Raw genomic sequence first — 57671 nt, forward strand, 5'->3', positions numbered from 1 at the left:
CTACAATCCAAACTAATCAGGATCGTCAGCATTAATTTTAAGTAAATGTGGTTTTCCGTAATAATAGCCTTGGCGCAAATCAATCTCCAAATCATCAGCATCATCTTCAATTCCCTCAAGAATAAAACGTAAATTTTCTTTCCGCGCAATATCACGCCAATAAACGACTTTAGCTTGAATTTTGGGATCCTGAAAACTTTCCTTAAAGTTCTGTAAAGCAAATTTGATTTCACTCACGTACGGAAATAATGCTTCTATCTCGTTAATCTGATTATCCCCTGTGCCCACATCATCCAAACAAATTTCCATTCCACGCTGAATGAACCGCTTAAACATGGGCTCCAGATCAGCATTAGTAATTGCTTCATCCCCTGGCTCCTCGGTTAATTCAACGTTTAACTTCAGTGGTCGTAATTGATCTTGCGCCTTGATTAGTGCCGCATTAATTTGCTTATTCATCATTTGTGTTCGATTTAAATTAACCGAAACGGATCCAATTTTTAAAACTAATTTGGCTGTTGTTTCTGCTAACATATCTGCAATAACTGGGGCAGGAATTTCTGAAAACAGCTTTGGCACTTGCCAACCATTATCCGAATGTTTCCGAATTAATAGTTCGTATCCAATTAATGAATTATTCATCTTATTTAATTGTGGTTGAATAAAATAACGATACATTTAATTCCCCTTTTAATTGTATTAGTTACTACTCATTATAAAACACTTTTTAATAAAATGTTTCTAAACCCACTATCTTTAAACCAGGTAGGCATGATATTCTGCTAAAAATCCATTAACCGATTTTATACCTATTTACTTTATCATAAATAATTATAAATCTCTAAAAATAGATTGCTTATGTATATTTAATCAAAAAAAGGCCTATCAAATCAATTTATTGATTTGATAGGTCCTCATTTGAATGGGTCTACACTTTCTGGTATTGGTGAATAACTGATACCAGTTTTTATTTTGAAAATTAAAAGGACATCTGTCCTCTTTGTGCTACGATTTAATCGCCAAACAAAATCGAAAAGAGGAAAAACAGATGTCCCTAACTAATTCTATCTTAAGCTTGTTTAAAATGACAGACCCAAATATAACCGTAACTGGTGTTACCAAGAAACGTTGCCCGAATGGACAACGAATTCATGTCGTTCACGCCAACCTTTCTTATCAGCTTGTGAAATGTCCCCATTGTGGCCATAAAAGTCTAATTAAAAACGGTACCCACGTTAGTCATCTAAGGTTGGGAACCTTATCAGGCGGACGTTATGAAATGCAGCTAAGAAGACAAAGATATCAATGCCAACATTGTTTAAAAACCTGTGGAGCTAAAACTAACCTCGTTAGACGTAATGAAACTTTTACCCACAATGTTAAACATCAGGTCATTGTGCTAGCTCGTGACATGCTGACCAGTAAAGAAATCGCTAAAATTTGTGGCATTTCACCAAGTAGTGTGCAACGTATTTTAAATGCAAATATTCACTTGGCTTACCGTGTTAAGCAACTTCCACCAAATCTTTGTTTCGATGAATTTCGTTCCTGTAATCATCTAATGTCCTTTAACTGTTGCGATGCCGTTAGTCATCGCCGCATTGTGACCCTCGAAGATCGTCTCAGTAAGGATATCATTGATTACTTTGAAGCTCGTTATTCAGTTCAAGAACGTGCGAAAGTTCAAACAATTACTATTGATATGAACGCCGAATATGCCAGCTTTATTCATCGTTTATTCCCGAACGCTGTCACGATTATTGACCGTTTCCACATTATTCAGCTTGCTGGTCGTGCACTAGACAATGTACGTACACGCATTATCCGTACTTTTCAAGATAAGCATTCACGCATTTACCGCATCCTTAAATCTCAATGGCGTTTATTTCATTTGGCAGAAGAGAAAATCAATGACACTAAGCTTATCTATTTACGAGGCATTAACGAGTATATGACCCAACAGAACGCCATCGACCTTGCCTTAGATGAATTTCCAGAATTCAAAACTGTGTATCAAACTTATCAAGGCATTCTAACTGCTATCCACCAAAAGAATGCCACGGGATTTAAAAATTTGATTACCAACTACCAAGTAGCTGGTAATCAAATGGACGTCACCATTTCAACCTTCGTTAAGAACGGCTCAGCAGTGCTCAACAGTTGTCGTTATCCGTATTCTAACGGTCCTATTGAAGGACTTAATCGCAAAATCAAGGTATTAAAGCGTAGCTGTTTTGGTTTTCGAAATATTCATAACTTCTTCATTCGTATCAGTTTAATTCATGAGTAAACAAAAAGCACATTCACCGAAGTGAACATGCCTTCAAAAATCTCTACCAATACAGTTTGACAGAGACCCATTTGAATTATTCTTCGGAAACGAATGGAAGTAAGCCCATGATCCGTGATCGTTTGATTGCAATTGTCAAACGACGTTGGTTCTTAGCACTTGTTCCGGTAACACGACGTGGCAAAACCTTGCCTCGTTCTGAAATGAAACGTTTCAGTAAGTCTGTATCTTTGTAATCGATATAATCGATATGGTTAGCTGCGATAAAGTCGACTTTACGACGTCGACGATTTCCGCCTCTTCTTTGTTGTTGAGCCATTGAATATCCCTCCTCTAATAGTTATTAGAATGGTAAATCATCGTCGGAAATATCAATTTGTTCGCCGTTATTTGCAAACGGATCGTTCGGGTTCGTACTGGCACTTGAAGCAGGACCATTGCTATTGCTCTGGTTATTACTGCTATTAGTGTTTCCTTGCCCGGCATCAAACGGATTGGTATTTTCGGATGATTGCGGAGCATTGCTTTGAAATCCCGAGTTGTTCTCCTGCCGTTGACGCTGTTCGGATTGAGAACGGGATTCCAACAATGAAAAGTTTTCAACGACAACTTCCGTAACATATACCCGCTGATTCTGTTGATTTTCATATGACCGGGTTTGAATCCGCCCATCAACTCCAATCAATGAACCTTTATGGGTAAAGTTAGCGAAATTTTCTGCGGCTTTTCGCCAAATAACACAGTTAATAAAATCAGCTTCACGTTCTCCTTGTGAGTTCGTAAATTGCCGATTAACTGCAACTGTAAAGGTTGCAACTGCAGCACCGCTGTTGGTGTATCGTAAATCAGGGTCTCTGGTTAAGCGTCCAACAAGAACTGTTCGGTTTATCATAAACAATGACTCCTTCCTGAATTAATTAAGTTTATTGTTTAACGTACAACGATCATGTGACGTAAGATACCATCAGTAATCTTAGCGATTCGGTCAAATTCATTTAAGGCCTTGTCATCGTTTGTTTTGGCGTTTATAACATGATAGATACCTTCATTGTATCCACCGATCTCATAAGCAAAACGACGCTTGGACCAATCTTTTGAATCAACCACTTCTGCACCATTGTCTGTCAAGATCTTGTCGAAACGTTCTACTAAGGCTGCCTTAGCTGCTTCGTCAACATCTGGCGCAATGATATAAGTAATTTCGTATGATTTTTGTGCCATGTGTTTTACACCTCCTTATGGACTAAGTGGCTTTCTCAACAATTTTAAGAAAGCAAGGAGAGCTTCTAAATTAATAGTTACTCACGAACTTAAATTATAGCATTCATACTTGTTCAACGCAATAAACAAAAAATCCCAATAAACGATACATAATTAAATTACGTCGTTTATCGGGATTCTATTTATTTATTTTTCTTGATCGTCAGTATTTTCTTCAGTAACTGTTTTTTCAGTTGTCTCGCTATTGTCAGATTGATCAGATGAATCTTTATTTTCCTCATCTGGTTGATCTTCATCTTCATGATCAACTTTAGCCATTGTTGCAACTTTAGAATCTTCATCAATTCTAATTAGATGAACCCCCATTGTTGCACGACCAGTTTCTGGAACTGAATCTACATCAAATCGAATCATAACGCCTCGATTGGTAATTAGCATGATATCCTCATCACCAAGCACGGTTGTCATCCCAGCTATCTGACCGTTTTTAGCAGTCACATTGGCTGTCTTGATTCCTTTACCGCCACGGCCCTTAATTGGATATTCTTTAGCTAATGTTTGTTTCCCATAACCTTTTTCAGTAATAATCAAAACTTTACTTTCAGGTTGTAGGATATCAACACCAACCACGTAGTCTTCATCACGTAATCGAATGCCACGAACACCGGTTGCCGAACGACCCATTGAACGAACTGATGCTTCTGCAAAACTAACTGCATAGCCATTGTGCGTTCCAATAATGATGTTTTGCTTGCCGTCCGTAATTGCAACGTTAATTAATTCATCATCATCTTTCAAATTAATCGCTTTGAGCCCATTACTTCGAATATTTAAGAATTCAGCTAATGGCGTCCGTTTGGCAACACCCTTCAAGGTCGTGAAGAATAGATAACGTTCTTCTGAATCATCACGATCCTGACCGGCATTGATGACAGCTTGAATACTTTCACCAGCGCTAATGCCGAGTAAATTAATTACAGGAATTCCCTTGGCTGTTCGGCCGTATTCAGGAATTTCGTAACCTTTCATCCGGTATACTTTACCAGCATTGGTAAAGAACAATAGCACGTCATGCGTAGAACTAGAAACAAGATGTTCGATGAAATCATCATCATGGACACCCATCCCTTGAACACCACGACCACCACGGCGTTGCGACTTAAATTCGGAAGTTGGCATCCGTTTCACATAACCATTATGCGTTAACGTAACCATAACGTCTTCTTCATCAATCAAATCTTCATCTTCAAGACTTAAGACTTCACCAATTAATAACTCTGTTCGTCGTTTATCGCCAAATTTTTCTTGAATATCAAGTAATTCTTGATAAATAATTTGATTCAAACGTTCAGTATGAGCTAGGATATCGCGGTAATCTTCAATATCTGCCATTAATTTAGTATATTCGTTTTCAACCTTCTCGCGTTCCAATCCAGTTAAACGAACGAGTCGCATATCCAAAATAGCTTGTGATTGTTTATCAGATAATGAGTAATTATTCATCAACTGATCTTTGGCAATCTCAGCTGTTTCAGAATTACGAATAATCGCTATGATTGCATCGATATGGTCCAAAGCAATTCGTAATCCTTCAAGAATGTGAGCCCGAGCTTGCGCCTTTTTAAGATCAAATTCCGTCCGACGACGAACGACTTCTTCTTGATGTTTGAGATAATACGTCAAGATTTGTTTTAAACTCAAAACTTTTGGCGCACCGTCTACAATTGCCAGCATATTGAACCCAAAGGTTGTTTGCATTAAAGTCATTTTGTACAAGTTATTCAAAACAACTGATGCACTCATATCACGGCGCACATCAACGACAACCCGCATTCCTTCACGGTCACTTTCATCGTTTACATCCGTAATACCTTCAATTCGTTTATCACGGGCTAATTCAGCAATTCTTTCAATTAATTTAGCCTTGTTTACCATGTAAGGAAGTTCCGTAACTATAATTCGTTCACGGCCACTCTTCTCTTGCTCAATATCAACTTTGGCACGAATTATAATCGTACCTTTACCAGTTTCATAGGCTTTACGAATCCCGGATTTACCCATCACTACACCACCGGTTGGGAAGTCAGGTCCAGGGACCGCCTCCATCAAATCGGCAGTAGTTGCTTCGGGATTGTCCATCAAAATATGAATTGCACTAACAATTTCTGACAAATTATGAGGGGGAATATTTGTGGTCATCCCGACCGCAATCCCAGTTGCCCCATTTACCAGTAAATTTGGAAAACGAGCTGGTAATACCTTAGGTTCCCGTTCTGTGCCATCATAATTTTCCTGAAAATCAACTGTATTTTTGTTGATATCACGTAACATCTCAACGGCAATTTTACTCATTCGGGCTTCTGTATACCGCATTGCGGCAGCCCCATCACCATCAACTGAGCCAAAGTTACCATGACCATCAACTAACATATAACGATAACTAAAATCTTGTGCCATTCGAACCATAGATTCATAAATTGCTGAATCACCATGGGGATGATATTTACCCATGACATCCCCAACAATTCTGGCAGATTTTTTATAAGGTTTATCAGGAGTAACTCCTAATTCGCTCATCCCGTATAAAATTCGGCGATGCACTGGCTTCAAACCATCACGTACATCAGGTAAAGCTCGCGCCACAATAACACTCATCGCATAATCTAGGAAGGACGTTCGCATTTCTTTACTCAGATTGACATCCGTTACACGTGTGCCAATATTCTCTTCACCAGCCAAGTTATTTAACCTCCAATCCTAAATTAAACATCTAAGTTTTCTACATAAACTGCATTATCTTCAATAAATTTCCGTCGGGGTTCAACACGATCACCCATTAACATATCAAAATCACCACTAGCTTCATCCGCATCTTCAGCAGAAACTCGCAATAGACGACGGTTATCTGGATTCATCGTTGTTTCCCACAATTGTTCAGCATCCATTTCACCTAAACCTTTGTATCGTTGGATAGCGGGTTTAGGACTAGGTGGCAATTGACTCAATGTTTCTTGCAACTCTTCGTCTGAATCAATATATTTAATCATTTTTCCTTGGCGAATTTGATACAACGGTGGCTGGGCAATATATACATAGCCTGAGTCGATCATGGGACGCATGTACCGATAAAATAGCGTTAATAGCAATGTTCGAATATGAGCACCATCGACATCGGCATCGGTCATAATAATCAATTTATGATAATTAGCCTTGGTTACATCAAATTCCTCACCAAAACCCGTGCCAAGCGCCGTAAATAGTGAACGAATTTCTTCATTTGCTAATACTCGATCTAAAGTCGCTTTTTCAACGTTAAGGATCTTACCTCGAATCGGTAAAATTGCTTGTGTTAAACGAGAACGACCTTGTTTAGCACTCCCGCCGGCGGAATCTCCTTCGACAATAAATAACTCACTAATTGCAGGATCTTTCGACGTATTATCCGCCAATTTTCCTGGTAAGTTGTTAATCTCAAGGCCACTCTTTTTCCGAGTAACTTCACGAGCTCGTTTTGCAGCAATTCGTGCTTTAGATGCTAACAGCCCCTTGTCAATTACTTTACGGCCAGTATCAGGATTTTCCATTAAGAACTTATTGAAATGTTCTCCAAACACGTCATTAACGGCGGTTCGCGCATCAGAGTTTCCTAATTTAGTCTTCGTCTGACCTTCAAATTGAGGGTCAGGATGCTTTACACTGACAACGGCGGTTAAACCTTCACGAACATCATCACCGGATAAGTTATCTTCAGTATCTTTTAGTAAACCAGTTTTATGTGCGTAATCGTTAACAACCCTTGTTAAGGCCCGCTTAAAGCCTTCTTCATGAGTCCCACCTTCATACGTATGAATATTATTCGTAAAAGTGAGCAGCTTACTTTGGTAGCCTTCTGTATATTGCATGGCTACTTCGACCGTAATGCCTTTTTCGACCCCTTCCACATAAATTGGTTCAGGGAACAAAACATCCTTACCTTCATTCAGATAATCGACATAATGGCGAATTCCACCTTCATAAAGAAAATCATCTTCAGTAGATTTTTCCGGACGTAAATCTTTAAGCGTAATTCGTAATCCTTTATTTAAAAAGGCCAGTTCACGAATTCGGGTCCGCAAAGTTTTAATGTCAAATGTGGTTGTTTCTTGAAAAATATCTGCATCTGGTAGGAAGTGGACTATTGTGCCATGGGCATGGGGTTCAGAATCACCAATGACTTTCATAGGTGTCTTAACTTTACCGCGGGTGAAATCCATATAGTAGATCTTACCATTGTGCATGACTCTGACGTCTAATTCTTCTGATAAAGCATTAACCACCGAAGCACCAACACCATGTAAACCACCGGAAACTTTATAACCGCCGCCGCCAAATTTACCACCGGCATGTAAAATTGTGAAAACTGTTTCCAAGGCAGACTTACCCGTCTTAGCTTGAGTACCAACTGGGATACCCCGACCATTATCAAAGACTGTGATGCTGTTATCTTTTTCGACTGTTACATCGATTTTATCAGCGAATCCAGCTAATGCTTCATCAATTCCGTTATCAATAATTTCCCAAACCAAATGATGAAGACCTTGGGCGCTGGTTGAGCCAATGTACATTCCGGGACGTTTGCGAACTGCTTCTAGCCCTTCAAGAACTTGAATTTGACTCGCATCATATTCTTGGGCTTTTTCTTCTTTGCGTTCCCGAGCAGCTTCAATTTCTTCTGCTGATTTTGTTTTATCGTCTGCCAAAATTATTCCTCCTTATGCAAAGTCCCGTTACTAATCGTAAATATTCGGGGCTCATCAATTAACTGCCGTGCAACCCCACTCAAACTCGTTGTTGTCAAAAAGGTTTGCACCTTATTTTGAATCGTTTTTAGTAAGTGTGTCTGGCGATCATCATCCAACTCTGACAAAACGTCATCCAAAAGTAAGATTGGGTATTCTCCCGTTTCTTCTTTCATAAGATCAATTTCCGCAAGTTTCACACTTAGAGCCGTTGTCCGTTGCTGTCCTTGAGAACCAAATGTCTGCACATTTTTTCCATTAACCAAAAAACGCACGTCATCTCGTTGGGGCCCGACTAATGTGGTTCCCTGCTGTAACTCACGTTCTTGATGTTCTACAAAAGCTTCTTGAAGTTTTGTATACAGCTGATCAACGGTTAATTCTTTGCCTTGATCGACCTGAGAAACATACTCAAAGGTCAGATGTTCTTTACCTAATGATATCTGGGTATGCAGCTGTTGAGCCCATTTTTCTAGTTTTTTTAAAAATTGACGGCGCTGAAATATTATTTCAGCACCGTAAGCAGCTAATTGGTCGGACAGGACTCCTAAAAAGACTTTGTCACTATGCACTTTGAACTTTAACTGCTTTAAATATTGATTTCTTTGCTTCAAAATAGTCCGATATTGCGCTGAATTATAGAGATACTTGCTACTCATCTGGCCAAATTCCATATCGATAAACCGTCGGCGAATAGCTGGCGATCCTTTTACTAACGACAAATCCTCTGGCGCAAACAAAATCACGTTTAATTGACCAATATATTGGGATAATTTACTTTGCTCGATGTGATTTACTCTAGCTCGTTTTCCTTTGGCACTTAATTCTAATTCCAAAGGCATTGAACTCATCGTTTTTTTTACCCGTGTGGCCAACTGTGCCGTATCCGCATCCCAATTAATTAGGTCGCGATCATTCGACGTCCGGTGACTACGAGTTAAAGCTAATACATAAATAGATTCCAATAAATTAGTTTTTCCTTGCGCATTTGCACCTAAAAGCACATTTACGCCTGGAATAAATTCAGTCTTTAAGTCAGTGTAATTTCGAAAATTATGAAGACTAAGATTCTCCAAGTACATGCTTATTCCTCACGTCTTGAACGAATGAGAAATAACCCTTCACCTGGAATATTAACCGTATCATTCGGATATAGCTTTTTTCCTCGCCGATCCTCGGGCTCATCGTTAACTTCTAAAGAATGTTCACGAAGATACCATTTTGCCTGACCACCAGACCCAATAATGTCTTCCATTTTCAGAAGCTGACCAAGCGTAATGAATGGTGTTGTTATTAAAACTTTATGTTCTTCCAAATTTACAACCACCTTTACTCTTCCAAATTTCTAATGCCATTCCGTTTTTGTTTTTATGGTCAAAATATCCGATCATCAGAATTAAATAACGAAATTTATTTTTAAATAAAACTTTATTAAATACTTATCTATTATACCTTTAAAAAGGGAAAAAAACAAACTCAGAGGCCGTGTTTTGCGTTTTAAGCCGTTTTAAACATATTTAGCTACTTTTGACTTTTTTTGCGTATTTTTCTCAAATCCTCAAAATTTAATTTTCAGATAAAAAAAGATCAAAACGCGTTGTTCGCATTTTGACCCGTTATTTTAAATTTTTAGAATGTTCGTACTGGCGTAATTAACTGAATAAAGTTTTCTTTATCTTCCGTTGGTACTAACGTAAATGGACGTAATGCTGAAGTAAACGAAACTAAAATTTCAGTTTGTCCAAAAGAATGTAAAGCATCTTTCATGTAATCTGGGTTAAATGAAATTTCTAAATCATCACCATCAACAGCCTTGGCGTCTAATTGTTCTTCGACGTTTCCGACATCAGGAGAATTTCCAGAAATTACAATTTGATTGTCCTCGGTAGCAATTGCTAATTTAACAACATTATTACGACTTTCATGTGAAAGTAGAGATGCCCGTTCAATTGCAGCCAATAATGCTGGTGCATTAAATTCCAAGGTTGTAGTTGACTCCTTTGGAATTAAACGGGATGTGTCAGGATAGTTTCCTTCCAACAAACGTGAATAAAACGCTGTGTCACCTAAAGTAAACAACACTTGGTTTTCGGAGATCCGCATAATGACATCCGGATTTTCTTCACCAATCATCCGAGACAACTCAACGAGACTTTTCCCAGGGATGATCACATCATATTTACCTGAATTAGCTTGGGGTAATTTAATTTTACGTTGACTTAAGCGATGACTATCTGTGGCCACTGCCATAAACTGGTCACCATCAATGCTGAAATGAACACCAGTTAAAATTGGACGACTTTCCTGAGAAGAAACGGCAATTACGGTCTGGCTAATAAGTTGCTTAAAGACGTTTCCAGAAAGTTGAATTTGATCATTGCCATCTAATTCTGGTAAATGAGGATAATTATTAGCATCTAAACCATTAATTGTGAACTCTGCGGCCCCAGAAGAAATCTTTGTTTGAAAACCATCCGTAATTTCAACTGTCATTGATTCTTCAGGAAGTCGTTTGACAATATCACTGAAAAAGTGAGCTGGTAAAACAATTTTTCCTGGATCTGCAATTGTTAGACCGTTGTCTTCTTTTTTTGCGTCTAGCACAGTTTCAATAGAAATATCAGCGTCACTACCTGTTAGGATGATCTGATCCGATGTGACGTCTAATTTTAAACCAGTTAATATCGGAATTGTGGTTTTTGATGAAATAGCTCGTTGCACATCATTTAGTTTTTGAATGAAGGTATTTCTTTTGATTGTGAATTTCATTAGGGACTCTCCTTTTTAGCAAATGTATTTATATATAATTATATAGTAAAAGTAGCAGTAGTAATAGGGCCTGTTGATATTGTGTAAATGTAACCTAACGCTTAGATAGGTCTTTGATCTACCATGTTGATAGAATGTGGATAACTATTCCGGTAATTCACAGTTGTCCACAGCCTAAGGTTTGAGCTCACTTTTTAGATCGCCGATTTGACGTTGCAAATCATCATCTTTTTTCAGAGCCGCTGCAATTTTTTCGTGCGCGTGAATAACTGTCGTATGATCTTTACCACCAAATTCCATCCCGATTTTTGGTAAGGAGGAATTAGTTAGCTCACGAGAAAGATACATCGCGATTTGGCGGGGCATTACAATGGATTTCATCCGTTTTTTGCCTTTTAGATCAGAAATAGATGTGTGATAATACTTGGCAACTTTGTCTTGAATAAGCGAAATAGAAACTTCACTAAACTTGGTTCCGAAATTTAGACTGCGCATGGCTTCGGATGCTAAATCGGTAGTAATACTGGTACTTTGTAAGTTTGCATAAGCTTGTACTCGAGCTAATGCGCCCTCTAACTCTCGAACATTAGAATCAACCTGTGTGGCAATATAGTTTAAGGCTTCGTCAGGAATTTCAATGTTATCTGCCATGGCTTTTTCGCGCAAAATAGCAATTCGTGTTTCTAAATCAGGCGGTGTAATATCAACTGATAATCCCCATTTGAAACGGGAAACTAGACGTTCTTGCAACTTAGGAATTTCGTTTGGTAATCGATCAGAAGTGAGAACAATTTGTTTTTGATTACCATATAATGCTTCGAAAGTATGGAAGAATTCTTCTTGGGTCGCCTCTTTGTCGGCGAAAAATTGAACATCATCTACTAAAAGAAGGTCCACATTCCGATAAATTTCGCGGAATTCTTCTTGATGTTTTGACTGAATAGCATTGATAAAATCGTTAGTAAAAGCTTCACTAGTAACGTATTTAATGTTGGTATTGGGGTTATTTTTTAAGATTTGATGACCAATTGCGTGCATCAAATGGGTTTTACCTAAACCAACACCACCATAGAAAAACAAGGGATTATACATAGTTCCTGGTTCCTCGGAAACGACTAAAGCGGCCGCATGGGCCATTTGATTACCTTTACCTGTAACAAAGGTGTCAAACGTGTACTTATCGTTTAAAGTGGTTTTCTCCATGAAATCAGGAGTTTCTCTTGGTTTTTCTGCAGCCGGTTTTTCTTTTTCAGCTTTTTCAGTCTGCTCACCTTCTAAAACAAAGTCAGGTGTAATGTCGGCCTGCGTAATTAAATAAGCATATTCAACAAATTTAGGTGCCAAATGTTGTTTCCAGTAGTCTCGGTGTAACGGAGAAGGCAATTGGATGGTCATGACACGATCCTTTAAATCAATAGGTTTGGCAACATCGATCCAAGTAGAAAAACCGAGCGATGAGATATCGTTATCTTTTTTAAAATCGGCTTTAATTTGGTCCCAGAGTTCATTTTTACTTAGCACAAAAACCCCTCCAAAGTGGCGTATAATTTATTTTTTGTGTTTTCAGTCGTTAATCGAAGGAAACAATGAATTAAGTTTAGCATGAAAAAAAAAAGTTTTCCACAGGATGTGGACAACTTTTTAAAATAAATAACAGCCAGTGAAGAAAATTGTTAACAGGTTGTTGAAAAAGTCTGAAAATTTCACGTTTTTTCAGGTTATTCACATCAAACTGTGGACAACTATAGTCCGGTAAATCTAGCTTTCTGATGGTTATCCACTGAAAATCACAAAAATGTGGATAACTCAATCACAGGGGGTGAATATCCGGATAAGTTTGGGACAGACGGTGGAAAAACAAGAATTAAAAAATTTTTTATCCACAATGTTATAACCAGCAGAATTTTATTTTGTGGACAAAACTAAAGTTTAAACATAATCTTTTTTAATTAAGACCTTTGCATGACGGTTAATATGTGATACTATATTATGGTAATTGTAATTAGATACTGAGTTGATTTCATTAATATAAATGAAACTATAAAAATTTCAGTGTTGTTATGGGAGGTGTACGAATTGAAAAGAACATTTCAACCAAAAAAACGTCATCGTTCACGTGTTCATGGTTTTCGTAAACGTATGAGTACAAGCAACGGCCGTAGAGTTTTAGCACGTCGACGTCTCAAAGGCAGAAGAGTATTATCTGCATAAGGCCACTGATCCCAGTGGTCTTTTATTTTTGAAGAGATTTTCAAAAACAACAGACAAGGACTCTTTTGTTCTATATAATATGTAGAAACTTGATAATACGATATATTTTGGAGAGAGATCATGCGTAAGTCATACCGTGTAAAAAGAGAAACAGAATTTCAAAAGGTCTTTGAAACCCATAATTCATTCGCAAACCGTAAGTTTGTTGTGTATGTTATGGAAAAGCCCGGGCAGCCTCATTTTCGTGTGGGAATTTCTGTTGGTAAAAAAATCGGTAATGCGGTAATGCGGAATTTTATGAAACGGCGCATTAACCAAAGTGTTCTCGAGTTTAAACCTCAATTGCGTCAAGATATTGATTTTTTGGTCATTGCACGACCGCAAGCTTCTGGTCTTTCAATGAAAGAAACCAAACAGCAATTGAAACATGTATTCACGTTAGCTAATATCTTAACTACTGATCAAAGTGAGGAAAAATAAGTGAAACACAGCAAAAGAAATATGGTGATGATGGCAGTCGCCAGTTTAACGCTTCTGTTAGCGGGTTGTAGCACGTCTCCAATCACAAATCATAGTACTGGTATCTGGGATCATTGGATTGTTTACAATTTCTCACGAGCAATTATTTGGTTATCTAATTTATTTGGTAATAATTTTGGCTGGGGAATTATTGTCTTTACCATTATTATTCGGATCATTATTTTACCTTTAATGATTTACCAAACTAAATCTTCTATGAAGACGGCTGAAATTCAGCCTAAGGTTCAGGCACTGCAGAAGAAATATTCTTCTAAAGATGTCGAGACTCAACAAAAGCTTCGTGAAGAGCAACAAAAATTGTATGCTGAGGCCGGTGTTAATCCGGTTGCGGGGTGTTTACCATTAATTGTCCAGTTGCCAATTCTGTACGCATTGTATGCGGCTGTTAGTCGGACAGAGGTATTAAAGGCCGGGACATTTTTATGGCTTCAATTAGGTGATAAAGATCCTTACTTCATTTTGCCCGTCATTGCCGCAGTTTTCACTTATATTAGTTCATGGCTCAGTATGAAGTCACAACCTACTCAAAATGGTATGACAACGATGATGACAATCGGAATGCCCGTAATTATCTTCTTTACGGCTCTGAGTGTGCCATCTGCTGTTTCTCTTTACTGGGTTGTTACAAATATTTTCCAAGCTGGTCAAACGATGCTTCTTCAAAATCCCTTCAAGATTAATCGGGAACGTGAAGCAAAAGCTAAAGCAGAACAAGATAAGAAACGCGCGATTGAAAAAGCTAAACGTAAAGCCTACAAAGGTCGAAATAGAAAATAACAAGACTGGAGATTGGAATTTAGGTTCTGGTCTTCTTTTTTAATACATAACGATAATTGTGTAAGGGTAAAGGAGGGAAAATATGGCAACTTATAAAGGTGAAACGATTGAAAAAGCTGTTCAAAGTGGTTTAGCCGATTTAGATGTTAGTCGCAGCGAGGTTTCTATCAAAACACTTGTTGAACCAAGACGGGGATTCTTAGGAATTGGGAAGCGATTAGCAGAAATAAATATATCAATCATTGAGCCTCAGAAATCAGTAGTGGCTAAAGAACCTGTTATTTCTGAGCCAAAAAAAGCAGAACATTCTGAATCCGAGGTTCACGCAAAGCTCAATGAAGTAGATGATGAAACTAAAGCTGAAGTTCATAATCAGCCTAAATCCGCGACGCGCCCTCGCTTGAATGATCAGGTTGTTGCAGAACTACAGGATTATTTATCTAAAATTGTGGCACAGCTCGGAATCAAAGCAACGGCCACCAATCATTTCCATCATCGCGATGTTCAAATAAATTTCAGTACAGAGCAAGAAGGCATGCTGATCGGAAAACATGGTCGTACGATTAATGCTTTACAAACTTTGGCTCAGGTTTTTCTTTTGCATCACGATATTGCTCATGCAAACGTCAATTTAGATGTTGAGAATTACCGTGAACGACGAACCGAAACTTTGCAGCATTTGGCAGAAAGTACTGCTCGTGAGGTTGTGGCAACTGGTGATCCTGTCTTTTTAGATGCCATGCCAGCGTTTGAACGAAAAGTGGTTCATGCAGCTTTGACAAATAACCATTTTGTGACAACTTTTTCGGAAGGTCATGAGCCACATCGGTATGTAGTCGTTGCCCTTGTTCAAGATGAACAGCTATAAAGTAAGTAAAACAAATGTCAATCGGTAAGGAAAAATGTCTCAATAATCATTGAACATCCTTGTCAAATTTAAATCTCATATGCCATATGATTTGCTCCTTTTTCGGAATACCCAATTGTACGCAAATAGTCGCGATAATTGGCTCTCCTCCATGGGTGGTTCATAGAAGCCTTGGGCTTCTTGTTCTTTGGGGCCATATTAGATGGTTTTTCAATAATAACCTCGAAAGCTGGCGAAACTAAGTCATGATCTGCAAGCGGATGTAAATCAAATATTTGATCTGCATCTGTAGTAGCGTAAAGCTTACCAGTTAAAGTTTTAACGATTAAGACCTTAGTTCGTGGTTTTAAACAAACTAGCTTATCTGATTCAAATAATTGATATTCCTGATTATTTAATTTGACAGTGTGACCAGATGAAATTGAGCGCTCTCGAGTTGTGATTAAAATCTGATCAATTTCTGAAGATGTAAGTTGTTTGTCAAAGCCACTCGTGTTAATTTTAATAGGTAAAGCAAACTTTTGATTGAATTCTTTTACAAATGGGTTGAGGAAGTCGTTAGCTTGCTCAATTGTCGTTGTATTTGCTAGTTTAAGTTCATTTAAAAGTCGGCTTTGTAGTGTTTCAAAAAGGCGTTCAATTCTGCCTTTGGTTTGCGGTATGCTAGTCACTGAGAGTTTGGTTCCCAGTGACTTACACGCATAACCGAATTGAGTGAGTGGGTTTTCCTTCGTTGGAGAATCTGCTTTTTTGTTTGAGTTAAAAACCGTTCTTCGGTCTGTTAAAATCTCATACGGGATTCCAAAAGAAGTCAATATTTGAGCCATAACTTGATAATAAGCGTTTAACGTTTCTTCGGTATCAAAGTAGGCGCCAACAATCGCACCACTATAATCATCAATCGCGGCATGTAGATAAGTCTTTGTATTGCCGAACCAGAGCTCAACCGAGGCATCCATCTGAATAAGTTCACCGGCAAATTTTTTCCTAGCGCGTGACGGATGAGCCTTTATTGCTTCCACTGGTTCAACAACTTGTAAGGTCTTTTCGTCACGTTTAGACAAAGCCTGCCGTTGTTCCTTGAGCTTTAATTCTTTGCGTATTTGTCTTTTGGTATTGTGATGAGCTTTGGGTGACAGAACCCGATGGGTTCTAAGTATTCGTCGTAAAGTTGATTCAGAAACTTGAATACCTTCTCTACTTAATAAAAACTCATAGAAATGGGAAATATTGAAGCCTTGGTAATCAGTTTCATACAGCTTAATAATTCGATTGATTTGTTTGGTTGAGATCTTATTCTGTGGCTTTTTGCCAGTATTGCCATGCACAAAGCTAGATTTACCCTTAGTTCGATATTTGATTATTAATCGATCAATTTGTCGTAATGATAGATTTAATTCAATACTAGCTCGACAACGATTCTTTCGTTCATTAACTACTTGCTGAATTACTTGATATTTGTGGTCTTCTTTCACTGTTAAAACAACCTTTCTCATGTTGTCCACCTCCATTAACTATTTTGCCGGAGGTGAAACATATTTGCGAGACATTTTTGCTGACCAATTAGTTAAGACATTATCACTGGCGAACAACATGAACAGCTATAAAGTAAGTAAAACAAATTGACAAATCGGCAGTAAAAATTTAAGATATAAACATTAATTCTTATTTGAGATAAAGTAGTGAAAGTACTTTACCACGTTTAACCTTTTAGGGCGTGGACTAGGTGCTTTTTTTATTTGACTTGAGTTATTTGGAAAGGAAATTGAAAATGCAAGAGACAGCAACCGAATTAGATACCATTGCGGCAATTTCAACACCGGCTGGCGAAGGAGGCATTTCAATTGTCAGAGTGAGTGGCAATGATGCTTTGGATGTAGCTTCACGGATCTTTAAAGGAAAAAATCTTCATGAAGTTAAAAGCCATACGATTAACTATGGACATATCGTCAATCCCAAAACTAATGGCAAAATTGATGAAGTGATGGTTTCTGTCATGCTGGCGCCTAAAACATATACTTGTGAAGACGTCGTTGAGATTAATTGTCATGGTGGGATTGTGCCAACCAATGATATTTTGCAGTTAGTATTGAGTAATGGGGCCCGAATGGCAAAACCGGGTGAGTTTACCGAGCGAGCCTTCTTAAACGGGCGAGTGGACCTTTCTCAAGCAGAAGCGGTTATGGATCTGATCAGAGCCAAAACAGACCGTTCTATGAAGGTTGCTTTAAATCAGCTTGATGGTGATTTGTCTCATCTGATTAAGAATTTGCGGCAGGATATTTTAGATGTTTTGGCACAAGTTGAGGTTAATATTGATTACCCCGAGTATGACGATGTTGAAACAATGACTAGTAAATTGTTACGCGAGAAAGCTGTTGAAGTGAAGGCACAGATTAAACAACTGTTGCAAACGGCTCAAGAAGGTAAAATTCTTCGTGATGGTTTAGCAACAGCCATTGTTGGCCATCCTAATGTGGGTAAATCAAGTTTGTTAAATCGGATGTTACATGAAGATAAAGCGATTGTGACAGACGTTGCTGGCACTACTCGTGACGTTTTGGAAGAGTATGTAAATGTTCGTGGTGTGCCGTTGAAGTTAGTTGATACAGCTGGAATTCGCGAGACCAATGATAAAGTTGAAAAAATTGGTGTGGAACGAAGTCGTAAAGCGATCCAAACTGCTGATTTAGTATTGTTGGTCTTGGACAGTAGTCAGCCCTTATCCAAAGAAGATCGCCAACTTATTGATGTAACTAATGAAGCTAAACGGATTATTATCCTTAATAAAACGGATCTTCCCCTTCAACTAGATGTGGACGAGTTATTAAAACTAGTTCCTGAAGACCAAATTATTCGAACTGCAGCTACTGAAGGAATTGGTTTGGATGATTTGAAGGAAAAAATTGCTAAACTGTTCTTTGGTGGGATTGAAAGTAATCAAAATAGCGTGATTGTGACCAATGCACGACATATTGGATTGTTAAATCAAGCAGAGGATGCACTTGATTCAGTTCTTCAAGGATTAGATGATGGTGTGCCGGTTGATTTAGTTCAAATTGATATGACTCAGTGCTGGGATCTGCTTGGTGAAATTACCGGAGATAGCTATCAAGATGAATTATTAGATCAACTATTTAGTCAATTCTGTTTAGGTAAGTAAGTAAATTAAGTTAAATGAAGTTAATTATAAAACAAATTATGAAGCTGATTGAAGCTCAAATGGTGGAGGAAAAGGCATGACAGAAGTAAAACAGTACGCAGGCCGAGACTATGATGTTATCGTGGTTGGTGCTGGACACGCTGGTTCAGAGGCAGCTTTAGCGGCAGCAAGAATGGGCAATAAAACATTATTAATGACAATTAATTTAGATATGGTTGCTTTTATGCCATGTAATCCATCTGTCGGCGGTCCCGCAAAAGGAATTGTAGTTCGGGAAATTGATGCCCTTGGCGGTGAAATGGGTAAAAACATCGATAAAACCTATGTCCAGATGAGAATGCTGAACACAGGTAAAGGTCCAGCTGTTCGTGCGTTGCGAGCACAAGCAGACAAACATGCCTATCATGCACAAATGAAAAAGACGATTGAAGATGAACCTAATTTAACCCTTCGTCAAGGCATTGTGGATGATCTGATTGTTGAGGATGGCGTATGTAAAGGAGTTATCACAAACACCGGCGCACGTTATCATGCAAAAAGTGTGGTACTAACTTTGGGAACTGCTGCTCGTGGGAAGATCATTATTGGAGAATTGATGTATTCTTCAGGTCCAAATAACTCACAACCGGCTATGGAATTAACCAAAAATTTATTAAGTTACGGATTTAACCTGGAACGGTTTAAAACGGGAACACCACCGCGTGTGGATGGTGGCACAATTCATTATGATGAAACGGAAGAGCAACCTGGTGATGAAGAACCTAATCACTTTAGTTTTACAACGCCGGATAGTGATTATATCGATGTAAAGAACCAGCTTTCATGTTGGTTAACTTATACCAATGAGTATACACACAAAATTATTCGCAAAAACTTGGATCGTGCACCAATGTTTTCAGGATTAATTGAAGGGGTTGGACCTCGTTATTGTCCTTCAATTGAAGATAAAATTGTCCGCTTTGCTGATAAGGATCATCATCAGTTGTTTCTTGAGCCTGAAGGCCGAAACACTGATGAATGGTATGTTCAAGGACTTTCAACTTCAATGCCAGAAGAAGTTCAGCAAGAAATCTTACATTCCATCAAAGGTTTAGAAGACGCTGAAATGATGCGTCCGGGCTATGCCATTGAGTACGACGTGGTTGCTCCTTACCAATTGAAACCAACTTTGGAAACCAAGATCGTTAAGAATTTGTATACCGCTGGGCAAACAAATGGGACATCCGGTTATGAAGAAGCTGCTGGTCAAGGTCTAATGGCTGGGATTAATGCTGGATTAAGCGCATTGGATAATGGTCAATTTACCTTGAAACGAAGCGATGCCTATATCGGTGTCATGATTGACGATTTAGTGACAAAGGGAACTAAAGAACCTTATCGTTTACTTACAAGTCGTGCAGAATATCGTTTGATTTTACGACATGATAATGCTGATTTACGATTAACAGAAATGGGTCATGAGCTTGGTTTGATTGACAATGATCGTTATCAAGGCTATTTGAATAAAAAAGAAGAAATCGAAAATGAACTTCATCGTTTGGATACAATTCGGATTAAGCCCAAACAAGTAAGTGAATTTCTTATTTCTAAAGGTGGACACGAATTAAAGGATGGTGTGCTAGCCTCAGAATTTTTACGTCGTCCAGAAGTTACGTATCAAGACTTGTTACAATTTATTCCGGCTCCAGATAAAGAATTGGATCGGCGGGTTGTTGAACAAGTTGAAATTGAAATTAAATATGCAGGGTACATTAAGAAAGCTAAAGAACGTGTAGAACGTTTGAAGAAAATGGAAGCTAAAAAGATTCCAGATCATATTGATTATGAAGCAATTAATGGCTTAGCTACAGAAGGTCGCCAAAAGCTGCAAAAGATTCAACCACAAACAATTGCACAAGCAAGTCGCATTAGTGGTGTGAATCCCGCGGATATCGCAATTTTAAGTGTTTATATTGAACAAGGTAGAATTGCTAAAGTTAAATAAGCTAAAAGTGTCTAGTTATCAAAAACGCCACTATCATTTAATTGATAGTGGCGTTTTTTTTAGATGTTCGACTCTTAATATTGTGTTGCCTTTAAATACCAGATAGCCGAAATTAGTAGCAGTAAGCCACAGGTGATGAAAATCCATATTAATGGTATCACATCTGCAAGCGGTCCGAGTGTCAAACTCCCTATTAGAAGCATAAGATTACCGATCATCTGATAATTGGCAAATGTGCGACCCATAAAGTCAGGAGCAGCCGTCGTTTGGATGATAACTGCTTGAGTTGTCATAATAAATGGCATACTCCAACCGGCAAGAAACATTGCGCCTAGATAAAGCCAAATATTAGACATGAATCCCATAAGGACCATAGTTATAGCAAAAGCACCAATAGCCAGCCCTAAGACGCGTGAATTGTTTTTAAAGGCTTTGTGTTTGGCAACAATTAAACCACTCATAATTGAACCACTGGCCCATACAACCTCTTGAAGTGTTAAATAACTGACTGTAGCACCAAATTGTCGTTGAATTAATAATAAACTTAGTACGGTTGCTGGAGTCATTAGTAGAAATGAAAGGGCATTAATCGTAAAAAGGCGACGCAGAATTGAATTGCCGAAAAGATATTTAAAACCAGTCAAAAAGTCCGTTGACGGAGTCTGTTTTTTGTCTGATTTAACAGGTTTTAGTTTGATTTGGAACATACATAATAGTTCAACTATAGCGGTCACAACGTCGATCATCAAAGCCCAATATAAATCAAAATTTGCTAGAATTAACCCACCAACCATTGGTGACAATAGCGTTGATAGGGACATAAGTGTCTGATTGATTCCGTTAATTCGGGTAAGTTCTTTTTCTGGAACTAACTGTGGGTAAGCAGAACTGACTGCTGGTTGCTGAATGCCTTGCCCAACTGATCGTAAAGCAGCAAAGATCAGTAACCAAGGTAAAGAATGAAAGCCTAATTCCCAGATGATTGATAAGCCGAGTGTGAGTAATGCAATACCGCCATCGGCTCCTATAATTAACCATTTACGTGAATAACGATCAGCCCAGGAACCACTAATTAAGCTGATTAAAATTTGTGGCAGCAAGGTGCTTACAGTGGCTAATGCCAGCCACAACCCTGAGTTGGTCGTTAAACTGATGTACCAAGTAATGGCATATCCAGTGACCATTGTGCCGAATAATGAAATGTTTTGACTTGCCAAGAATAGATAACCTTGTTTTTGCCAATGTAGTTGCATAACTAATCTCCTTTAATGCAGCGATACCATTAGCATCACTGAAATTTAATTTGTTTGATTAGTTACAACTTTTACTACGAATATTTTTGTCAATTTAAAGCTCCTTTACAGACTGAGTGATTTACTATTTTAAAATAGGATACCAAAATGCTGGTAGCTAAGCAATTAATACTGATTTTCAGATATTTAAAATCTTTTTTGACCACTTAAGCATAATTTTTGGCCGTTTAAACAAAAAGTATTCCTTTATGCAAATAAATGTAGTCTAATAATAACAGGCACATTAGGAAGGAGGCGGCGTGAATGAAAGTAAGATTAGAAATTGACGAATCGTTAACCGAGCCTGAAATTATTATTAAAGCAGCAAGTGGTGATCCGAGGGCGGAACAAATCAAACGATGGCTTGAAAAACCACTTCCGGATCATGACACCATTACTTGTTATCAAGGCACCACAGAATATTTTGTGAAGTTAGATACGATTCTTTTTGTAGAGACAGCCGATCGACGATTACAAATACATACGGCAGATGATATTTATACAAGTAAATTGCATTTATATGAGTTAACAGACACGCTACCTGGTTATTTTCTCCAAGTGTCCAAATCGGCAGTTCTCAATTTATATCAGGTCAGTGCGCTAACAAAATCAATTTCAAATTGTTTGGTTTCGTTTCGGAACACGCATAAGCAGGTTTACGCATCACGCCGTTATTATAAACAACTACAAGAACGATTAAATGAAATGAGGTAAACATCAATGAATGAAAAAACAAAATGGGGCCACTGGTTTTGGGGATTATTCTTTCTAGCCTGTGCGGGCATTCTCGTGGCTAGTAAAATGGGACGATTTTCATATCATATTGGTTTCTGGATGTTAGTTTTAACGCTGATCCTAGTGGCCGCAACCATTAAAAGCATCGTCTACTTTAGTGTTTCGGGAACAGTTTTTAGTTTAGCCTTCCTTAGTTTGTTATATGCCAAGCCATTGGGGATCACGAGCTTAGTACCATGGACGATTCTAGGAGCCGCATTGTTATTGAGTATTGGTTTATCACTTGTACTCCAGCCATTTAAACGAAAACTAAGCCGGCATCACGCCCACATTACTTTTGAAAAGACGGGTAATTATACGGGTCAACATTTTTCGGATACAACTTCAACTGACTATGAATCCTACGTTGAAGTTAACGTCCGGATGGGAAGTACCATCCGCTATGTGCAGTCTGACAATTTCCAGCAGGCGGTTATCAACGTCACTATGGGCGATGTCAAAGTATATTTTGATCATGCTACGGTTGTTGAAGATCAGGTCAAAATTGAGCTTAACGGTAGCATGGGCGATGTTAGTTTGTATATTCCTAAGGAGTGGGATGTTCAAATGAATTTAAATTCGCTCATGGCAGATCTTGGCGAAAAAGGACTTACACCCACAAAAACAGGTCCGAAAGTCTTTATTACAGGGAATTTCAAGCTTGGAGATATTGAAGTTTATTACGTTTAAGGAAACTGAGGGTCATCTCAGGAGGTTGGTATCATGAATAAACCTAAATTAACAGCACAAACAGTTAAAATGTTAGTCATCAAGTTCACTGGGACATTCGGCAGTGGCATGCTGTCTTTTGCAATTGGTCTCTACATTCTCCATCGAACCGGATCAGCTCTAGGGATGGGAGTTTCCTTAATTACGGGGCCGATTGTTTCGTTAATTTTAACGCCATTTGTGGGGTATGTTGTAGACACCATGAAACATCGGCGAATTATGATTCTTGCCCAGATTGGAACTAGTATGGGTCTTCTGCTATTCGCCGTGGCCTTTAAACTCTGGCCAGTTCAGTACTATCCAGAACTAATTACTTTAATCATTGTGCTTCAGGTTACAGACAATTTTTTAAGTACAACGCTAACCGCCAGTTTGGTACAATTGTTTGATTCAGATGAATTACAAAAGGTGAATTCGTTGAACCAATCCTTTGCATCGTTAGCGACTTTCTTGGCCCCAATCATTGGTGCGTTTGTTTATACCCTTGTGTCGATTGATACTTTTGCGATCATTGAGGTGGGGTTTGAGCTCATTGCTTTAGTGGGTATTGTGTTGCTCCGCTTTAAACCCCGAGTGGTGCAACAGTCTGAAACAGAGCCGGAAGAGTCTTCGGAAACGGTTTGGCAAAATTTTAGTTCTGGGATTCGCTACCTAAGAAGTCAACGATTGATGGCAATTTTAGTCGGTTCTTCAGCTGCAATTAACCTTTTCTTTTCGGCGTTAAATGTTGGTGAACCTTATTTGTTAGTCACCACTTTAAAATTATCGAACACTCAATATGGCGTGACGGATTCCGCGTTTGCAGTTGGGATGTTTTTAGGGGGTGTCTTGTTAAGCTTTATGAAATTAAAACGGCACCCAGTCGTTACTTCTTATTTAAATTTGATGTGTTTAGCAGTTATTATTACTATCACGGGAGTGCCCGAAATTATGGGGTGGTCACAAGGATTAAACACCCTATATTTTATAGGATTAAATATGCTTAACGGGTTGGTCTTGATTTTTATCAATACACCAATTAATACCTTCATGCAGCAGTTAATTCCAGAAAATATGCAAGGACGGATTTTTTCACTTGATGGGACCATTAGCATGCTACTTATGCCGATTGGAACACTCATATTTGGTGCTTTGTTTGATCATGTTATTGCTTTTCCAATTTTTATTATCACCGGTGTTATTTTATTGGCGTTAACCATCCTAATTTTGGCTATTTTGTCTAAACAAAAATTGTTGAAACTACCTGAAAACAAAGTCAGTACACCGATGAATGAAACTAACTAATTATCAAATATCTGGATACAAAAGGAGGCCGTTGAAATGGTCTTCTTTTATTTTGTTTAAAAATGGATTGTGCAAATAATTCGGTACCGATTACCTGATATGCTAAACTAATTTTGATTAAAGAAAGCATATTTAAGAACTATCCTGAACTTAAATTAAGCTAAATTTTGCAAACGATAGGAGAGCTTCAAATTATATGAAAACGATTATGATTACAGGAGGAAACTCAGGCCTTGGCTTTGAATGTGCGAAACACATTGCCGAATACTCAGATAAATATCAAATAATTTTAGCCTGTCGAAATGAAAAGAAGGCTGATACAGCAAAAGCCATTCTTACCAAAGAAACTGGTAATCCAAATATTCTTGCGATGAAGCTGGACGTTTCTTCCTTGGCTTCGGTTCGAGGGTTTGTGGCACAATACAAAGAACAAAAGTTACCTTTATTGGATGGCCTAATCTGCAATGCCGGCATTAGCGGTAGCCATACAGGACAAACGGCAGATGGATTTGATATTGTGTTTGAAACGAATCATTTGGGTCATTTCCTGCTTACAAATTTACTTTTACCGTACATGGAAACTTCAGCAAAAATTTTGGTTGTTAGTAGTGATATGCATTGTCCACCTGGACCAAAAATTAGTTGGCCTGGGACAGCAATGCTCGCCAAGCCCGATGAGAAGCTTGCTAAAAGTTTTAAACGCTATTCATATTCTAAATTATGTAATCTTTACTTTGTCTACGAACTTTCAAAAAGATTAACACGAATTCATTCTGCAATTACAGTAAATGCCTTTAATCCAGGGTTTATGGTGGATACAAATTTTATGTCAAAAAAGCTAATGGGGATTGCAGGAGCTATTTTTGCGAAGATAGTTGATCGAGATGGATCGCTGGATCAATCATCAACAGCATTGGCGGAGCTTGCAATGAATTCAGATGATGTGCAAGTTTCAGGAAAGTATTACGATCGAAGCACTCACTTAAAAAGAACATCAGAACTTTCTTACAACACAAATTATGCCCTGGAGTTATGGAATCGAAGTGTCGTGTACACAAAATTAAGTAGTGGTGAGACACTGCCAGGATTGTTGGAAAATTAATCTAAAAATAGTTCAAGTGATGTTTCACGTGGAACAAAATAACTTAAAAGCACGTAAACCTAAATAATTGTGATGAATGATTAAGAGCCAATTAAAAGGTTGACCGCTTTAGTGATTGGAGTTGGAACATAGCGGTTATGATACAATGGGAGCGATGTAAGAATTCTGTTTTAGAGGGGGGAACCTAAAATGAATGTTTTGTATTGTGGGGATGCGAACATGGCTGATGGGCTAATTATTTCGGTACTGTCGCTTTTAAAAAATAGCGATCAACCTCTTTCAATCTATGTTTTGACTGCTCAAATAAAAGATAATAAACGAAAATTCCAAGCATTACCTGATGCTGTTGTAAATATTCTTAATAAGGAAGCTCAAACAAAGAATCCGGATAGCAGTGTGACGAGAATTGATATCACAAGGCTCTTTCAAGCACATTTACCGGTGGCTAATCTTAATACCATGTACACGCCTTACTCGATGCTGCGACTATTTTCAGATTTAATTCCAGAATTACCTGACCGGATCTTGTATCTAGATACCGATGTGGTTGCACGGCGCCCTTTTGAAGGATTTTACGAGCAATCTCTTCAAAAAACAGACTTTGTGGGGGTCTTGGACTATTACGGTCGGTGGTTTTTTCAACATGAACTCAAAATCTTTGATTATATGAATTCTGGAGTTTTATTACTAAATTTGAAAGAAATTCGTCGTGATGGTTTTTTTGAGCGTTGTCGTAAGCTATGTACAGCCAGAAAAATGATTATGCCAGACCAAGCGGCATTAAATAAACTAACGCGTAAGAAAAGAATTGAATCAAGCCGTTTTAATGAACAGCATCAAGTACAGCCAGCAACTGTTTTTCAGCATTTTACGACTAGCTTCAAGTTTTTTCCGTTAATTCATACGTTAACTGTAAAACCGTGGCAGATTAATTTGGTTCATCATGAACTGAAACTACACGAGTATGACGATCTATTCGCTCAATATAAACAAGTTTTGCGACGTGTAAAAGAAACAGCTTAATGATAAATATCCTGGAGATTTTAACTTTAAATAGTTATTTTTCCGGGATATTTTTGAGCTTCACTGAACTTTAGCATCTGAATGGACTATGGCTTATAAGTAAAACGACTACTGGCACTCCCTGTTAAGTGGTAAACTATTTCTAGCTTATAAGATGTGGATGGTAAATAAATATGAAACGAAATTCTCAATGGACCTTACTTTTAGCTACCTCAATGGTTTCATTTATGTCGACAATTGACGCTAGCATTGTTAATATTGCCGTTCCACAACTCTCTCGTGACCTTCACGCACCAATGAATGAAGCAGAATGGGTAGTTTCTGTTTATCTAGTTTTGATATGTGTGCTACTAATTTTTTTCGGAAAGTTATCGGATCAAATTGGGAGAATCAAAATTTTTCAAACTGGCACTTTAATATTTGTGGCTGGATCACTTGGTTGTGGCCTTAGTGTCAATCTACCAATGATGTTAGTCATGCGCATTGTGCAAGCAATAGGTGCTTCAATGACAATGGCAACTAATTTTGGAATTATTACGCAAATCTTTCCTAGCAATCGCCATGGTGTGGCACTGGGCGTGAACAGTTCTTTTGTCCAGGTGGGCAACATTATGGGGCCTGGCTTAGGTGGTCTGATTCTGGCAACACTTTCTTGGCATTTTATCTTCTTTATTAATGTTCCGATTGGGCTAATTGCCTTTTTCTTTGGACATAAAATTTTCCCTAAGGAAGCCCGAACAACTCAAAAAATTAGTATGGATTATCCGGGATATTTAGCTTATGTATTTGCAATTATCAGTTTCTTTGTGGCTATTTATTGGGGACAAGCTGTGGGTTTTATGAAACCAGAAATCATTATTTTATTCCTGCTAGCGGCTGCATGTACTGCGGCTTTTATCTTGCGCGAGAATCATACAGAAAAACCCCTATTAGATTTACACATTTTCAAGAATGCTGGTTTTTCAATTGGAGTAATTACGGCCATGTTAGTGTTTGCGGTTAGCTACTTTAACAACATGATTATGCCTTACTATCTTCAAGAAACGCTAAAGTATTCGTCTGCCATTGCTGGTGTGATTCTGATGGCGATTCCGTTGCTTAACATCTTTTCGGCACCAATTGGCGGAATGATTGGTGATCATATTGGAGCAGAAAAAGTTTCGTTAATTGCGCTTGTTATTTTCCTCATCCCAGAAACAATTTTTATGTTAATCCAACCTAGCTGGGGAATCGTTTGGCTAGTTTTGGGGTTAATGCTATACGGTTTGGCAAACGGAACCTTCCAAAATAATCCGATGATCATGGGAAACGCTGGCAAACAGTATCAAGGGATTGCCGGTTCAATTGCAGCGCTCGCTAGAAATCTTGGAATGTCGATAGGACTATCATTATCAACATCGTTGTTGTACTTTGGAATTAGCCAAAAAGCGGGCAGGCGCGTGACCACCTATCCCGCCCAGCACCCAGACTGGTTTATTTATGGGATGCACTTTAGCTATGGGTTTGCATTTGCGTTGATTGTCAGCGCATTGATATTGCTCATTGCGTTAGTTTGGCAAAAAAATCGTAAAAAAACCTTATCTTTGTGAAAAATTTGCTTAACTTTAGACTTTAAACGAGATTTTTAAACAACTTTGCTCTAAAATGTAGATATAAATAATTTTACGAGGAGTTTTCATGAAAACTATAAAAAGTATTTTAAGTTGGGTTGTACCGATTCTAATCGGACTAATTATTGCCTTGTTAGTACGGTCATTTATTTTTGAAATTGTCCGTGTGGATGGGACATCAATGGAACCTAATTTGGTTAACAACGAACGTGTTTTTGTTATGAAACAAGATAAGATTAAGCATTTGAGTGTGATTGTTTTTGATGCCTATGGTGCTGATCCGGAAGCGGCTCCTGGCACAGAATATGTCAAACGAGTCATCGGGATGCCTGGAGATAAGATTTCTTATAAAGATGGTAACTTGTATGTAAACAATAAATTGGTTCCTCAAAAATTTATTAATTCTTACCAAAAGACGAATGGAACGGCCATTGGCGCCGAGGCCAACGAGTGGACATTGGCGTCAGTTGCCAAAGCACGGGGCTGGGGAAACAATCCGGAAACCGTGCCAGCTGGGGAATACTTTGTGATGGGTGATCATCGAAGTGTTTCAAATGACAGTCGTTATTGGGGATTTGTGAAGAAAAGTGAAGTTATGGGTGTGGTCAAAGTCCCATTCTGGGGCAGCTCATCTGCTAAGAAGAATGTAAATAATCGAACGGGTGATTACTAAATCAAATTAAAGCTGAGGATGAACTTAAAATCCTTGGCTTTTTATATGGATAAGAAAGAGTTGCTATTTATTGTGAAAAGATTAAAATATGCTTAGATTATTCTTATTTTATAATCATAATTTTGGAGGTGCCTTATGGGAAAAGAAGTATCACAAGAAAATGTGGCAAAGTTTAAAAAGAATTTTGCTCAAGACAATCGTAATAGTGTGGTTCAACGTGCTGCCACGAAAAATGGTGTTTTAAATGCTAGTGAAGATATTGCGGCTAAAGTTCGCTTGGATCGGACATTCTCGATTGAATTAGATACTGGTAAAGTAACTAATCAGCGTCATAGCGGACGTTGCTGGTTATTTTCTCTATTAAATACACTTCGTCATCAGCTTGCAGATAAAGAAAATATGAAAGATTTTGAACTCTCTGAGTCCTATTCATTTTTCTGGGACAAAGTTGAACGTGCCAATGTTTTCTATGAAAATATTATTCGTACTGCCGCCAAACCTACAAGTGATCGAGAAGTAGCGTTTTATTTAAGCTCACCTGATGATGATGGTGGTCAGTGGGCAATGGCAGCCGGATTAGTCCAAAAGTATGGTGTCGTGCCAGCCTCTGTAATGCCAGAAAGCTTTAACACGAATGATACGAGTGGTTTTGCTAGTTCATTGAATTTAAAATTACGTAAAGATGCCGTTGAATTACGAGAGCTTAAAAATGGTGGGGCCTCTGAAGGTCAATTGGATGCGAAGCGAGACCAATTATTAGCTGAAGTTTATCAGATGACAGCTATTGCGGTTGGGACGCCACCAGATAAGTTTGATTTTGAATATCGTGATGACAAGAAAAATTATCATCGTGATGCTGATATAACCCCTAAGGATTTTTATGATAAATATATTGGGGTTGATTTGGATGATTATGTAGTTGTCACAAATTCACCTGATAAGCCTTTTGATAAATTATACAGTCTACCAGCTGAAGATAATATTGTGGGCGGCAAAAAAATCACCCTATTAAATGTGGACATGGCAGTTTTACGTAAAGCAGCTGTTGCCCAACTTAAAGATGGTGAAACGGTTTGGTTTGGTAATGATGTTTTGGAACAGATGGATCGGAATGATGGCCTGTTAGATAGTAAACTTTATCGAACAGACGCATTGTTTGATGTTGATTTGAGCATGAGCAAGGCCGAACGCTTACAGTTTGGTCAAGCCGCTGTTTCCCATGCCATGACTTTAACCGGTGTTGATGTGGTAGACGATGAAGTAACAAAATGGAAAGTAGAAAACAGTTGGGGTGATAAGAGTGGCGATAAGGGCTACTTTGCAATGACCGATGACTGGTTTGAAAACTATGTGTATCAAGTTGTGGTTCACCGCAAATATCTAACGGATGCGCAGCGTAAAATTGCTGATGCAACTCCGGAACCACTACCTGTGTGGGATCCCATGATGTAATAAATTGATTTTAGTGAAGGCCGGAATAAAATTCAGGCCTTTTTATTATGGAAACAAATAAAATTGGTGTAAAACATTAAATGAAAATAAAAGAAAAGTATTTACATTGTTTTTCAGAACGCTTATAATATCTTCTTGTATATTAAAGTGGACATTGAAAGGAGATAAACAAGCATGCACAAGTTTGTAAAAAGCCATGGCATCTCACTAATCATTTGGATTGGAATTATTTTGATTAGTGTAATTAGTTTGCCGAACATCGATCAATTGGTTAGATCGCATGCGGAAACTAAGATACCTAGTTCTGCGCAAAGCCAAATTGCGAATCGAATTCAGTCCAAGTGGGGATATGGACAAGGGAACACGACACAAGTGGTTGCCATTTTTAATAATGGTAATAAAAAGTTAAACGCGGATCAAAAAGAAAACATTGACAGCACTATCAATTATTTACAGGATAATAAGAAAAAATTCGGGATTAAGGCAGTTACCGCTCCGAACGACAACGTTTATACTCGGAAACAACTTATTTCTAAAGATAAAACAACGCAGTTAGTGCAGTTATCTGTATCAAAATCACACGGATCCTATAAAAAAATTGATAAAGAGCTAACTAAGGCGGTTAAAACACCAGGAGTGAAAGCTTACATTACTGGTGGAGATATTTTAAATGAAAAGTTCTCTGAAGCGACTCAGGAAGGCGTTAAGAAAACTGAAATTATTGCGGCAATTTTCATTTTTATTGTCTTAATTTTAGTCTTCCAGTCACCAATCGTTCCTATGATTTCGGTCTTTACCGTTGGGGTTGCGTTTATTACAACCTTATCGATTGTGACCAATTTAGTATCTCGGGTTAACTTCCCATTTTCAAACTTTACCGAAGTCTTTATCGTCGTGGTACTGTTTGGGATTGGGACCGATTATAATATTCTGTTGTATGAGCAGTTTAAAGAGGAACTAAGCAAAGGTGAAGATCGGCATACGGCTAGCCGCAAAGCAACACGGACTGCTGGGAGAACCATCTTATATAGTGGTTCTTCAGTATTTATTGGATTCTGCGCACTTACATTTGCGAAGTTCTCAATTTATAAATCAGCTTTAGGTGTGGCAATCGGGGTTGCTGTATTAGTCGCTGTATTACTGACGCTAAACCAATTCTTTATGAGCTTACTAGGCAAAAAGATGTTCTGGCCTTCTAAGAAGTTTGGTGGACACTCGAGAAGTAAGACGTGGCATGCATTGGCTAATTCGTCAATTTTGCATCCCATCATTGCTTTGGTTTTAGTTTTACTGTTAACTGTCCCATTTGTTGTGACAGGGACAGGAACGCTAGATTACAATGATTTAGATGAATTGAGCGATACGTTACCTGAAAAAGTTGGATTTAATGTTGTTAAGGATCATTTTTCTCCTGGGACAGCAGAACCTTCAACTTTATATATTCGTTCAAACAAGAAGTTAGATAATGAACAGACCTTAAAACTCGTCGACCAAATCACCCGTCAACTTCAAAATGACAAGGGTGTAAAGACCGTTGCATCAGCTACACAACCAGGTGGATCACCAATTGCGAAGTTATACGTAAAGGGTCAAGTTAAGACGGTCACAACCGGAATTGATGAGGCTCATAGTGGCCTTAATACCATTGGTAAGGGATTAACTAGTGCTTCTGATCAATTGGGTGCAACTAACATGAGTAGCGGCTTAAACAGCGTACAAAAGTTAATTGCCGGTACTGAAGTTTTACGTGATGGTTCACTTAAAGTAACAGATGGTGCAAACCAATTAGCAAGTGGGGCAACACAAATTTCTTCAGGCGTTTCTCAAATGAGTAGCAAGATGTCGCCATTGATTACTGGACTAAACCAGTATACGGGCGGTGTGAACACACTTAGTTCTGGATTAAGTACACTGAATGCTAATTCTGGTCAATTATCAGGTGGATCACAACAATTGTTAACTTCAGCACAACAGCTTTCAACGGGAGTTTCGACGTTGAACAGTGCAGCACTTAGTATTGATACTCAGTTGGATGGTTTACAACAAACACTTAACTCGGGCAATACTGCTATGAGCCAATTAAATGGCTTGGGTGATAAGGTTAAACAATTAAACACTTTGAAAGCTAAATTAGCACAATCACAAAGTGCCATTAACAGTCTTGAACAGTTAGCACCATTATTGACTGAGTTAAACTCAGCAAAGAAGAATTTAGCTTCTGCAGCAACTGATTCAGCAAAAGCAGCTGCATCCAATACAGCGGCACTTAAAACTTTGTCTGGCCTAGATCAGAGCACAATGTCCGCAGGCGATAAGCAAAAGTTAGCAACAGCAGAATCACAAATTACTGCTGGTGCTAAGACAGCTGGAGCATCTGCACAAACAACTGGGGATACTTTAAGTGGACTTTCCAGTGTTCAAACTCAAGTTGCTAGTTTAGAAAAGGAATTGAATAAGTTAACTTCTGTCATGAAACAGGCTGAAACGTTGATGAACTCAACCAATATCAGCACAGCGCAGTTAAATCAATTAACAGCGCTTGGTTCACAATTGCAGGCAGCTTCAGGGAGTATTTCGAAGTTGAAGCAATTTACAGCTGGGGTTGAACAGTTGAATACGCAAGTTAATAAAGATTCTGCATTGGTTAACGGTGTTTCTAAGTTAAACAACGGAATTAATACCTATGCTAATAGCGTTCAGTTGGCTTCCAGTGGTGCTTCCACATTAGCTGGTAAGAGCAGTGAGCTTACTGGTGGGGTTGGTCAATTAACTAGCGGCATGGGCACTCTTACAAGCAGTTTGAATCAACTTTCAACTGGTGCAAATAGTTTGGCAAGTTCAACACCTGCCTTAACTAGCGGCCTTAATCAAGAAGTTACTGGACAAAAGCAAATGTACAGTACTTTGAAGGGGTTATCTGGTAAGGTAGATACGCTTCAATCTGGTTTGAAGACTGCTGCCAAAGGAACTAAGACAATTGGTTCTGGCATGACTTCTGCAAACGACTATCTTGGTGGGATGGGTGATTCCTCAGTTGGAAAGACCTTCTACATTCCAAAAGCGCAATTGCATGGTAAAACATTCAAACCTGTGCTTAAGTCCTACTATTCAGAAGATCGCAAAGCAACTAAGCTAACAATTGTGCTTGATTCAGATCCAAGTTCAAGTGCATCGATGGCCAAAGTTAAAGATCTTCAAAAGCAGGTTAAAGATGATCTTCGTGGGACCGATTTGAAGGATGCAACAGTTGCAATTGGTGGACAAACTGCACAAACAGCTGATATCAATAAGACGGCAAGTTCAGACTTTACCCGAACAGCCGCGATTATGATCATCGGAATTTTGATTGCGTTGGTATTTGTAACTCGTTCAATCTTGATGCCATTCTACATTATCGGAACGTTGCTTTTGGCCTACTTCAGTTCATTGGGAATTACCAAGGCATTTAGTAATATTGTCTTAGGACAACCAATGCTAACTTGGAATACACCATTCTTCGGCTTCATTATGATTATTGCCTTAGGTGTGGATTATAGTATTTTCTTGATGATGAGGTATCGTGATTTCAATAAGGATCTTAAACCGAGTGCAAGAATTCTAGAGGCTTCCGGAGTGATTGGAGCAGTGGTACTTTCTGCGATGATTATCCTGAGTGGAACGTTTGCTTCAATGATTCCTTCTGGAGTGCTTACGTTGATTCAAGTCGCAATGGTCGTTATTATTGGGTTGATTATTTTAATCATTATCATCCCAGTTCTGTTGCCAAGCTTGATTAAATTAACATACGAAGGTATTTCATTTAAGAAAAAAGATAAAAAGAATAATAAGCATTAATTTTTAGCAAGGTTAGTTGGTTGAAAATGAATGTAAATTAAAAGATGTCTGCGATTTTTAAATCGCGACATCTTTTTTGTTTGGGGAGAGAATATGCCAATTAAATGGCGAAACAAGCTATAATGTAAGTGTTAGGGGATGAGACAATGGATTTTGATCCGAACTGTGTATTTTGCCAAAAACAGCCAGTAGATTTTGTTATTGAAAGTAAACTATGTATTGCATTCTGGGATATTCATCCAGTTAGCAAAGGACATCTCCTTATCGTCCCTAAACGGCATGTCGCCCAAATATGGGAGGTTACCGAGGCAGAAAAGCAAGCGTTGGGACAAATGGTCGAAGATGCAAAGAAGCTGTTAGACGCGCAATTTAAGCCTGATGGGTATAACGTCTCAATTAATTCAGGAGCAGCCGCTGGCCAAAGTGTTTTTCATTGCCATATTCATCTAATTCCCCGTTACTGGAATAAAGTGACAAAAAGAGTTGGGGCAATTCCGGGACAATTTCTAGTTCCAAAGGCTCGCCCGGAGTTTAAATAGTTTTGATAGTAAGAAGATGTAAAACAAAGTATAATCATGTTAGATAAAAGAAAAATAAATGGGGTGAGTAAAATGAAACACATGAAGAAGCTATATCTGATTATCGGACTGCCACTGGTATGTTTAAGTTTACTTTTGACGGGCTGTGCAAAGACGGGGACTGACACAGGAAGAACCGTCAAAACGAGTGCGCCTAAAGTGTCTAAAGTAACGACTAGTAAGCAAATTCGTAACAATGGTGGATTATGGTATTTTGCAAAGGATTTGAAGTATAAATCTAATTCGGGAATGGAAGCTTTTACGTTTACAAAGAATGGAAAAGTGACGGCCTATAATGTTAAAAAATATTATGCATCTTATGCCGCAGCTAAAAAAGCAAAGGGCTTGGGTTCATTTGGCAAAGGAACGTACAAATTGACAAAGAACAAACAGAAGCAAACTGTTTTAACTTTGAAAATGAAACTTTCTGGGATCCCAGCGACTTATACATTTAAGCTCAAAAAAGGCCTTGCTAAAAAGTATAAAGGCCTAACGTTCCATGGCTTCAACGCAGCACGCACGGTAGATGGTGATACGGTTAATGGTGTGTTTGTCCAAGCTAAGAAATAAGGAAAAAAGATTATCCTTGCTCTTGTTTAGAGCAATGGGTAATCTTCTTTTTTTGTGTCTTGGAGAGTGTAATAAGCAGGGGATTTCCAGAGCGACTTTCCGATAATTTTGAATCCTTGTGCTTTATAAAAGGCCAACGCGTGGTTGTTTTGCCGAACACAGTTTAAAGTAACTAGAGCGGTGGCCGATTGGCGGATTTTGAAAAGTAACTGGGAACCAATGCCAGAATGTATATATGCAGGATCAATGAATAAAAGGTGGATAAAATTATCTTGTTGGTAAAAACTAAGGAAACCCACAATTTTATTATTTAAAACAGCCTTCAAAATGAGTTCGTTTTTCGAGTCTTGCATGAAGTCAGAAGCCTGGGGATGTTTTACCCAAGGGAAAGCAGCAATTCTGGATCGGAGATAGATTTGGGCTAATTCTGAATTGTCTAATGTGGATGCGCGGGAAACGATTAAGTTAGTGTTTGATTTCATAGTATATTTCCTTTTTGTAGTTGGATTTTTTTGAAAAAACTGCAAATGTAATTTAATTGAAACGGGAAATTCACAGAATATTCACAATTTGTGAATAGTATAAATACATAAATAACTTTTTCATTTACTCCCCCCATAAAGTGAATGGATGGCCATTTAATGGTCATGTTACTTATTAAGCGTTGCGACGGCAGCGCTTTTTTTGTGTCTAGAAATAATTTAAGGAATGCCGGGACTAATTTTGAATTAGTTCGGGCTTTTTTTGTATCCAAGCTTCAACAGTTTTAAATTATTGCTAGGAAGGGTAAAATGAAAACAACTTAACTATCGGGGGATTATCATGAACTGGGTACATATTATTATAGAAATTATTATTGCTATTAACTTAATTGCAGCCGTTATCACTGTTTTTCGTGAAAAAAGAGATATTGCGGCAACATGGGCTTGGTTACTTGTTCTCTTTTTTATTCCCGTTATCGGGTTTATATTCTATTCATTCGTAGGACGTAAATTACCCAAAAATAAGATGTTTCAATTAAAAAAAGAAACCAAGTTGGAACTAGAGCGGGTTCTCGAACGGCAATCAAAAGAGCTGAACAATGACCACACAGAGGCTGATAAAGTGGTTGAGGATGCTAGTGGTATGGCAACCATGTTTATGAATGCTGATTCAGCTTTTTTGAGTCACCGAAATCGTGTGAAGCTAATTACGGATGGGAAAGAATTATTTCATGATATGTTTGTGGATATCGAAAAAGCGAAAAAACATGTTCATGTTGAATTTTACACCTTTTATGCTGATCAAATTGGTCGAGATGTTTTACATTTACTAGAAAAAAAAGCCAAAGAAGGCGTTGAAGTTCGTGTGCTTTGGGATTCATGGGGTTCAATGGGGACTAAAAATAAGTTTTTTAATCATCTTCGTGAATTAGGTGGCTATGCTGCGCCTTTCTTAGGGACCCATTCAGCTGTGACTGATTTTCGCTTGAACTTTCGTGATCATCGAAAAATTGTAGTGATTGATGGTCAGGTAGCTTATACTGGCGGATTTAATATTGGTGACCAATATTTAGGTCGAAGCAAAAAATTTGGATATTGGCGTGATACTCATATGCGGATTGCCGGTTCTGCAGCCTATAGTCTTCAATCTCGTTTCGTACGTGATTGGAATGCGACAGATCGTGAAAATCCAATTAATACGGTGTTTGATCCGGGTTCGGAGTACTTTCCAGTGGCCAAAGTGAATGGTAATACGAGTCTCCAAGTGGTTTCTAGTGGTCCTGATTCCGAGGTTGAGAACATTAAATTAGGTTACTTGAAACTAATCAGTTCTGCAACGCGTTCTATTTGGATTCAGAGTCCTTATTTGATCCCAGATGATAGTGTTTTAGATGCCCTTCATACGGCTGCACTATCAGGAGTTGATGTGAGAATCATGATTCCACACATGCCGGATCACGTTTTCGTCTATCGTGCCACCCAGTATTATGCCCGTCAGTGTGCTAAATGGGGAATTCAAATCTATAACTATGATGCGGGTTTTTTACATGCTAAAACAATGGTGGTAGATGGTAAACTTGGATCAGTAGGTTCAGCAAATATGGATTTCCGAAGCTTTAAGCTTAATTTCGAAGTCAATACTTTTATTTATGATGAAAAAATTGCACAAGAATTAGAAGGGATTTTTAAAGCTGACATCCAAAAATCGACGCTTCAAACCACGGAAATGTACGATAATCAGTCTTGGTGGCTGAGATTTAAACAGGATTTTTCTCGTTTGCTTTCACCAATTCTTTAATTTGTTTTTAATTATTGGTTGACGAACCAATTTTTGCGTGGTAAGATTCATTCAACTTAATATTTAAAGCGAACTTTCATACTAAGTAGCTAGTTATCTGGGTGTCAGAAAGTCGGTGGTTGCTGCGAACCGATCAGGATAATTTAGATGAAATACCATGAAACAGTTTCGATTGAACGGGTAATAACTAGAGCCGTTACCTTCTAGTGAGTGGAGAGAATTCGATTTTGGGATTCTTTCAATTTGGGTGGTACCACGGTTTCTTTATCGTCCCTGTTGTAAAAAATTACAGCAGGGACTTTTTTATTACCCAAATTTTGAAACAGAGGAGAAAAACGTTATGGATAATTGTAAATGTGGAGGCATATCTCGTTATTAGTCTTTATAACTAATTGATTGAACTAGCGAATAAAAACTAAAAACGAGGTGCAATATGGAAAATAAAGTGAGTTTTAAAGAAGCAAGTATTGTGTTGTTAGGAATGTTAATTGTCATGGGATTAGGTGTAATTAGATTTGGTTTATCACCTCAAGTTCCCGTTTTACTGGTGCTCGTCCTTGTGACTTTTTGGGCAAAATTTCGTCACTTTGCCTGGGCAGATGTGGACGGCGGGATCAAAGAAGGTATTCAAACTGGTATTATCCCGATTTTTATTTTCATCTTAGTGGGTGCCTTGATTAGCACGTGGATTGCCGCTGGGATCATTCCTTCGATGATGGTACTAGGATTCCATATGATAAGCGTCAAATGGTTTGTGCCGTCCGTATTTGTGGTATGTGCGTTGGTCGGAACTTCAATTGGGTCTGCATTTACGATTATTTCCACGATTGGGATTGCCTTTTTCGGAATGGGACTTACAATGGGCGTAAATCCAGCATTGGTAGCAGGAGCAATCATTTCTGGGGCCATTTTTGGAGATAAATCTTCACCACTTTCGGATTCAACCAATCTAGCTTCAGCCGTTGTTGGTGTGGATTTGTTTAAACACATTAAAAATTTGATGTGGTCAACGATTCCAGCTTTTCTTGGTTCCCTTATTTTATACGCAATTTTAGGATTTCAAGCTACTACAACTGCCAATTTAGACAAGATCAATCAAACAGTTGCCATTTTAGAAGCACATTTTAGTGTAAATGCTTGGGCAGTTATTCCAATCGCTTTAATGTTCTTTTGCGCATGGCGAAAAGTACCAGCAATTGCAACGTTGTTTATCAACATCGTGGTTTCGGTTTTGATGGTCTTTATTGAACAACCTAAAATGCAGATTAGTAAGATTGCAACAATTATTGAAAGTGGATTTGTGGCAAAAACAGGGAATGCAAGTGTAGACGCTCTCCTTACACGAGGCGGCATTGAAAGTATGATGGGCACAGTTTCCCTAATTATCTTAACTCTGTCGTTAGGTGGCTTATTAATGAAGTTTGGCTTGATTCAAGCAGTTATGGCACCCCTAGCCAAACGCTTAAATTCAGATGGTAAACTTGTTACCGCAACAATCTTTACCGGAATTGGAGTTAACATTTTTATTGGTGAACAGTACTTATCCGTTATTTTACCCGGAAAGGCATTTAAGAAAGCATACCAGGATTCAGGACTTGCCAACGAAGCGTTGAGCCGAGTTCTTGAAGATGGTGGAACAGTGATTAACTACCTTATTCCTTGGGGAGTAGCAGGTGCTTTTGCAGCAAACGCGCTTGGTGTGCCAGTTCTGCATTTCTTGCCATTTGTTTTCTTTAGCCTTTTATCCCCAGTTTTCTCCATCATCAGTGGGTTTACAGGAATTGGGTTAAAGCATCTTAAAAACACTAATGATGTTGAGGAGACGCAATCGCTTCCTGATTCTGAAGGTGGCTTGGACTAAAAAACTGTAACCCCAAAAGAGTTACAGCAAAACGAATTAGCATGTAATTTTAAAGTAGTCGGAACCGTAATGACTCAACAAAGCATTTGTAAGTTGTTTGGCGGCAATGGCTGAACCTTGTAAGTCAGGGTGCGCTTGGTCGGTAAAGGTGAGTGTCCATTGAGCAGTTTCAATTAGGAAGAAAAGTGAAGGATTTTCTTGAGCTAATTCACGTAATTCTTTGGCAAAGGATTGATTGAAGGGAATAAGAACGTTTAAAGTAGCTTCCGGAAACAAATCTTGTAATTCATGAAAAAAATTAAGAAACTGTATTTTCATTAAGCTACTATCAAAACGGCGGTCATTGGTGCCAATATTAATTACCACAACGTCGGGATGATACTGAGGGGCTGGGGTTTCAAAATCAATATATTTTATAAAACGGGGTGCGGCGGGAACACCACCGGTCCCGTATCGTAAAAGACCAGCCGCACTATAGGCAATTCTCAGATCTTGGGCATCAAGGTTGCGCGCAGTTTGGGCAGCATAGTTCTGTTCGGCAGCGTAGCCACTAGAGGGGGTTCGTTTTAAAACCCAACAGCCAGCTGTAATTGAATCACCAATGAAAGCAATGGTTTTTCCAGCTGGTTTTACAGGGATGGCCACACCAGGATTAGGCACGGATAGGTGTGTGATGGCTAGTCCTTGTGACTGTTGCCAAATCTCGTCTGAATCAGAATTACCGGCAAAGACAATCCGAATTAAATGGGGGCCTTTGAGTTTTATATGAAGTTCATCAGGCACTTCATTGACCTTAAAACGTAGTTCAGGATCATCATCAATGAAAATGGCAATTTCTGGTTGGAAACGCGCAGTTGGCGTGGTGCTGAGAAACTTTAGATTTAAGCAATCCGTGTGCTTAGTCATCAATAAAATGGCCGCTCCTAGATTCGTGGTATACATGGTGCGTTGGTTCAGAATTGTATTTTGAATCCAGCGTCCCATGAAATAAGCACCAGAAAAACAACCATTGGCAGTCGTTTCCGTGTACCTTGATTGTTTCATAACAAGTATCCTTTCTCGATTAAATTAACCAGGATTGTCCATGCAACTAATTTCATGATCATTTACGAGTCCAATTGCCTGCATAAATGAATAGGTAATGGTTGGTCCCATAAATTTAAAACCATGTTGTTTCAAATCTTTAGAAATCTTTTCTGAAAGTGGTGTTTTTGCGTGAATTTCTGCAGGAATGCGAATATGGTTATTAACTTGGCGATTATTCACAAATTGCCAAATATACTGATCAAAGCTTCCAAATTCGGCCTGAATTTTTAAGAACGACTGCGCATTTGTCATGGTATCTTGCAGTTTTAAACGATTACGAATAATTGATGCGTCAGTTAAGAGACTCTCGATGTCAGTAGTGGGCATGGCAGCAACTTGCTTAATATCAAAATTATGAAAAGCTTTTTGAAAAGCTGGTCTTTTTTTTAAAACAAGTTCCCAGTCTAACCCAGCTTGAAAAATTTCTAAACTCATCATTTCAAAAATGTATTGGTCATCATGAGATGGACGACACCACTCATTTTTGTGATAAGCTTTGATTTCAGCACCCCCATTTTTAGCCCAGGTGCAGATAAAATCATCTAATGTTTGCTGCATATTTTTAACCTCCGAAAAGTCGTTAGGGTATTTCTACCTGCGATATTTAATTAAATCTATTATATCGCAGTTTCATAGATAACTTGACTTATTAAATTTTGATGATAAAATGAATTCAATTATTAAATAACGATGCAAAGACGAGAAGAGTAAATCCCTAGACTGTTTAGAGAATTCCGTTTGGTGAAAAGGAATCAGTTGTCGGATTGAAGATGAGCTCAGAGCTAATATTTAAGGTGCAAGCTTTAAATACGTGAGGATACGATATAATCCCAGACATATTTTAACGTGTCGATGAGGTGTTGTTCGTGAGAGCAACATAAATATGGGTGGTAACGCGAAGTTTTCGTCCCTAATCTTTAATTTGAAGATTTAGGGCGGAAACTTTTTTTATTCTAAAGAGAAGGTGATTGGATGACTCAAAATATCATTGATTTAAATAATATAACGGTTGATTTTAAAGACGGAGAAAATCAAGTAAAAGCAGTAACCGATGTTGATTTGCAAGTTGAAAAGGGCGACATATATGGAATCGTGGGTTATTCAGGCGCGGGAAAAAGTACCCTTGTTCGCGTGATAAACCTTTTACAGCCGCCAACGTCAGGAAAAGTTAGTGTGAATAATCAAGATTTGCTAGCTTTAAAACCAGAACAGTTGCGACAAGCTCGAACTAAAATTGGGATGATTTTTCAACACTTTAATTTAATGAAGTCTCGGACAATTCTTGGAAATGTTGAGTATCCTTTGCTTAAAACCAAGCTTTCAAAAACTGAACGTCAAAAAAAAGCTACTGAGCTATTGCGACTAGTTGGTTTAGATCAACGTAAAAATGATTATCCCCGTCAATTATCTGGTGGCCAAAAGCAACGGGTTGCGATTGCCCGGGCTCTAGCTAATGATCCCGATATTTTGATTAGCGATGAAGCGACTAGCGCTCTGGACCCCAAAACGACGCTCTCAATTTTGAACTTGTTAAAAAGTTTGAACCAAAAACTGGGGTTGACCATCGTCTTGATTACGCACGAAATGCAAGCTGTTAAGGAAATTTGTAACCATGTGGCAGTCATGCAAAAGGGTCAAATTGTTGAACGTGGCCCGATTGAAGACATTTTCTCAGCTCCCAAAAATCGTTTGACGCAAGAGTTTATAAATGTTGCAACCAACGTAGGCCCGGCTGTTCAAAAGGTGACCGAAAATCCCAAATTTCATCAACTTACGTCGGAACAACAGTTAGTTCAATTGAACTTCATTGGGAAATCTACCGAAGAGCCGATTATCTCAAGTTTAGCCAAACGGTTCAATGTGGATGGAAACATTTTGTTTGCAAACGTTGAGCAGCTGCATAGTGAGACCCTTGGTTTTATGATTTTAGTATTAGCTGGAGATCAGGCGAATATTGGAAATGCGATTAGTTTTTTGAAGGCTAATCAAGTTCGGGTGAAATTATTAAATAACGTAACAGAAAGTGAGGTGACCGGCTAATGGCAAATTTGTTACCGAACGTTATTCATATGCAATCTGAGTTTGCTCAAGCAACCTGGCAGACAATTTACATGACGCTGATTTCGTCTGTTGTGGCAGGAATCTTTGGTTTGGCAACGGGTGTTTTCCTAATTGCTAGTCAGCCAGGTGGGATTTTGGAAGATAGCTTTTTATACGGATTATTAGATAAAGTTGTTAATATTTTAAGATCAATTCCATTTATTATTTTATTAGCCGTCATAGCCCCATTCACAAGGTACTTAGTGGGAACAACGATTGGCACAACAGCCGCGTTAGTCCCGCTAATTATTGGAATTTTTCCGTTTTACGCCCGCCAGATTCAAAATGCTTTGACAGAAATTGATCCAGGGGTTGTTGAAGCGGCAGAAGCCTCGGGATCGAGTCCAAGCGAAATTATTTTTCGCGTATATTTACGTGAAGGACTTCCGGATATTATCCGAGTTTCAGTCGTAACAATTATTAGTTTGATTGGATTAACCACGATGGCTGGAGCGATTGGCTCAGGTGGACTAGGCGATATTGCGATTAGTATCGGCTATGCCCGTTTCGAAAATGACGTTACTATTGTTGCCATGATTATTATTCTGGTGATGGTGTTTATCGTACAGTTTGCGGGTGATTGGTTAGCTAAACATCTGGAGCATTAAGGAGATGAGCTTAATTGAAGTTCAAAAGTAGTGCTGGAGGAAAAATTCGAATGTGTTGGGTTCGTTTTATAAAGTAAACACACGGAGGAGAAAGAGATATGCGAAAAAGTGTTTGGTGGATTTTAGGTGTTATTGTTGTACTAGTGGCGATCGTAGTGGGTGTTCACCAAATTAGTCATTCGGCCAAGGCGACAACAACTACAATTACTGTGGGCTCGATGGGATCGGATTATGATATTTGGAAACATATTGCTAAAAGTAAGGATGCTAAAGAGGCGGGATTGACGATAAAGGTTCAGCAAGTAACTGATGGTGTACAGTTGAATAACGGCACGGCGCAAGGAAACATTGATGTCAATGCGTTTCAATCGTATTCTTACTATGAAGCATATAATAAACAGCATCCAAAACAACAATTACGTGCTTTAGGGACGACGTATTTAGAGCCAATGGGAATTTATTCGAAAAAGTATCACAAAATTTCTGAGATTCCAGACGGTGCCACGATTGCGATCGCGAATAATCCGGCCAACACGGCGAGAGATTTGTTATTATTGCAAACGGCTGGGCTGATCAAACTCAAGGCTAATTTTGGTGCGTTAGGAAATGTGAGTGATATTACAAAAAATCCTCGTCATTTGAAATTTAAAGAAATAGACGACACGACTGGGCCTCGGGTGTTGAAAGATGTAGACGCGGTCTTAATTTCTAATACTGTCGCGTTAGAGGGACATTTGCATGTTTTAAAGGATTCCATTTTTCATGAAGAAATCAATCAAAGCACACGTGCCGATATTAATATTTTAGCAACCACAAAGAAGCATGCATCCAACGCTAAATACAAACAATTGGTAAAGTTATATCACAAAAAAGCAATTCAGCGTTATATTAAAGATAAGTACTATGGAACTAAGATTGAAGTTCAAAAACCAATTTCATACTTGAAATAAGTACTTGTGGATGTAGAATAGACATGAAGCAGAAAAGACAAGGAGAAGATATATAATGGCAAAAGTTGAAAGTTTCACATTGGACCACACAAAGGTAAAAGCTCCATATGTTCGTTTAATCACTGTAGAAAATGGTGCTAAAGGCGACAAAATTTCTAACTATGACTTACGTTTAGTTCAGCCTAATGAAAATGCAATTCCAACTGCAGGATTACATACAATTGAACATTTGTTAGCAGGCTTACTACGTGACCGTTTGGATGGCGTCATCGATTGCTCACCATTTGGTTGTCGGACTGGTTTTCATTTGATCACTTGGGGTGAGCATTCAACTGAAGAAGTTGCCATTGCCTTAAAGGGTGCTTTAGATGACATTGCCAACAAGATTGAGTGGAAAGATGTTCAGGGGACAGATAAGTATAGTTGCGGTAACTACCGTGATCATTCATTGTTCTCAGCTAAAGAGTGGTCAAAAGCTATTCTTGAAAAAGGTATTAGTAAAGATCCATTTGACCGTCAGGTTGTTTAAAATTTAATTTAATTAAATAAGGTGTCCAGCAATCCCTATTGATCAGGATTGTTGGACACCTTTTTGAGTACAGTTTTTTATTTTGCTTTCTGAACTTCAGTTTGCGAATCGCCATGGGTACCGTTGAAACATAAGTTAAGAACCACCGCAACGACACTGGCAACCACAATTCCATTAGTTAACAGCATGCGAGCTGCTGTTGGTAGAAATTGGAAAATTTGAGGATAAACGGTCACACCTAAGCCCATCCCGATCGAAAGTGACGTAATTAAAATATTTTTATCTTTTGAAAAATCAACTTGCTGGAGGATTTTTACACCTTGAGCACCGACAATTCCAAACATAACGATCATTGCCCCACCTAAAACTGGGTCTGGAATGATTGTGGCGATTGCGCCGGCCTTTGGTAAAAGACCAAGGAGAATCAAGAAAAATGCGGAATAATAAATTGGTTTACGAGTTTTAACACCGGATAGTTGTAAAACACCAACGTTTTCAGAGAAGGTTGAATAAGGGAAAGTGTTGAATATACCACCTAAAATAGCTGCAATACCTTCTGCGCGGTATCCACGTTTTAAGTCGTCTGCTTCAAGCTTCTTACCGGTCAAGTCGCTCAATGCGAAGAAAACCCCGGTGGATTCAATCATGGTTGTTAAGGACACCATGATCATCGTAATAATCGCAGAGGCATGGAAGGTGGGAGTTCCGAAATAAAATGGTTGAGGAAGATGAAACCAACTGGCTTGAGACACAGCCGATAAGGAAACCATTCCCAAGGCTCCTGCCAGAAAGGTCCCAGCTAAAATTCCAATAAGAATTGCAATTGAATGCATGAATCCTTTGCCAAAAATGTTGATAACAACAATAATGACGACGGTGGTGAAGCCCACAATTAGGCTTTTAGGATCACCAAAGGATTTGGAAGATATATTTCCACCACCCAAGTTCTGAAAGGCGACAGGGATCAAAGTAAAACCAATAATTGTAATTAGCGATCCGGTTACGACGGGCGGAAAGAGATTCTTGATTTTGGAGAAAAGCCCACTAATTAGGAAAACAAAAATACCAGCACAGATAATAGCCCCATACATAGCACCAATCCCTAAGGCACCACCAATATTTTCAAGTGGCTGTACAGCTTGAACTGCACAGCCTAGGACAACGGGAAGCCCGATCCCGGTTAAGGCAGTTTTCTTTAGTTGCAGCAGTGTCGCGATACCACACATGAAAATATCAATGGAAACTAAATAGGTCATTTGAGCAGCCGTAAAGTGGAGATAACCACCAATTAACAAAGGGACAAGCACATCTCCAGAGTACATAGCTAAGAGATGCTGCAGACCCAGTAAAGCCGCTTTGGGATGCGAGATAGGTTGTGTTGGTAACTTGGAACTTGCTTCAATAGACTTCATAAAATTTTCCCTTTCTAATCACTTAGGGATGCATAATTTATCATGTATGGAAACGTAAAACGGGTCACAACATTCCTGTTGTGGCCCGTATAAGTCAGTCGTCTATTGTTAGAGATAGCCAAAATAAGCATCTATCTAAAACACTATTCGCCCATAGTCCAACATTTGAGGTGTCGGGTAGAAACTTATCAACCATATTATGACATTATACAGGTAAGTGCTATTAAATTCTGTGGAGATAAGTTTAACACACGCAATTTAAGTTCACAACAGCAAAGACGGTTAGACAACTAAAACAATGTCGCTTTCACATTAATTTAAGTTAATTTAATCAACTTGTGAAACTGAATTAAGTTAGCTTCAGTAAGCCTTCGCGAATGATATTGATTCCTTGAGTTAGCTCATCTTTTGTGATAACTAAAGGTGGTTGAAAGCGCAGGATGTGGTCCATTGTGGAAATGATTATCAGACCGTGTTCGAAACAATAATTGCAAAGATCAGTAACTAGTTTTGTCTGTGATTCTTCAAATTCGATTCCGCCATTTAAACCTACCATGCGAACCTGCTTAATCACAGGAAAATCTTTTTGTAAGTTCAAGAATTGTGTTTTAGAAAATTTTCCTAATTCGTCGGATCGTTCAGTTAAATGAAGAGCTTCCAGTTCGTCAATTGTAGCTAAAGCAGCTGCACAACAAATCGGATTTGCAGCGGTGGTAGTGGCATTAGCTGGAGAGGCTAAAGTGTCCATAATAGGCGCTTTGCCGATAATGGCTGAAAGGGGCATTCCTGAAGCTAAAGACTTTCCCACAGCCATTAAATCTGGTTCTAAATTAAAATGATCAATCGACCATAACTTACCGCTTCTTCCAAACCCTTGGTTAATTTCATCTGTGCAAAACAGGATGCCATTTTCATGACAAAGCTGATATAATCCTTGCATGTATGAGTTAGGTGGCATAATGATGCCAGCGTCGCCTTGAATGGGCTCAATCAGGATGGCAGCTACTTGATCTGCTGGAATATCGTGTTCAAACAAATCTGTGAAGTCTTTCAAATATCTAGAGGAGAAATCTGTTATAGATTCACCAGGAAAACGTTTGTTTGGATCTGGAAAAGGCAGATGATGGATATCAGGAATCAAAGGCCCAATATCACGATGCATATTTCCATCGATAGCGGACAAACTCGCAGCTCCCAAAGTTGTTCCATGCCATGAATTTTGAAAAGTTAAAATAACAGACCTTTTGGTATAGCTACGGGCAAATTTTACAACCGCTTCTGCAGCTTCTGAACCAGAAGTACTAAATGAAACTTTTTTGGGTGTTTTACCGGGAGCCAAAAGAGCTAATCGTTTGGCTAGTTTGATGGCAGGTCCGTGATAAAAGTAACCAGAAATATAGTGAATTAATTTATCAGTTTGTTGATGAATGGCGGCCACAACTTTTGCGTTGCCGTGACCAACATTTACTGCTGAAGCACTTGCTAAGAAATCAATATAGGCATTACCGTCGACGTCCCAAATTTTTGCTCCTAGGCCATGGTCTACAACAAGGTCAAATTTTGATACTCGTCCGGCTGGGGCAACATATTGATGATCCATGGCAATTAATCGCTGTCGTTTTGGATTTTTTTGTTGAGTCACGCTAAACACATCCTATGTAAATAAAGTTGCATTGATTATAGCACAGCAATTTCTGTCCGTTCGTTTTATAATGAAAGTATGAATAAAATGTAGGGAGAAAAGTATGAAGAATATTTTAGTGATGGGCACAAATAATCAGGTGGGGCAGGTTTTACTAAAGCAGAGTCAAGATGTTACAAATTCTGAACTTAAATTTACATTCATTGATAATGACAAAGTTGATTTTGAATCAGCAGATCAACTAGCACCAAAACTTCAATCAGCCGATATTTTGGTGATTAACACAGTAGGCTGGGATGCGGATTACATGCTAGATGCGGTTATGGATGCAATTGAGATGCAATCAATAAAATTAGAACGCATAATTTTTCGATCTGTTGCTGGAGTTGATGATGAATATCCGCTGGATAAAATTCAGGTAGTGGCAAAAAATCAGCCTGAATTTATCAAGCAACAACAATATGCTGGAAAGTTAGTGGATGAATCAGAAATTCCCTATACAATTTTACGACCCACCAATATCGAGGAAACAGCTAATCAGCAATATCAATTAATTAAAGAAGGCCAGCCAATGCAGACAGCCAAAAACGTTAGTGCTGTGGCGGTGGCACAAGTGATAATAAAAGCAGTTTTAACGGATGATTTGGTTAATCAATCAATTGGAATTTGTGGCTGAAAAAAGAATAGAAAATCGGTATAATAAAAGTGAGTATCGAACGTATGTGCGTATTTATTAAAAGAGGAGGTTCTCATGACATTAAAATTTATTCTGGGGAAAGCCAGTCGTAATCAACGGAAAACCATGATTGAACAAGTGGATCAAGTTTTAAGCAAGGGTTTACAAACACAAGTTTATTATATTGTTCCTAATCATATTAAATTTCAATCTGAATTAACTGTTTTAAACACTTTGCGAAAACGAAATAGCGAGAATAAAAGTACCTATGCACAAAGTCAACTACAAGTATTTTCGTTTTCACGGTTAGCTTGGTATTTTATGAAAAATGAACCGATTTATCAAGTGCCACGTTTATCCAAAGCAGGCGTGGGGATGCTGATTGATCGCATTATCTTGGAACATCAAGATGAGTTAACTGTATTTAATGGGGAGCAAACGCAGCCGGGATTTATCCAACAGTTAGCTAGCCAATTTGATGAACTTCAGAAGGGGCGAATTTCAGCAGAAGATCTGGCCAAATTAACGGATGAGGTTAATGGGGATGAAAATTCTACTGTTGATTTAACAGCTAAAATGCATGATCTGTCCATTATTTATACGGCGTTTGAAGAAGAAATGCTTGGAAATTATGTGGACAGCAACACACTTATGCAGGCTTTGTGCGAATACTTAGCTACCCAGGATTTAAGCCATATGGTGTTTTTCTTCGAGAGTTTTTCGTCCCTCTCAGCACAAGAAATGAAATTAGTTCAAGTGCTAGTGGAAAAATCACAGGCTGTTGTGGTGGGATTGATTCTGGATCGGCCTTATTATGACCAGCTTCCGGAAACAAATAATTTGTTTTATGAAGCCGGTAAAACGTATTTTCAACTCTATCAATTTGCCCAAAAGAACCATTTCCAAGTACAAACTGACTCATATGCACAAGAAACACGAGTTACACCAGATTTAAATCAATTAGAGACCTTTTGGTTGAAGGCGACTAATTTAGAATCAACCGAAACGACGGTGTTAGCTAATCCAGAGGCGATCCAATTTTTCCGAGCGGATAGTCGGCAAACCGAAATAGAACAAGTGGCTCGAAAAATAAGACAGGCTGTGGCTGCTGATCCGCAAGTTCATTATCATGATTTTTCAATTTTGACGCGTCATTTAGATACATACGCCACAGTGCTAGATCCAATTTTTGATGAATATGAAATTCCTCGTTTTAACGATTTACAGATTTCAATGAAAGATCATCCTTTTGTGTCACTGATTGACGCGTTATTTGCGGTAAAGGACCATTATTATCGCTACCAAGACGTCATGAGATTATTGAAAACGGAGTTATTGATCCCAAAGGTGAATGATCAGCCAATGTCGACAGAAGCATTTAGGCAGGCCAAGGATTTAACCGAGAATCTTGTTTTAAAGAATGGATATGAAGGCGGCCGCTGGTTACAAAAAGAAGATTGGCAATATTTACGTTTTAATTCAAGCGATTTTGGAACGCAGACTGATCATGATCTAGCAATAACGAAACAGGTTAATCTAATTAGAAATTATATTCGTCATGTTCTACCACCATTTTTTAAAGCATTGGATAACGCAAAAACCGGAAAAGAAGGGGTCACGGTTTTATATCAATTCCTAGTCGATCAAGGAGTTGCTGATCAGCTTAAAAATTGGCGGGATGTGGCGGTTGAGCGAGGAGATTTATCTAAGGCTGCTCAACCAGAACAAACTTGGCAGACTTTTTGTGACATGCTGGATGAATACGTGGCGATTCTTGGTGATCGCGAGTTTACGATTGATAATTTTTCTGCATTATTGAAGGCCGGTTTTGAAGGTGCCTCTTATTCACTAATTCCATCTACTTTGGATCAAGTCATGATTTCTGAAACTGGAATGGCGCAAATGAATGATCGTAAATATACCTTCATTATTGGGGCAACTGATGCTGTAATGCCGGAACAATTTAATGATCAAGGAATTTTGACTGATGATGATTGTGACAAATTACAAGATCGTTTAACTGACGACCAGTTTTTTGCCAGCAATAACAATGAACAAGCCCATTTTGAACGTTACTTAAACTATGTGGCTTTCCTTTCAGGATGTGAAAGACTGACACTGTCGTATGCTAGCAAAGATGGGGATGGTGGTGAACAACATGTGTCACCGTACGTAAAAGAAATTCAGAATCATTTTCAGATTAAAGATTCGCAAGTTAAAAAATATTTTGATCGGCCTACAGTTGATGAACCAAAAATTCACAAATTTTTGGGATCGAAACGTAGTACATTAACTCACCTTTTGCAAGTAAGTCGTGATAGTAAAAGTATCCAGAAAATGGTTAAGCCACATTGGCAGTATGTCTATCGGGTTTTAAAGAATGATCAGCAATTGGGCGACCTTACGAGCCGGGTTTTTGAGAGTTTAACTTATAAAAACGAACCAGTAAAATTGTATCCAGAAATTGTGCAGGACCTATATGGGGACACAATTAACACGTCAATCTCAAAATTAGAAGAATTTTATCAAAATGAGTATGCCTACTTTTTGAAATATGGGTTAAAACTGCAAGAACGGGATGTTTTTGAGCTTTCACCCGCCAGTACGGGAGAATACTTCCATATGGCTTTAGATCACTTTGTGAAGTTAATTAGACAGGAAAAATTAGATATTGGTCGCCTGTCTGGTTCTGAACTCGACAATCTTTTAAACGAAGTCGTAAAACAAGTGAAAAAACAACCTCAATTTGAAATTCTGAATAGTTCAAATCGAATGCATTACATTAACGACCAATTAAATGAAACAATTAAACAAATGCTGAAGATCTTTATTCTTCAAAGCGCAGGGTCTAAAATGAGACCCATCCAAACGGAAGTATTGTTTGGACATGTCGGATCAGAAGTGGGGCTGCAATCCCTCGATTTTGACGTATCACCAGCTCATAAAGTACGTGTTCGTGGGAAAATAGACCGGATTGATGAACTTGATTTAACTTCAGAAAGCGGTCGCTCCCAAAAATATTTTGGAATTGTAGACTATAAATCAAGCGAGCATGATTTTAATTTTCGGGATGTTTATTATGGGTTAGCGATGCAGATGCTGACGTATATTGATGCTTTGAAACGAAATATTAACTTGATTGATCAAAATGATGACTCACCGTTGCTTTCGGGGGCATTGTATATGCACCTTCAAAATCCTGCAGTTAATGTCAATAAATTGGCCGACACCGACGAAGAGACTATTCAAAAAGAGCTGTTAAAGCAGACTAAATACAAGGGAATTATATTGAGTGATGAAGATTTGCTAGAAAATTTAGATGTCAATTTAGATTCGGGTAGTTCTTTAATTTATCCTTTCAAGAAAACAAAGGCTGGGAAATATTCTTCTTATGGTAATCACATTGTGACCCAAGAGGAATTGACTAGATTGATTGACCATGCTGAGAAAAAAATTGTAGAAGCTAGCAAAAAGATCTTTGCCGGTGAGTTGAAGTTGAATCCGGCACGATGGCCCGATACGCATACTGCTCTTCAATATTCGCCATATAAGGCGATTATGCAATTTGATGAAATGCTGCCAGAGAACAATTATCATAAGCTTGAAAATTTGAGCGGTAAAGAAGTGTTGGAAAAGCTGAAAGAGGAGCGTGATAACCATGGGAAAAACTAGTTTCACACCAGACCAAGAACGCGCAATTAACCATAGTGGGCATAATGTGCTTGTCTCAGCTTCTGCCGGTTCCGGTAAAACGTCTGTCTTAGTTCAACGGGTTATTAAAAAGATTTTAAACGGGACAGATGTTGATAAACTCCTGGTTGTTACCTTCACAGAGGCTGCCGCAAAAGAAATGCATGATCGCATCCAGAATGCGATTAATGATCAAATTCGGGTTGAAAAAGAAGCCGATCAAAGGCGTCATTTAATTGCGCAGCTTACCAAATTAAATACGGCCAACATCAGTACTATTCATGCATTTTGCTTATCGATTATTAAACGATATTATTACGTCATTGATTTAGATCCAGTTTTTCGGCTGCTAACTGATGATACAGAAGGCGTGCTTTTGCGAGAGGAAGTCTGGAATGATCTGCGTGAGTCACTCTATGAATCTGAAGGAGAGCTTTTTTCTCAACTGACAGCCAACTTTTCAAACGATCGAAGTGATGACGGGTTTACCGACTTAATGTTACGTCTATATGATTTTGCGAATGCCACGCCAGATCCAAATAAGTGGCTGGCGAAATTACCAGAAGTCTATCAAATAAACGGTAAGCTTAACGACACAGAATTTTATCAAAAACAGGTGTTACCAGTTGTAAAATCCGAATTAGAAAATAGCTTAGAAGAGGCACGTTCACTTCAGAACATAATGCAGGATGGAAATGAAGATTTAGGAAAATTCCAACCGGTTATTGATGATGATGTGAATCAAATTCAAGATGTTTTAACTAATGGATTAAGTGATTGGGATACGTTACGTGGCAAACTGAAAAGTCTTGAATTTGGAAAAATTCTGGGCGGAAAACGGACTGACGAAGTTAAGGAGTTCAAAGAACGAGTTAAAGAGATTCGTGGAGATTCTAAAAACAAGAATGGTTACAAAATTCGCCTGCAGGAATTAGTCCAAAAATATTTCAGCTTAAATGAAGTTCAAATGACCGATGTTTTAAAAAAATCAGAGAGCTTAGTGCAGGAACTATGCAAGGTTACACTTGCTTTTAAAGATGCTTACGCAGTTGAGAAACGTAGACGACAAATCTTGGATTTTAGTGATCTGGAACATTTTGCCATGCAAATTTTGAATGGTAGTTCACAAGAGTCAAAAAGTGCGCGTGCTGCATATCAAAGACAATTTAGTGAAGTAATTGTGGATGAGTATCAAGATATTAATCCACTACAAGAAGCTATTTTGACAAGTGTTACTAGCGATGAACCGGGTAATATGTTTATGGTCGGGGATGTCAAACAATCCATTTATGCTTTCCGTTTGGCAGATCCACATTTGTTTATTGGAAAAGACCAAGCATATCAGGACGAAGATGCACCTGGTGAACGAATAATTCTATCTCAAAACTTTCGATCCGTCCAAAATGTAGATGATTTTACAAATCTGATTTTTGAACAACTAATGGATCGGAATTTAGGTGAAATTCCGTATGATGAAGATGCCAAACTTGTTTATGGAGCAAAATATTATCCTGAAACAGCTTCAAAAGACACAGAAGTTCTCGTTTATGATGATGAAAAGACTGAATCAGCGTCTAGGGTACCTGAAACTGATAGTTTTGAAATTGATGATAAATCGCGGGGCCAAGTGGCGGTTGCTGGGCAACGCATCAAACAACTAGTTGAAGAACAAACAATGATCTTTGATAAGGATGAAAAAAAAGAGCGACGGCTAATCTACAGTGATGTTGTGCTATTAACGCCGACCAGAAAAAACAATTTAACGATTGTGGCCTTATTTAAACAAATGGGAATTCCTGTTGTGGTTAACGATGCCCAAAATTATTTTCAGACGACAGAAATTGCAATTATGATGTCACTCTTGAAAATTATCGACAATCCATATCAAGATATTCCGTTGGTTGCTGTTTTACGTTCACCAATTGTTCATTTGAATGAAAATGAATTGGCCTTTCTTCGGATTAATAATAAAACGGGTGATTATTTTCAAGCAGTAATGGATTTTTATAACCACTTTGATTCGCAGTCTAGTCAGCCTTTTCAAGCGGAAGTTTATCAAAAGGTTGGTCACTTTTTAGAACAACTAACCCACTTTCAAGACATCGCAAATCAAAATCAATTAGCTACTTTAATTTGGACAATTTACAATGAGACTGGTTTTCTTGATTATGTAGGAGGAATGCCGGCCGGACAACAACGACAAGCAAACTTGCATGCTTTATATGATCGTGCGAAAAGTTACGAACAGACTAGTTTTAAAGGTTTGTTTCAGTTTGTTCGGTTTATTGAGCGGATGCAAAAGCGAAGCAAGGATTTGGCAGAAGTGCCAATTAATAGTGACGAAGCAGCGGTTCAAGTCATGACCATCCATGGAAGCAAGGGGCTCGAATTTCCAGTTGTATTTTTGATGGACGCCTCACATAAATTCAATACGGATTCCATGAAAGGAAAATACATTTTAGACTCCAAAGAAGGAATTGGAATTACTTACTTAGATCCAAAAACACGCCTACAAGTTGATACACCGCAGAAGCTGACGATTATTGACCATGTTAAACGAAATGGCTTGGCCGAGGAAATGCGGCAACTCTACGTGGCGTTAACCCGAGCACAACAAAAATTGATCATTGTTGGCGCATGTGATTCGCAAGAAAAGTTACTTAAGAAATGGCAATCCGCTTGGCGAAGTGATCAGCTCTTATTGACGGAGTCCACACGATTAGGGACGAACAACTTTTTGGATTGGATTGGGGAAGCCCTAATTCGCCATCCACAATTTAATATAGAATCTGAAGGGGAAAGTCCTTTGGCGGCGTTGAGTGGTGACCAATCTAAGTTTGAAGTTCAATTTAAAACAAAAGTAGACCTCCAAAAAATTGTAGGCATTCAAACCGACCAAGAGCAAAAAGATTGGTGGGAAGAGTTTGAAAAGTCGACAAATGATTTGGATGTCACGAGTTTAAGCACCCATCAAATTGATCAAGTATTGAACTTCAAATACCCTCACGAAGTTGCTACGCAGACTACGGCGTATCAGTCTGTATCTGAGGTGAAACGGCTATTTGATGATCCAGATAGTCTTGAAATGGGACTTTCAACCGTTGAAGAAGACCACAAACTAAAAACACAAAATCGTTACGTTTCTAGTAATTTAGCCACACCGAAATTTTTGCAAACCACAGTAAAACCAAAACCAACAGAAATTGGGACGGCAACTCATTTAATTTTACAAGAAATTCCGCTAACTGAAATGCCCACCGAAAAAAGTGTAGAAGACCTTATCGGCCAGCTGGTTATGAATAAAGTTTTAATGCCTGAGGTTGCAAACCTAGTTGATATAGATAATATTTTGAGATTTTTTAATTCTAGTTTAGGCCAAGTATTATTAGACACGCCAGATAAGGTGCACCGTGAAGTACCATTTTCCTTGCTAATGCCTGCTAAACAGCTATTCAACGGATTTAAGGATTTTTCAAATGACGAAGAAACCCAAATTCTGATTCACGGAATTATTGATGGTTATGTTGAATTAGACGACCGGGCTATTTTATTCGACTACAAGACTGATTACGTGAAACCGGGAAGTACAAAAAACGGGGTTCAAAATATCATTAGCCGCTATGCTGGTCAAGTGAATTTATACGCGGCAGCACTTGCTGATATTTTAAAGCACCCAGTTGAGGAACGTTATTTGTATTTACTTTCAATTGGTGAATTGGTTGAAGTTCATTAATTTAAGATTAATTGATAGGCGCGTCTTATTTCAGTTGGATCTTCATCCATTAAGACGTTTCCACGATAGATAAAGCCACTTTTAATAATTAGATGTTGCATCAATTTGTTATCAGGATGGGTATCAATTCGGACTTGTTGATAACCTAACTGGCTTGATAAGGTCAGCATACCAGAGATCATTTTTTCCGAAAGGTGTTGTCCCCGGAAATTGGGGGACATAGCAATCCGATGAATGGCAGTGTATTTTGCGTCTTCAGGTCCCAGCCATGAACCGTCATTAATGACGGTTCATAATTTTTATCATGATCATGCAACAAGGCGGCGGTGCCTGCAATTTGACCGTCAATAATCAAAACATAACCAATTTGGTTGGTTACATCAGATTGAAGATCTGGTAATGCAGGATAACCATCTTGCCATTGATCGATGCCTTGTGATTTAAGAAATGCTTTAGCAGAATCAATAATCTTTGAAACTGTTGGTAGATCTTGAAGAGTTGTTTTCCGTAAATATGTACTTGCCAATGGAGCCACTTCCTTAGTAATTTTTAAGCCCTAATTTTACCGCAAATTACTGAGAATGTCATCTGAATGGTGCCTTTAAGCCAAAATAATAGGAGCTGTTTTAACTACAATTGCAGTTAAAACAGCTCCTAATTTGTTTATCGTTTGTCTCTATCAGTTGCTTCGTTAACTTTTTTGGCTGCCTTGTCCTTCAAATCAGCCTTTTTGTCTTTGAGCTTTCCAGCTTCCTTTTGGGTTTTACCTTCCAACTCTTTGGAATCGTCACCAGTGACTTTTCCAGCCATTTCTTTGGCTTTACCAATGGTTTTATCTTTCAATGCGTCGAACTTGTCGTTAGTCTTTGACATAATAGACACCTCCTTATGGTTTATATAAATATTATCTTAGATATTAGAGATAACGTCAAAGGAATTGCTTATTAATATAGTGTAATTATTTTTTAACGGTGAAATTCTATCAAAGTGTAAATAGTTGAAACTTAAACCGTAAGGATTATAATTACAATTGAAATCAAGAAAAGGGGTTTTATAAATGAGTAAAGTTATTATCTTGGGGGCTGCCGGTCACATTGCTCGGCTCGCAGCAAAACAATTAATTAAAGAAACAGATGCACAATTGACATTATTTGTGCGTCATCCAAACAAGTTAACGGATGTGGATAAAAAGCGTGAAACGGTTGTGGTTGGCGATGTGAATAACGAAACTGATTTGACAGCTGCTTTGAAAGGCCAAGATCTTGTCTATGCAAACTTGGGTCCGGACGATACAGATAAGATGATTCCACATATTGTGAACGCAATGCATGCCGCTAGTTTGAAACGGTTGATTTGGATTTCCACATTGGGTGTATTCGATGAAGTTCCTGGTAAATTTGGCGATTGGAATAAACAAATGCTTAATCCAAGTGGTTATTTACCAACGCAATCGAAGGCTGCTAGCGAGATCGAAGCATCGGATTTAGATTACACTATCATTCGTCCCAACTGGTTAACAAATAACGATGAAGTTACTTATGAAACAACTGGACGACATGATGAAATGAAGGGGACCGAAGTT

At 38.4% G+C, this 57671-nt stretch carries 46 protein-coding genes, 1 pseudogene and 1 riboswitch (1 of these 48 only partly in view); of the genes and pseudogenes, 28 read left to right on the top strand and 19 right to left on the bottom strand.

Annotated features, from left to right (window positions below):
* Positions 1–12 precede the first annotated feature (12 nt).
* Positions 13–678 (bottom strand): EAL domain-containing protein, encoded by a 666-nt coding sequence (locus tag ACLHK8_RS06805; protein ID WP_434520254.1) that lies wholly within the window; start codon positions 676–678, stop codon positions 13–15.
* A 322-nt stretch (positions 679–1000) separates the two neighbouring features.
* Here ACLHK8_RS06805 and ACLHK8_RS06810 point away from each other — a divergent pair, with 322 nt between their 5' ends.
* Complete coding sequence (locus ACLHK8_RS06810; protein WP_320531980.1) at positions 1001–2290, top strand: ISL3 family transposase; 1290 nt, start codon at positions 1001–1003, stop codon at positions 2288–2290.
* 76 nt (positions 2291–2366) lie between these two features.
* Here ACLHK8_RS06810 and rpsR read toward each other — a convergent pair whose 3' ends face one another.
* The 9 genes from rpsR to dnaA form a co-directional block, all read right to left on the bottom strand.
* A complete protein-coding gene (gene rpsR, locus ACLHK8_RS06815) occupies positions 2367–2609 on the bottom strand; it encodes a 30S ribosomal protein S18 (protein ID WP_057773936.1) in 243 nt (80 codons plus the stop codon).
* 24 nt (positions 2610–2633) lie between these two features.
* The gene (ssb, locus tag ACLHK8_RS06820) at positions 2634–3182 is read right to left on the bottom strand and encodes a single-stranded DNA-binding protein (RefSeq protein WP_057773934.1); all 549 of its coding nucleotides are present in this window, start codon (positions 3180–3182) and stop codon (positions 2634–2636) included.
* A 38-nt stretch (positions 3183–3220) separates the two neighbouring features.
* Positions 3221–3511: a 30S ribosomal protein S6 gene (gene rpsF / locus ACLHK8_RS06825; protein WP_057773932.1), complete on the bottom strand. Its 291-nt coding sequence runs from the start codon at positions 3509–3511 to the stop codon at positions 3221–3223.
* A 186-nt stretch (positions 3512–3697) separates the two neighbouring features.
* Positions 3698–6193 (bottom strand): DNA gyrase subunit A, encoded by a 2496-nt coding sequence (gyrA, locus tag ACLHK8_RS06830; protein WP_057773941.1) that lies wholly within the window; start codon positions 6191–6193, stop codon positions 3698–3700.
* Positions 6194–6273: 80 nt separating this feature from the next.
* A complete protein-coding gene (gene gyrB / locus ACLHK8_RS06835) occupies positions 6274–8217 on the bottom strand; it encodes a DNA topoisomerase (ATP-hydrolyzing) subunit B (RefSeq protein WP_057773940.1) in 1944 nt (647 codons plus the stop codon).
* A 35-nt stretch (positions 8218–8252) separates the two neighbouring features.
* Positions 8253–9371, bottom strand: coding sequence for a DNA replication/repair protein RecF (gene recF, locus ACLHK8_RS06840; protein WP_057773930.1), 1119 nt, complete (start codon positions 9369–9371; stop codon positions 8253–8255).
* A 2-nt stretch (positions 9372–9373) separates the two neighbouring features.
* Entirely contained in the window at positions 9374–9604 is a 231-nt protein-coding gene (yaaA, locus tag ACLHK8_RS06845; protein WP_057773929.1) for a S4 domain-containing protein YaaA, read from the bottom strand.
* A gap of 314 nt (positions 9605–9918) precedes the next feature.
* Positions 9919–11058 carry a DNA polymerase III subunit beta gene (gene dnaN, locus ACLHK8_RS06850; RefSeq protein WP_434520255.1) on the bottom strand — a complete coding sequence of 380 codons (1140 nt, stop codon included), beginning with the start codon at positions 11056–11058 and terminating at the stop codon, positions 9919–9921.
* A 174-nt stretch (positions 11059–11232) separates the two neighbouring features.
* Complete coding sequence (dnaA, locus tag ACLHK8_RS06855; protein ID WP_057773925.1) at positions 11233–12579, bottom strand: chromosomal replication initiator protein DnaA; 1347 nt, start codon at positions 12577–12579, stop codon at positions 11233–11235.
* A 555-nt stretch (positions 12580–13134) separates the two neighbouring features.
* Between dnaA and rpmH the strand changes: the two genes are divergently transcribed.
* The 4 genes from rpmH (at position 13135) to jag (ending at position 15454) form a co-directional block, all read left to right on the top strand.
* The gene (gene rpmH / locus ACLHK8_RS06860; protein ID WP_080945492.1) at positions 13135–13269 is read left to right on the top strand and encodes a 50S ribosomal protein L34; all 135 of its coding nucleotides are present in this window, start codon (positions 13135–13137) and stop codon (positions 13267–13269) included.
* Between the two features lie 120 nt (positions 13270–13389).
* A complete protein-coding gene (rnpA, locus tag ACLHK8_RS06865) occupies positions 13390–13749 on the top strand; it encodes a ribonuclease P protein component (RefSeq protein ID WP_057773923.1) in 360 nt (119 codons plus the stop codon).
* Positions 13750–14586 (top strand): membrane protein insertase YidC, encoded by an 837-nt coding sequence (gene yidC / locus ACLHK8_RS06870; RefSeq protein WP_057773921.1) that lies wholly within the window; start codon positions 13750–13752, stop codon positions 14584–14586.
* 82 nt (positions 14587–14668) lie between these two features.
* The gene (gene jag / locus ACLHK8_RS06875; RefSeq protein WP_057773919.1) at positions 14669–15454 is read left to right on the top strand and encodes an RNA-binding cell elongation regulator Jag/EloR; all 786 of its coding nucleotides are present in this window, start codon (positions 14669–14671) and stop codon (positions 15452–15454) included.
* A gap of 68 nt (positions 15455–15522) precedes the next feature.
* Here jag and ACLHK8_RS06880 read toward each other — a convergent pair whose 3' ends face one another.
* Positions 15523–16950, bottom strand: a complete 1428-nt coding sequence (locus ACLHK8_RS06880; protein ID WP_057775614.1) for an ISNCY family transposase — start codon at positions 16948–16950, stop codon at positions 15523–15525.
* A 275-nt stretch (positions 16951–17225) separates the two neighbouring features.
* Here ACLHK8_RS06880 and mnmE point away from each other — a divergent pair, with 275 nt between their 5' ends.
* Positions 17226–18617 (top strand): tRNA uridine-5-carboxymethylaminomethyl(34) synthesis GTPase MnmE, encoded by a 1392-nt coding sequence (gene mnmE, locus ACLHK8_RS06885; protein WP_434520256.1) that lies wholly within the window; start codon positions 17226–17228, stop codon positions 18615–18617.
* Between the two features lie 76 nt (positions 18618–18693).
* The gene (gene mnmG, locus ACLHK8_RS06890; protein WP_057773915.1) at positions 18694–20601 is read left to right on the top strand and encodes a tRNA uridine-5-carboxymethylaminomethyl(34) synthesis enzyme MnmG; all 1908 of its coding nucleotides are present in this window, start codon (positions 18694–18696) and stop codon (positions 20599–20601) included.
* Between the two features lie 74 nt (positions 20602–20675).
* Here the strand turns inward: mnmG and ACLHK8_RS06895 are convergent, their stop codons facing one another.
* The gene (locus ACLHK8_RS06895; RefSeq protein ID WP_063698685.1) at positions 20676–21854 is read right to left on the bottom strand and encodes an MFS transporter; all 1179 of its coding nucleotides are present in this window, start codon (positions 21852–21854) and stop codon (positions 20676–20678) included.
* Between the two features lie 303 nt (positions 21855–22157).
* On the opposite strand from ACLHK8_RS06895, the gene ACLHK8_RS06900 reads away from it, so the two are divergent.
* The 11 genes from ACLHK8_RS06900 to ACLHK8_RS06950 all read left to right on the top strand — a co-directional run bounded on the left by ACLHK8_RS06900 (position 22158) and on the right by ACLHK8_RS06950 (position 35522).
* Complete coding sequence (locus tag ACLHK8_RS06900) at positions 22158–22607, top strand: LytTR family DNA-binding domain-containing protein (protein WP_057773911.1); 450 nt, start codon at positions 22158–22160, stop codon at positions 22605–22607.
* 6 nt (positions 22608–22613) lie between these two features.
* Entirely contained in the window at positions 22614–23357 is a 744-nt protein-coding gene (locus ACLHK8_RS06905) for a LiaF transmembrane domain-containing protein (protein ID WP_057773909.1), read from the top strand.
* Positions 23358–23390: 33 nt separating this feature from the next.
* Positions 23391–24680, top strand: coding sequence for an MFS transporter (locus tag ACLHK8_RS06910; RefSeq protein WP_057773907.1), 1290 nt, complete (start codon positions 23391–23393; stop codon positions 24678–24680).
* A 196-nt stretch (positions 24681–24876) separates the two neighbouring features.
* Positions 24877–25782 (top strand): SDR family NAD(P)-dependent oxidoreductase, encoded by a 906-nt coding sequence (locus ACLHK8_RS06915; protein ID WP_057773905.1) that lies wholly within the window; start codon positions 24877–24879, stop codon positions 25780–25782.
* A gap of 189 nt (positions 25783–25971) precedes the next feature.
* Positions 25972–26805, top strand: a complete 834-nt coding sequence (locus ACLHK8_RS06920) for a glycosyltransferase family 8 protein (RefSeq protein WP_082623285.1) — start codon at positions 25972–25974, stop codon at positions 26803–26805.
* 173 nt (positions 26806–26978) lie between these two features.
* On the top strand, positions 26979–28394 hold the full coding sequence (locus ACLHK8_RS06925; protein WP_057773904.1) for an MFS transporter: 1416 nt from the start codon (positions 26979–26981) through the stop codon (positions 28392–28394).
* Between the two features lie 88 nt (positions 28395–28482).
* Positions 28483–29088, top strand: a complete 606-nt coding sequence (gene lepB, locus ACLHK8_RS06930; protein WP_057773902.1) for a signal peptidase I — start codon at positions 28483–28485, stop codon at positions 29086–29088.
* A 135-nt stretch (positions 29089–29223) separates the two neighbouring features.
* Positions 29224–30540: a C1 family peptidase gene (locus ACLHK8_RS06935; RefSeq protein ID WP_057773900.1), complete on the top strand. Its 1317-nt coding sequence runs from the start codon at positions 29224–29226 to the stop codon at positions 30538–30540.
* Positions 30541–30714: 174 nt separating this feature from the next.
* Positions 30715–34374, top strand: a complete 3660-nt coding sequence (locus ACLHK8_RS06940) for an MMPL family transporter (protein ID WP_434520257.1) — start codon at positions 30715–30717, stop codon at positions 34372–34374.
* 146 nt (positions 34375–34520) lie between these two features.
* Positions 34521–34913 carry an HIT family protein gene (locus ACLHK8_RS06945; protein WP_057773896.1) on the top strand — a complete coding sequence of 131 codons (393 nt, stop codon included), beginning with the start codon at positions 34521–34523 and terminating at the stop codon, positions 34911–34913.
* 72 nt (positions 34914–34985) lie between these two features.
* Positions 34986–35522 (top strand): hypothetical protein, encoded by a 537-nt coding sequence (locus ACLHK8_RS06950; RefSeq protein ID WP_434520258.1) that lies wholly within the window; start codon positions 34986–34988, stop codon positions 35520–35522.
* 26 nt (positions 35523–35548) lie between these two features.
* Here the strand turns inward: ACLHK8_RS06950 and ACLHK8_RS06955 are convergent, their stop codons facing one another.
* Positions 35549–36004 carry a GNAT family N-acetyltransferase gene (locus ACLHK8_RS06955; RefSeq protein WP_063698676.1) on the bottom strand — a complete coding sequence of 152 codons (456 nt, stop codon included), beginning with the start codon at positions 36002–36004 and terminating at the stop codon, positions 35549–35551.
* Positions 36005–36344: 340 nt separating this feature from the next.
* Between ACLHK8_RS06955 and cls the strand changes: the two genes are divergently transcribed.
* Both cls and nhaC read left to right on the top strand, forming a co-directional pair.
* A complete protein-coding gene (gene cls / locus ACLHK8_RS06960) occupies positions 36345–37802 on the top strand; it encodes a cardiolipin synthase (protein ID WP_434520259.1) in 1458 nt (485 codons plus the stop codon).
* 433 nt (positions 37803–38235) lie between these two features.
* On the top strand, positions 38236–39663 hold the full coding sequence (nhaC, locus tag ACLHK8_RS06965) for a Na+/H+ antiporter NhaC (RefSeq protein ID WP_434520260.1): 1428 nt from the start codon (positions 38236–38238) through the stop codon (positions 39661–39663).
* 36 nt (positions 39664–39699) lie between these two features.
* On the opposite strand, the gene ACLHK8_RS06970 is transcribed toward nhaC, so the two are convergent.
* Positions 39700–40707: an SGNH/GDSL hydrolase family protein gene (locus ACLHK8_RS06970; protein ID WP_057774471.1), complete on the bottom strand. Its 1008-nt coding sequence runs from the start codon at positions 40705–40707 to the stop codon at positions 39700–39702.
* Positions 40708–40731: 24 nt separating this feature from the next.
* A complete protein-coding gene (locus ACLHK8_RS06975) occupies positions 40732–41307 on the bottom strand; it encodes a DNA-3-methyladenine glycosylase I (RefSeq protein WP_063698669.1) in 576 nt (191 codons plus the stop codon).
* Positions 41308–41721: 414 nt separating this feature from the next.
* On the opposite strand from ACLHK8_RS06975, the gene ACLHK8_RS06980 reads away from it, so the two are divergent.
* From ACLHK8_RS06980 to ACLHK8_RS06995, 4 genes are all read left to right on the top strand, one after another.
* On the top strand, positions 41722–42789 hold the full coding sequence (locus ACLHK8_RS06980) for a methionine ABC transporter ATP-binding protein (RefSeq protein WP_434520261.1): 1068 nt from the start codon (positions 41722–41724) through the stop codon (positions 42787–42789).
* Complete coding sequence (locus tag ACLHK8_RS06985; protein ID WP_057774462.1) at positions 42789–43457, top strand: methionine ABC transporter permease; 669 nt, start codon at positions 42789–42791, stop codon at positions 43455–43457. The genes ACLHK8_RS06980 and ACLHK8_RS06985 overlap by 1 nt, the downstream gene beginning before the upstream one ends.
* A 98-nt stretch (positions 43458–43555) precedes the next feature.
* Positions 43556–44407 (top strand): MetQ/NlpA family ABC transporter substrate-binding protein, encoded by an 852-nt coding sequence (locus ACLHK8_RS06990; RefSeq protein WP_057774459.1) that lies wholly within the window; start codon positions 43556–43558, stop codon positions 44405–44407.
* Positions 44408–44462: 55 nt separating this feature from the next.
* On the top strand, positions 44463–44936 hold the full coding sequence (locus ACLHK8_RS06995) for an S-ribosylhomocysteine lyase (protein WP_057774456.1): 474 nt from the start codon (positions 44463–44465) through the stop codon (positions 44934–44936).
* 77 nt (positions 44937–45013) lie between these two features.
* Here ACLHK8_RS06995 and ACLHK8_RS07000 read toward each other — a convergent pair whose 3' ends face one another.
* Complete coding sequence (locus ACLHK8_RS07000) at positions 45014–46348, bottom strand: nucleobase:cation symporter-2 family protein (protein WP_057774453.1); 1335 nt, start codon at positions 46346–46348, stop codon at positions 45014–45016.
* A gap of 134 nt (positions 46349–46482) precedes the next feature.
* Positions 46483–46581: riboswitch (purine riboswitch) on the bottom strand.
* A 116-nt stretch (positions 46582–46697) separates the two neighbouring features.
* Complete coding sequence (locus ACLHK8_RS07005; RefSeq protein ID WP_105782232.1) at positions 46698–47990, bottom strand: aminotransferase class III-fold pyridoxal phosphate-dependent enzyme; 1293 nt, start codon at positions 47988–47990, stop codon at positions 46698–46700.
* A 103-nt stretch (positions 47991–48093) separates the two neighbouring features.
* On the opposite strand from ACLHK8_RS07005, the gene ACLHK8_RS07010 reads away from it, so the two are divergent.
* The 3 genes from ACLHK8_RS07010 to addA all read left to right on the top strand — a co-directional run bounded on the left by ACLHK8_RS07010 (position 48094) and on the right by addA (position 56089).
* Positions 48094–48666 (top strand): NAD(P)H-binding protein, encoded by a 573-nt coding sequence (locus tag ACLHK8_RS07010; protein WP_057774450.1) that lies wholly within the window; start codon positions 48094–48096, stop codon positions 48664–48666.
* Positions 48667–48741: 75 nt separating this feature from the next.
* Positions 48742–52338 (top strand): PD-(D/E)XK nuclease family protein, encoded by a 3597-nt coding sequence (locus tag ACLHK8_RS07015; protein ID WP_434520262.1) that lies wholly within the window; start codon positions 48742–48744, stop codon positions 52336–52338.
* Entirely contained in the window at positions 52325–56089 is a 3765-nt protein-coding gene (gene addA / locus ACLHK8_RS07020) for a helicase-exonuclease AddAB subunit AddA (protein ID WP_434520263.1), read from the top strand. The genes ACLHK8_RS07015 and addA overlap by 14 nt, the downstream gene beginning before the upstream one ends.
* On the opposite strand, the pseudogene ACLHK8_RS07025 reads toward addA, so the two are convergent.
* A pseudogene (locus tag ACLHK8_RS07025) lies at positions 56086–56615 on the bottom strand (GNAT family N-acetyltransferase). The gene addA and the pseudogene ACLHK8_RS07025 overlap by 4 nt on opposite strands.
* A gap of 137 nt (positions 56616–56752) precedes the next feature.
* Positions 56753–56962 (bottom strand): CsbD family protein, encoded by a 210-nt coding sequence (locus tag ACLHK8_RS07030; protein WP_057774438.1) that lies wholly within the window; start codon positions 56960–56962, stop codon positions 56753–56755.
* 184 nt (positions 56963–57146) lie between these two features.
* On the opposite strand from ACLHK8_RS07030, the gene ACLHK8_RS07035 reads away from it, so the two are divergent.
* Positions 57147–57671: the 5' portion of an NAD(P)H-binding protein gene (locus tag ACLHK8_RS07035; RefSeq protein WP_063698655.1), read on the top strand. Its footprint extends 120 nt past the window's final position; only the first 525 of its 645 coding nucleotides appear in the window; the start codon lies at positions 57147–57149; its stop codon lies off the right edge, out of view.

The sequence above is a fragment of the Pediococcus sp. M21F004 genome (genome assembly GCF_051122535.1).
GTDB classification, from domain to species: Bacteria; Bacillota; Bacilli; order Lactobacillales; family Lactobacillaceae; genus Pediococcus; species Pediococcus inopinatus.

Excerpts from the sequence above, each read along its gene's own strand:
- ACLHK8_RS06805 (WP_434520254.1), bottom strand. The coding sequence starts at position 678 with ATGTATCGTTATTTTATTCAACCACAATTAAATAAGATGAATAATTCA.
- rpsR (WP_057773936.1), bottom strand. The coding sequence starts at position 2,609 with ATGGCTCAACAACAAAGAAGAGGCGGAAATCGTCGACGTCGTAAAGTC.
- ssb (WP_057773934.1), bottom strand. The coding sequence starts at position 3,182 with ATGATAAACCGAACAGTTCTTGTTGGACGCTTAACCAGAGACCCTGAT.
- rpsF (WP_057773932.1), bottom strand. The coding sequence starts at position 3,511 with ATGGCACAAAAATCATACGAAATTACTTATATCATTGCGCCAGATGTT.
- gyrA (WP_057773941.1), bottom strand. The coding sequence starts at position 6,193 with ATGCGAACGTCCTTCCTAGATTATGCGATGAGTGTTATTGTGGCGCGA.
- recF (WP_057773930.1), bottom strand. The coding sequence starts at position 9,371 with ATGTACTTGGAGAATCTTAGTCTTCATAATTTTCGAAATTACACTGAC.
- dnaN (WP_434520255.1), bottom strand. The coding sequence starts at position 11,058 with ATGAAATTCACAATCAAAAGAAATACCTTCATTCAAAAACTAAATGAT.
- rnpA (WP_057773923.1), top strand. The coding sequence starts at position 13,390 with ATGCGTAAGTCATACCGTGTAAAAAGAGAAACAGAATTTCAAAAGGTC.
- jag (WP_057773919.1), top strand. The coding sequence starts at position 14,669 with ATGGCAACTTATAAAGGTGAAACGATTGAAAAAGCTGTTCAAAGTGGT.
- ACLHK8_RS06880 (WP_057775614.1), bottom strand. The coding sequence starts at position 16,950 with ATGAGAAAGGTTGTTTTAACAGTGAAAGAAGACCACAAATATCAAGTA.
- mnmE (WP_434520256.1), top strand. The coding sequence starts at position 17,226 with ATGCAAGAGACAGCAACCGAATTAGATACCATTGCGGCAATTTCAACA.
- mnmG (WP_057773915.1), top strand. The coding sequence starts at position 18,694 with ATGACAGAAGTAAAACAGTACGCAGGCCGAGACTATGATGTTATCGTG.
- ACLHK8_RS06895 (WP_063698685.1), bottom strand. The coding sequence starts at position 21,854 with ATGCAACTACATTGGCAAAAACAAGGTTATCTATTCTTGGCAAGTCAA.
- ACLHK8_RS06900 (WP_057773911.1), top strand. The coding sequence starts at position 22,158 with ATGAAAGTAAGATTAGAAATTGACGAATCGTTAACCGAGCCTGAAATT.
- ACLHK8_RS06905 (WP_057773909.1), top strand. The coding sequence starts at position 22,614 with ATGAATGAAAAAACAAAATGGGGCCACTGGTTTTGGGGATTATTCTTT.
- ACLHK8_RS06910 (WP_057773907.1), top strand. The coding sequence starts at position 23,391 with ATGAATAAACCTAAATTAACAGCACAAACAGTTAAAATGTTAGTCATC.
- ACLHK8_RS06915 (WP_057773905.1), top strand. The coding sequence starts at position 24,877 with ATGAAAACGATTATGATTACAGGAGGAAACTCAGGCCTTGGCTTTGAA.
- ACLHK8_RS06920 (WP_082623285.1), top strand. The coding sequence starts at position 25,972 with ATGAATGTTTTGTATTGTGGGGATGCGAACATGGCTGATGGGCTAATT.
- ACLHK8_RS06925 (WP_057773904.1), top strand. The coding sequence starts at position 26,979 with ATGAAACGAAATTCTCAATGGACCTTACTTTTAGCTACCTCAATGGTT.
- lepB (WP_057773902.1), top strand. The coding sequence starts at position 28,483 with ATGAAAACTATAAAAAGTATTTTAAGTTGGGTTGTACCGATTCTAATC.
- ACLHK8_RS06935 (WP_057773900.1), top strand. The coding sequence starts at position 29,224 with ATGGGAAAAGAAGTATCACAAGAAAATGTGGCAAAGTTTAAAAAGAAT.
- ACLHK8_RS06940 (WP_434520257.1), top strand. The coding sequence starts at position 30,715 with ATGCACAAGTTTGTAAAAAGCCATGGCATCTCACTAATCATTTGGATT.
- ACLHK8_RS06945 (WP_057773896.1), top strand. The coding sequence starts at position 34,521 with ATGGATTTTGATCCGAACTGTGTATTTTGCCAAAAACAGCCAGTAGAT.
- ACLHK8_RS06950 (WP_434520258.1), top strand. The coding sequence starts at position 34,986 with ATGAAACACATGAAGAAGCTATATCTGATTATCGGACTGCCACTGGTA.
- ACLHK8_RS06955 (WP_063698676.1), bottom strand. The coding sequence starts at position 36,004 with ATGAAATCAAACACTAACTTAATCGTTTCCCGCGCATCCACATTAGAC.
- cls (WP_434520259.1), top strand. The coding sequence starts at position 36,345 with ATGAACTGGGTACATATTATTATAGAAATTATTATTGCTATTAACTTA.
- nhaC (WP_434520260.1), top strand. The coding sequence starts at position 38,236 with ATGGAAAATAAAGTGAGTTTTAAAGAAGCAAGTATTGTGTTGTTAGGA.
- ACLHK8_RS06970 (WP_057774471.1), bottom strand. The coding sequence starts at position 40,707 with ATGAAACAATCAAGGTACACGGAAACGACTGCCAATGGTTGTTTTTCT.
- ACLHK8_RS06975 (WP_063698669.1), bottom strand. The coding sequence starts at position 41,307 with ATGCAGCAAACATTAGATGATTTTATCTGCACCTGGGCTAAAAATGGG.
- ACLHK8_RS06980 (WP_434520261.1), top strand. The coding sequence starts at position 41,722 with ATGACTCAAAATATCATTGATTTAAATAATATAACGGTTGATTTTAAA.
- ACLHK8_RS06985 (WP_057774462.1), top strand. The coding sequence starts at position 42,789 with ATGGCAAATTTGTTACCGAACGTTATTCATATGCAATCTGAGTTTGCT.
- ACLHK8_RS06990 (WP_057774459.1), top strand. The coding sequence starts at position 43,556 with ATGCGAAAAAGTGTTTGGTGGATTTTAGGTGTTATTGTTGTACTAGTG.
- ACLHK8_RS06995 (WP_057774456.1), top strand. The coding sequence starts at position 44,463 with ATGGCAAAAGTTGAAAGTTTCACATTGGACCACACAAAGGTAAAAGCT.
- ACLHK8_RS07000 (WP_057774453.1), bottom strand. The coding sequence starts at position 46,348 with ATGAAGTCTATTGAAGCAAGTTCCAAGTTACCAACACAACCTATCTCG.
- ACLHK8_RS07010 (WP_057774450.1), top strand. The coding sequence starts at position 48,094 with ATGAAGAATATTTTAGTGATGGGCACAAATAATCAGGTGGGGCAGGTT.
- ACLHK8_RS07015 (WP_434520262.1), top strand. The coding sequence starts at position 48,742 with ATGACATTAAAATTTATTCTGGGGAAAGCCAGTCGTAATCAACGGAAA.
- addA (WP_434520263.1), top strand. The coding sequence starts at position 52,325 with ATGGGAAAAACTAGTTTCACACCAGACCAAGAACGCGCAATTAACCAT.
- ACLHK8_RS07030 (WP_057774438.1), bottom strand. The coding sequence starts at position 56,962 with ATGTCAAAGACTAACGACAAGTTCGACGCATTGAAAGATAAAACCATT.